Source organism: Achromobacter sp. 01N37 (assembly GCF_056399725.1).
The window spans coordinates 1-56,607 of the sequence record NZ_JBFTRX010000002.1 but is presented as its reverse complement, the minus strand read 5'-3'; the positions used below and the strand labels follow the sequence as shown (position 1 = coordinate 56,607).

At 64.2% G+C, this 56,607-nt stretch carries 54 protein-coding genes and 1 rRNA gene (1 of these 55 only partly in view); 28 read left to right on the top strand and 27 right to left on the bottom strand.

Annotated elements, in window-relative coordinates; translation table 11 throughout:
- The 4 genes from AC1DSJ_RS03405 to AC1DSJ_RS03390 form a co-directional block, all read left to right on the top strand.
- Positions 1-679, top strand: partial view of an alpha/beta fold hydrolase gene (locus tag AC1DSJ_RS03405; protein ID WP_054427145.1) — the 3' portion only. The gene continues 158 nt to the left of window position 1, outside the view; the window shows 679 of its 837 coding nt (coding positions 159-837); the start codon falls outside the window, past its left edge; it ends in the stop codon at positions 677-679.
- A 371-nt stretch (positions 680-1,050) separates the two neighbouring features.
- Complete coding sequence (locus AC1DSJ_RS03400) at positions 1,051-1,473, top strand: GreA/GreB family elongation factor (protein ID WP_054427144.1); 423 nt, start codon at positions 1,051-1,053, stop codon at positions 1,471-1,473.
- A gap of 331 nt (positions 1,474-1,804) precedes the next feature.
- Positions 1,805-2,674, top strand: a complete 870-nt coding sequence (locus AC1DSJ_RS03395) for an RNA ligase family protein (RefSeq protein ID WP_175171090.1) — start codon at positions 1,805-1,807, stop codon at positions 2,672-2,674.
- A 9-nt stretch (positions 2,675-2,683) separates the two neighbouring features.
- Complete coding sequence (locus AC1DSJ_RS03390) at positions 2,684-3,820, top strand: AAA family ATPase (RefSeq protein WP_346553195.1); 1,137 nt, start codon at positions 2,684-2,686, stop codon at positions 3,818-3,820.
- A 62-nt stretch (positions 3,821-3,882) separates the two neighbouring features.
- Here the strand turns inward: AC1DSJ_RS03390 and pcaG are convergent, their stop codons facing one another.
- The 12 genes from pcaG to AC1DSJ_RS03330 all read right to left on the bottom strand — a co-directional run bounded on the left by pcaG (position 3,883) and on the right by AC1DSJ_RS03330 (position 16,741).
- A complete protein-coding gene (gene pcaG / locus AC1DSJ_RS03385) occupies positions 3,883-4,491 on the bottom strand; it encodes a protocatechuate 3,4-dioxygenase subunit alpha (RefSeq protein WP_441371723.1) in 609 nt (202 codons plus the stop codon).
- A gap of 11 nt (positions 4,492-4,502) precedes the next feature.
- Entirely contained in the window at positions 4,503-5,237 is a 735-nt protein-coding gene (gene pcaH / locus AC1DSJ_RS03380) for a protocatechuate 3,4-dioxygenase subunit beta (protein WP_441371722.1), read from the bottom strand.
- A complete protein-coding gene (locus AC1DSJ_RS03375; protein ID WP_427949404.1) occupies positions 5,234-6,646 on the bottom strand; it encodes an MFS transporter in 1,413 nt (470 codons plus the stop codon). Before AC1DSJ_RS03375 ends, pcaH begins: the two co-directional genes overlap by 4 nt.
- Positions 6,647-6,744: 98 nt before the next feature.
- On the bottom strand, positions 6,745-7,935 hold the full coding sequence (locus AC1DSJ_RS03370; protein WP_441371721.1) for a 4-hydroxybenzoate 3-monooxygenase: 1,191 nt from the start codon (positions 7,933-7,935) through the stop codon (positions 6,745-6,747).
- 152 nt (positions 7,936-8,087) lie between these two features.
- Positions 8,088-9,833 carry a long-chain-fatty-acid--CoA ligase gene (locus AC1DSJ_RS03365; protein WP_441371720.1) on the bottom strand — a complete coding sequence of 582 codons (1,746 nt, stop codon included), beginning with the start codon at positions 9,831-9,833 and terminating at the stop codon, positions 8,088-8,090.
- Positions 9,834-9,870: 37 nt separating this feature from the next.
- A complete protein-coding gene (locus tag AC1DSJ_RS03360; protein WP_441371719.1) occupies positions 9,871-11,025 on the bottom strand; it encodes an acyl-CoA dehydrogenase family protein in 1,155 nt (384 codons plus the stop codon).
- A 17-nt stretch (positions 11,026-11,042) separates the two neighbouring features.
- Complete coding sequence (locus AC1DSJ_RS03355; protein WP_054427135.1) at positions 11,043-11,867, bottom strand: SDR family NAD(P)-dependent oxidoreductase; 825 nt, start codon at positions 11,865-11,867, stop codon at positions 11,043-11,045.
- Positions 11,868-11,888: 21 nt separating this feature from the next.
- Entirely contained in the window at positions 11,889-12,323 is a 435-nt protein-coding gene (locus AC1DSJ_RS03350) for a MaoC family dehydratase (RefSeq protein WP_441371718.1), read from the bottom strand.
- Between the two features lie 25 nt (positions 12,324-12,348).
- Positions 12,349-12,792 carry a MaoC family dehydratase N-terminal domain-containing protein gene (locus AC1DSJ_RS03345; RefSeq protein WP_441371717.1) on the bottom strand — a complete coding sequence of 148 codons (444 nt, stop codon included), beginning with the start codon at positions 12,790-12,792 and terminating at the stop codon, positions 12,349-12,351.
- A 65-nt stretch (positions 12,793-12,857) separates the two neighbouring features.
- A complete protein-coding gene (locus AC1DSJ_RS03340) occupies positions 12,858-14,042 on the bottom strand; it encodes a lipid-transfer protein (protein WP_476760264.1) in 1,185 nt (394 codons plus the stop codon).
- Positions 14,039-15,571, bottom strand: a complete 1,533-nt coding sequence (locus tag AC1DSJ_RS03335; protein WP_441371715.1) for an acyl-CoA synthetase — start codon at positions 15,569-15,571, stop codon at positions 14,039-14,041. The genes AC1DSJ_RS03340 and AC1DSJ_RS03335 overlap by 4 nt, the downstream gene beginning before the upstream one ends.
- A 126-nt stretch (positions 15,572-15,697) precedes the next feature.
- Complete coding sequence (locus tag AC1DSJ_RS03330) at positions 15,698-16,741, bottom strand: AraC family transcriptional regulator (RefSeq protein WP_441371714.1); 1,044 nt, start codon at positions 16,739-16,741, stop codon at positions 15,698-15,700.
- A 191-nt stretch (positions 16,742-16,932) separates the two neighbouring features.
- Here AC1DSJ_RS03330 and AC1DSJ_RS03325 point away from each other — a divergent pair, with 191 nt between their 5' ends.
- Together AC1DSJ_RS03325 and AC1DSJ_RS03320 are read left to right on the top strand one after the other, a co-directional pair.
- A complete protein-coding gene (locus AC1DSJ_RS03325) occupies positions 16,933-18,102 on the top strand; it encodes a CaiB/BaiF CoA transferase family protein (RefSeq protein WP_441371713.1) in 1,170 nt (389 codons plus the stop codon).
- Between the two features lie 86 nt (positions 18,103-18,188).
- Positions 18,189-19,184 (top strand): tripartite tricarboxylate transporter substrate binding protein, encoded by a 996-nt coding sequence (locus AC1DSJ_RS03320; protein ID WP_175171078.1) that lies wholly within the window; start codon positions 18,189-18,191, stop codon positions 19,182-19,184.
- A 21-nt stretch (positions 19,185-19,205) separates the two neighbouring features.
- Here the strand turns inward: AC1DSJ_RS03320 and AC1DSJ_RS03315 are convergent, their stop codons facing one another.
- From AC1DSJ_RS03315 to AC1DSJ_RS03285, 7 genes are all read right to left on the bottom strand, one after another.
- Complete coding sequence (locus AC1DSJ_RS03315; RefSeq protein ID WP_054427127.1) at positions 19,206-19,580, bottom strand: tautomerase family protein; 375 nt, start codon at positions 19,578-19,580, stop codon at positions 19,206-19,208.
- Between the two features lie 172 nt (positions 19,581-19,752).
- Positions 19,753-21,006 carry a quaternary amine ABC transporter ATP-binding protein gene (locus AC1DSJ_RS03310; RefSeq protein ID WP_054427126.1) on the bottom strand — a complete coding sequence of 418 codons (1,254 nt, stop codon included), beginning with the start codon at positions 21,004-21,006 and terminating at the stop codon, positions 19,753-19,755.
- On the bottom strand, positions 21,003-21,860 hold the full coding sequence (locus AC1DSJ_RS03305) for an ABC transporter permease (protein WP_054427125.1): 858 nt from the start codon (positions 21,858-21,860) through the stop codon (positions 21,003-21,005). Before AC1DSJ_RS03305 ends, AC1DSJ_RS03310 begins: the two co-directional genes overlap by 4 nt.
- A gap of 337 nt (positions 21,861-22,197) precedes the next feature.
- Positions 22,198-23,199, bottom strand: coding sequence for an ABC transporter substrate-binding protein (locus tag AC1DSJ_RS03300; protein ID WP_054427124.1), 1,002 nt, complete (start codon positions 23,197-23,199; stop codon positions 22,198-22,200).
- 614 nt (positions 23,200-23,813) lie between these two features.
- Positions 23,814-24,053: a hypothetical protein gene (locus AC1DSJ_RS03295; protein WP_156336983.1), complete on the bottom strand. Its 240-nt coding sequence runs from the start codon at positions 24,051-24,053 to the stop codon at positions 23,814-23,816.
- Positions 24,050-24,520, bottom strand: coding sequence for a hypothetical protein (locus tag AC1DSJ_RS03290; protein WP_441371712.1), 471 nt, complete (start codon positions 24,518-24,520; stop codon positions 24,050-24,052). Before AC1DSJ_RS03290 ends, AC1DSJ_RS03295 begins: the two co-directional genes overlap by 4 nt.
- A gap of 55 nt (positions 24,521-24,575) precedes the next feature.
- Positions 24,576-25,838: a class I SAM-dependent methyltransferase gene (locus tag AC1DSJ_RS03285; RefSeq protein ID WP_441371711.1), complete on the bottom strand. Its 1,263-nt coding sequence runs from the start codon at positions 25,836-25,838 to the stop codon at positions 24,576-24,578.
- Between the two features lie 179 nt (positions 25,839-26,017).
- Between AC1DSJ_RS03285 and AC1DSJ_RS03280 the strand changes: the two genes are divergently transcribed.
- The 6 genes from AC1DSJ_RS03280 to AC1DSJ_RS03255 all read left to right on the top strand — a co-directional run bounded on the left by AC1DSJ_RS03280 (position 26,018) and on the right by AC1DSJ_RS03255 (position 31,977).
- Positions 26,018-27,217, top strand: coding sequence for a Bcr/CflA family multidrug efflux MFS transporter (locus AC1DSJ_RS03280; RefSeq protein ID WP_441371710.1), 1,200 nt, complete (start codon positions 26,018-26,020; stop codon positions 27,215-27,217).
- 332 nt (positions 27,218-27,549) lie between these two features.
- Entirely contained in the window at positions 27,550-27,786 is a 237-nt protein-coding gene (gene rpmB, locus AC1DSJ_RS03275) for a 50S ribosomal protein L28 (protein WP_054427120.1), read from the top strand.
- Between the two features lie 34 nt (positions 27,787-27,820).
- The gene (rpmG, locus tag AC1DSJ_RS03270; RefSeq protein WP_003810296.1) at positions 27,821-27,988 is read left to right on the top strand and encodes a 50S ribosomal protein L33; all 168 of its coding nucleotides are present in this window, start codon (positions 27,821-27,823) and stop codon (positions 27,986-27,988) included.
- Positions 27,989-28,115: 127 nt separating this feature from the next.
- The gene (locus tag AC1DSJ_RS03265; protein ID WP_342066690.1) at positions 28,116-29,345 is read left to right on the top strand and encodes an ABC transporter substrate-binding protein; all 1,230 of its coding nucleotides are present in this window, start codon (positions 28,116-28,118) and stop codon (positions 29,343-29,345) included.
- Positions 29,345-31,222: an ABC transporter permease gene (locus AC1DSJ_RS03260; protein WP_175171073.1), complete on the top strand. Its 1,878-nt coding sequence runs from the start codon at positions 29,345-29,347 to the stop codon at positions 31,220-31,222. The genes AC1DSJ_RS03265 and AC1DSJ_RS03260 overlap by 1 nt, the downstream gene beginning before the upstream one ends.
- The gene (locus AC1DSJ_RS03255; RefSeq protein WP_175171072.1) at positions 31,219-31,977 is read left to right on the top strand and encodes an ABC transporter ATP-binding protein; all 759 of its coding nucleotides are present in this window, start codon (positions 31,219-31,221) and stop codon (positions 31,975-31,977) included. The genes AC1DSJ_RS03260 and AC1DSJ_RS03255 overlap by 4 nt, the downstream gene beginning before the upstream one ends.
- Positions 31,978-32,065: 88 nt before the next feature.
- Here AC1DSJ_RS03255 and AC1DSJ_RS03250 read toward each other — a convergent pair whose 3' ends face one another.
- The 4 genes from AC1DSJ_RS03250 to AC1DSJ_RS03235 all read right to left on the bottom strand — a co-directional run bounded on the left by AC1DSJ_RS03250 (position 32,066) and on the right by AC1DSJ_RS03235 (position 36,759).
- Positions 32,066-33,847, bottom strand: coding sequence for a SulP family inorganic anion transporter (locus AC1DSJ_RS03250; protein WP_441371709.1), 1,782 nt, complete (start codon positions 33,845-33,847; stop codon positions 32,066-32,068).
- Positions 33,848-33,962: 115 nt separating this feature from the next.
- A complete protein-coding gene (locus AC1DSJ_RS03245; RefSeq protein WP_054427232.1) occupies positions 33,963-34,835 on the bottom strand; it encodes a phosphonopyruvate hydrolase in 873 nt (290 codons plus the stop codon).
- Positions 34,836-34,896: 61 nt separating this feature from the next.
- The gene (locus AC1DSJ_RS03240; protein WP_175171071.1) at positions 34,897-35,445 is read right to left on the bottom strand and encodes a hemerythrin domain-containing protein; all 549 of its coding nucleotides are present in this window, start codon (positions 35,443-35,445) and stop codon (positions 34,897-34,899) included.
- Positions 35,446-35,598: 153 nt separating this feature from the next.
- Complete coding sequence (locus AC1DSJ_RS03235) at positions 35,599-36,759, bottom strand: D-alanyl-D-alanine carboxypeptidase family protein (RefSeq protein ID WP_175171070.1); 1,161 nt, start codon at positions 36,757-36,759, stop codon at positions 35,599-35,601.
- Positions 36,760-37,044: 285 nt separating this feature from the next.
- On the opposite strand from AC1DSJ_RS03235, the gene AC1DSJ_RS03230 reads away from it, so the two are divergent.
- The 10 genes from AC1DSJ_RS03230 (at position 37,045) to AC1DSJ_RS03185 (ending at position 47,771) form a co-directional block, all read left to right on the top strand.
- Positions 37,045-37,503, top strand: coding sequence for an HU family DNA-binding protein (locus AC1DSJ_RS03230; RefSeq protein ID WP_054427115.1), 459 nt, complete (start codon positions 37,045-37,047; stop codon positions 37,501-37,503).
- A 226-nt stretch (positions 37,504-37,729) separates the two neighbouring features.
- Positions 37,730-38,242: a MarR family winged helix-turn-helix transcriptional regulator gene (locus AC1DSJ_RS03225; protein WP_054427114.1), complete on the top strand. Its 513-nt coding sequence runs from the start codon at positions 37,730-37,732 to the stop codon at positions 38,240-38,242.
- A 185-nt stretch (positions 38,243-38,427) separates the two neighbouring features.
- On the top strand, positions 38,428-39,648 hold the full coding sequence (locus AC1DSJ_RS03220) for an MFS transporter (RefSeq protein ID WP_342068065.1): 1,221 nt from the start codon (positions 38,428-38,430) through the stop codon (positions 39,646-39,648).
- A 100-nt stretch (positions 39,649-39,748) separates the two neighbouring features.
- Entirely contained in the window at positions 39,749-42,406 is a 2,658-nt protein-coding gene (gene leuS / locus AC1DSJ_RS03215; protein ID WP_427949657.1) for a leucine--tRNA ligase, read from the top strand.
- Positions 42,407-42,417: 11 nt separating this feature from the next.
- Complete coding sequence (locus AC1DSJ_RS03210) at positions 42,418-43,080, top strand: LPS-assembly lipoprotein LptE (RefSeq protein ID WP_054427111.1); 663 nt, start codon at positions 42,418-42,420, stop codon at positions 43,078-43,080.
- A 3-nt stretch (positions 43,081-43,083) separates the two neighbouring features.
- On the top strand, positions 43,084-44,139 hold the full coding sequence (holA, locus tag AC1DSJ_RS03205; protein WP_054427110.1) for a DNA polymerase III subunit delta: 1,056 nt from the start codon (positions 43,084-43,086) through the stop codon (positions 44,137-44,139).
- 196 nt (positions 44,140-44,335) lie between these two features.
- Positions 44,336-45,616: a glutamate-5-semialdehyde dehydrogenase gene (locus AC1DSJ_RS03200; RefSeq protein WP_054427109.1), complete on the top strand. Its 1,281-nt coding sequence runs from the start codon at positions 44,336-44,338 to the stop codon at positions 45,614-45,616.
- 315 nt (positions 45,617-45,931) lie between these two features.
- Positions 45,932-46,312, top strand: a complete 381-nt coding sequence (locus AC1DSJ_RS03195) for a hypothetical protein (protein ID WP_175171066.1) — start codon at positions 45,932-45,934, stop codon at positions 46,310-46,312.
- A 4-nt stretch (positions 46,313-46,316) separates the two neighbouring features.
- Entirely contained in the window at positions 46,317-47,102 is a 786-nt protein-coding gene (locus AC1DSJ_RS03190) for a 2-keto-4-pentenoate hydratase (RefSeq protein WP_175171065.1), read from the top strand.
- 141 nt (positions 47,103-47,243) lie between these two features.
- Positions 47,244-47,771 (top strand): GNAT family N-acetyltransferase, encoded by a 528-nt coding sequence (locus AC1DSJ_RS03185; protein WP_441371707.1) that lies wholly within the window; start codon positions 47,244-47,246, stop codon positions 47,769-47,771.
- Positions 47,772-47,929: 158 nt separating this feature from the next.
- Here the strand turns inward: AC1DSJ_RS03185 and AC1DSJ_RS03180 are convergent, their stop codons facing one another.
- Together AC1DSJ_RS03180 and AC1DSJ_RS03175 are read right to left on the bottom strand one after the other, a co-directional pair.
- Entirely contained in the window at positions 47,930-49,345 is a 1,416-nt protein-coding gene (locus tag AC1DSJ_RS03180; RefSeq protein WP_441371706.1) for an amidase family protein, read from the bottom strand.
- Positions 49,346-49,481: 136 nt separating this feature from the next.
- On the bottom strand, positions 49,482-50,354 hold the full coding sequence (locus AC1DSJ_RS03175; RefSeq protein WP_175171062.1) for a LysR family transcriptional regulator: 873 nt from the start codon (positions 50,352-50,354) through the stop codon (positions 49,482-49,484).
- A 139-nt stretch (positions 50,355-50,493) separates the two neighbouring features.
- Between AC1DSJ_RS03175 and AC1DSJ_RS03170 the strand changes: the two genes are divergently transcribed.
- The 4 genes from AC1DSJ_RS03170 (at position 50,494) to AC1DSJ_RS03155 (ending at position 53,745) form a co-directional block, all read left to right on the top strand.
- The gene (locus AC1DSJ_RS03170; RefSeq protein WP_342068060.1) at positions 50,494-51,891 is read left to right on the top strand and encodes an MFS transporter; all 1,398 of its coding nucleotides are present in this window, start codon (positions 50,494-50,496) and stop codon (positions 51,889-51,891) included.
- 67 nt (positions 51,892-51,958) lie between these two features.
- Positions 51,959-52,906 (top strand): 3-hydroxyacyl-CoA dehydrogenase NAD-binding domain-containing protein, encoded by a 948-nt coding sequence (locus AC1DSJ_RS03165; RefSeq protein ID WP_441371705.1) that lies wholly within the window; start codon positions 51,959-51,961, stop codon positions 52,904-52,906.
- Between the two features lie 144 nt (positions 52,907-53,050).
- Positions 53,051-53,323, top strand: coding sequence for a GNAT family N-acetyltransferase (locus AC1DSJ_RS03160; protein WP_054427101.1), 273 nt, complete (start codon positions 53,051-53,053; stop codon positions 53,321-53,323).
- 20 nt (positions 53,324-53,343) lie between these two features.
- Positions 53,344-53,745, top strand: coding sequence for a YchJ family protein (locus AC1DSJ_RS03155; protein WP_441371704.1), 402 nt, complete (start codon positions 53,344-53,346; stop codon positions 53,743-53,745).
- 13 nt (positions 53,746-53,758) lie between these two features.
- Here the strand turns inward: AC1DSJ_RS03155 and AC1DSJ_RS03150 are convergent, their stop codons facing one another.
- Entirely contained in the window at positions 53,759-54,631 is an 873-nt protein-coding gene (locus AC1DSJ_RS03150) for a LysR substrate-binding domain-containing protein (protein ID WP_175171058.1), read from the bottom strand.
- Positions 54,632-54,741: 110 nt separating this feature from the next.
- Here AC1DSJ_RS03150 and AC1DSJ_RS03145 point away from each other — a divergent pair, with 110 nt between their 5' ends.
- Together AC1DSJ_RS03145 and AC1DSJ_RS03140 are read left to right on the top strand one after the other, a co-directional pair.
- Positions 54,742-55,455 carry a haloacid dehalogenase type II gene (locus AC1DSJ_RS03145; RefSeq protein ID WP_441371703.1) on the top strand — a complete coding sequence of 238 codons (714 nt, stop codon included), beginning with the start codon at positions 54,742-54,744 and terminating at the stop codon, positions 55,453-55,455.
- Between the two features lie 45 nt (positions 55,456-55,500).
- Entirely contained in the window at positions 55,501-56,241 is a 741-nt protein-coding gene (locus AC1DSJ_RS03140; RefSeq protein ID WP_175171056.1) for an aldolase, read from the top strand.
- A 228-nt stretch (positions 56,242-56,469) separates the two neighbouring features.
- Here AC1DSJ_RS03140 and rrf read toward each other — a convergent pair.
- Positions 56,470-56,582: ribosomal RNA gene (gene rrf, locus AC1DSJ_RS03135) — 5S ribosomal RNA — on the bottom strand.
- Positions 56,583-56,607 lie beyond the last annotated feature (25 nt).

Genomic DNA, 56,607 nt, shown 5'->3' with positions numbered 1-56,607 from the left:
TGCGCACGACCGCCGCGGCCACGGCCGTTCCAGCCAGGTCAGCGATGGCCATGACATGGACCACTACGCAGCCGACGCCGCCGCCGTGGCCGAACACCTGGACTTGCGCAACGCCGTGCACATCGGCCATTCCACGGGCGGCGGCGAAGTGGCGCGCTATGTGGCGAAATTCGGCCAGCCGCAAGGCCGCGTCGCCAAAGCAGTGCTGGTCAGCGCCGTGCCGCCCTTGATGGTCAAGACGGACAGCAACCCGGGCGGCACGCCGATTGAAGTCTTCGACGGCTTCCGCGCCGCGCTGGCCGCCAACCGCGCGCAGTTCTTCCTGGATGTGGCCGCCGGCCCCTTCTACGGCTTTAACCGCGCCGACGCAAAGGTGTCGCAAGGCGTCATCAACAACTGGTGGCGCCAGGGCATGATCGGCGGCGCCAAGGCGCATTACGAGGGCATCAAGGCCTTCTCGGAAACCGATCAGACCGAAGACCTGAAGGCCATTACCGTGCCCACGCTGGTCATGCATGGTGACGACGATCAGATCGTGCCGATCGACGACGCCTCGCGCCTGTCGGTCAAATTGCTGAAAAACGGCACGCTGAAGGTGTACGCGGGCTTTCCGCACGGCATGCTGACGACCCACGCGGAAGTCCTCAATCCGGACCTGTTGGCCTTCATCAAGGGCTGATTTTTCTCAACATCTTGTAAAAGGGGGCGGGTTAACCCTGCCTTCTTTCGGACTTTTCCGATACTTCGGCCCGCCGATGGCCTATATACTCCCCTCTTGCCGACAGCAGATTGGGCGCCAACCCGCGCAAAACCTGCACGCTTCGATGCAAGAATCAGCCCCGTGGGGCTCTCCCCGGGGACACGGAACGCTTCACGATCCGTCTGCCGCCACGGCGGCGAACTCTCCCACGCCAGATTCAAACGCTACGCATCGTCGCGGCACTGCTTGAACATTTTCTTCCCAAAGCGCTGTCATCTCCTCCATCGCCTTGCCCCGTGCATGCCAGCCGGCATACGCAGGCCGAGGCATTTCGTCTAAGAAGAACCGACATGAACGCCGTGCCGCAAGACAAACTGATTACCGCCCTGGACCACGCCCGCCTGCTGGGCATGATCACCCGGCCGGCCACCGCCGCCGCATTGCCGCGCGACGCGATCGACGCCGCCCAGGACATCCTGGATTCCGCGCCCATCATCGCCATCGAAGAAGTCACGCCCGACATCGTGACGATGCGCTCGCGCCTTCGCCTGCTGAATGACAACGGCACGGAACTCCTCGTCACGCTGTGCTACCCCGCCGACGCAAACCTGGCGCAAGGCCAGGTGTCGGTGCTGTCGCCGCTGGGCCTGAGCCTGCTCGGGTCGCGCCAGGGCCAGCGCATTACGTGGACGGCGCCCAACCAGACCGAACACGCCGGCACCATCGAAGAAATCGTCTACCAGCCCGAAGCGGCTGGCGACACCACGGCCTAGCATGTCGTGGCCAGCGCGCCACGCCTTGCGTTGACAAGACGCGGCGCGCTGTTTTAGGATTCGGCCCTCTTTGCTTGACCTGCTCGTTTTCTCTTCTTCACCCCCTTTTCTCCTGAGTGCAACCGTGTCTGCCATTCGTCAATTCGCCTAAACGCCGACGACTACCTCACTGGTAATCGCGGTCTGCTTGCTCGCCCTTGCGGCCAGACGCCTTCGTCTTCGCCCCAACACCAGAGTTCAAGCGCGGTTCCAGAAAGCACACACACACTCCCGCTTTCCCCCCCGTACAGACTGCGTCGTCGGCTTCCCCTATTTGCTTTGGAGAAGACCCATGACGCTGGATTTCTGCGCCTACGCGCAATCGCTGGACCTGTTCCGTTACCCCCGCACGCCGCACCTTGAAGGCTCGCGCCTGCAAGACGGCGACGAAGGCCATGACCATGCGCCCTACCGCAAGCTGGCCGGCCTGCATCTGGTCGTTGAAGAAAAGCTGGATGGCGCCAACACCGGCATCAGCTTCAGCCCGTCGGGCGAACTGCTGCTGCAATCGCGCGGCCATTATCTGGTGGGCGGCGGCCGCGAACGGCAGTTCAGCTTCGTCAAGGCCTGGGCCGCCGCGCATGCGGATTGGCTGCTGCAACGCCTGGAAGACCGCTACGTGATGTACGGCGAAACGCTGTCGAAGAAACATTCTGTTTTCTACGACGCGCTGCCGCATCACTTCTTCGAATTCGATGTGCTGGACCGCCACACGGGCGAATTCCTGTCCACCGATGCGCGGCGTGTGCTGCTAGCGGAGGGTCCGGTGCTATCGGTACCCGTGCTGTACGAAGGCGTGGCGCCCGCCAAACTGAGCACGCTGAAAGCCCTGCTGAAGCCGTCGCTTGCCAAGACGCGCGACTGGCGCGCCGCCTTTGAAGCCACGGTGCTGCGCGAAGGGCACGACCTGACGCGTGCGTGGAAGCAGTGCGACAAGTCGGACTTGTCGGAAGGCCTGTACATCAAGGTCGAAGCCGATGGCAGAACGCTGGCCCGCTACAAATGGGTGCGCGCCGACTTCGTGCAGGCCATTCTGGATTCCGACAAGCATCACTCGGAACAGCCCTACGTGCCGAACCTGCTGGCCGCGGGCGTGGACCTCTATGCGCCGCGCCTGACGGTGGACTGGGACACGTTGCGCGCCGGCAGCGCCCAAGAATAAGGAACGATCATGCAATTCGATACCCTGCGGGCGCTGGCGCCCGAGCCCGGCCAATCACCGGATTACGCCGCGTGCCTGGCGGCATTCCCCGCCTTGGAACTGGCCAAGACCACCCCGCAAGACCCGCGCTATCACGGCGAAGGCGATGTCTGGACGCACACGATGATGGTGGTCGACGCCCTGCTGGCGCTGCCGCAGTACCAGACCGCGTCGCGTGCTGACCAGGAAGTGGTGTTTCTAGCCGCCCTGCTGCACGACGTAGCCAAGCACAGCACCACTGTCATCGACCCCGTCACGGGCGCCATCGGCCAGCCGGGCCATTCGCGCAAGGGCGCTATCGACGCGCGCATCGCGCTGTGGGATGCCGGCGCGCCTTTCGCCGTGCGCGAGGCCGTGTGCCGGCTGATCAGTGTGCATCAGGTGCCGTTCTTTGCGCTGGAAGGCTCGCGCCGGGGCAAGCCGCCCGAGTTCATCGCGCGTGAATTGTCATGGCACGTCAGCCTGCCCCTGCTCGCGATGCTGGCAGAAGCCGACATGCGTGGGCGCATCTGCGCCGATGCGCAGCGGGTGCTGGACAACATCGCGCTGTTCTGCGAACTGGCGCGCGATGACGGCTGCTTTGAACAGCCCCGCGCCTTCGCGGATGCGCACACCGCGGTCAGCTACTTTCGCGGTGCGGACGTGCACCCCGACTACCCGCTGTTCCAGGAGCCGGGCTCGCGCGTCATCGTGATGTCGGGCCTGCCGGCATCGGGCAAGAATACGTGGGTGAACGCGCATTACCCCGACCTGCCGGTGATTTCCTTCGACGATGCCCGCGAAGAACTCGGCCTGCGCCACGGCAAGAACGAAGGCAAGGTGGCGCATCTGGCCATCGAGCGCGCGCGCGAACTGCTGCGCCGCAAAGCGCCATTCGTGTGGAACGCCACGAACCTGAGCGAACTGATGCGCAAGAAGACGCTGGACCTGCTGTACGCCTACCACGCCGAGGTGGAGCTGGTGTACCTGGAAAAACCGCGTGCCGAACTGCTGCGCCGCAACAGCCGGCGCGACACATCGTTGTCGAACAAGACGTTGACCGGCATGCTGCACCGCTGGGATCTGCCGCTGCCGACCGAGGCGCATCGGGTTGTGTACGCGGTATAGCCGGAGGGGCATTGTGCCGCCTCGGCTTGCGGTGTGCAGCACGCGGCACGCCGCAAACCCGGCTAGCAGTCAAAGAACACCGTTTCTTCCGAGCCTTGCATGTGCACATCGAATTCGTAAACGATGTCGGCACCGCGCTGCACACGCCGGGCCAGCAAGGTGTGGCGGCGTGACGCAGGGACGCTGTTCAGCACGGCATCATGCGAGTTCGCCGCCGTCTCGTCGTCGAAGTACACGCGCGTAAACACATGCAGCAACAAGCCGCGCATGGTCACGATCATGTTGATATGCGGCGCTTCGGCCTCGGCCTGCCCTGCGGGCTTGACCGTGTGGAACGCGTAGCGATGCTGCGGGTCGGTGCCGGTGCCGCAGCGGCCAACGCCTCGAAAGCCCATGCCCTCTGCCTCGTCCGCGTCTTGCGGATAGCACCCGTCGCCATCCACGTGCGAGATTTCAACCAGCGCATCAAACACCGGCACGCCATCGCCATCCAGCACACGCCCTTCCAGCAGGATACGTTCGCCATGCGCCGCATCGGTGGCGACAACCGCATCAAACGGCTGGTTGAACGGGTAGCCGTACTGCGCGGCGGTAAGCCCGTAGGCAAAGTACGGCCCCACCGTTTGCGAGGGGGTCTGTCCGAAGTTGTCTTGCAAACCTTGCATCAGCATGGCGGGCCTTTTTAGCGGTGTTCGAAGGGCGTTTCATCCGCCCCGCGCAGCACGATGTCGAACTGATAGCCCAGCGCGTAACCCTCTTGCGTCAGGTCCAGGCTGAAGTCCGCGATCAAGCGGCGGCGCACTCGCTCAGGCGTGCCGGTGATCATCGGGTCCAATGGCAGCAGCGGGTCGCCCGGGAAGTACATCTGCGTCACCAGCCGGCTGGCGAAGTGCTGGCCAAACAATGACAGGTGTATGTGTTGCGGCCGCCACGCGTTGGGATGATTACCCCAGGGATACGCGCCCGGCTTGATGGTCAGAAAGCGGTAGCGGCCCTGGCTGTCCGTCATGCAGCGGCCCGCGCCCAGAAAGTTCGGGTCAAGTGGCGCGTCGTGCTGGTCACCCTTGTGCACATAGCGCCCGGCGGCGTTCGCTTGCCAGATTTCCACCAGCGTGTGCGGCACGGGCCGGCCGCGGTCATCCAGCACGCGGCCGGCCAGCACCATGCGTTCGCCAATTGGCTCACCAACCGGGTCGCCCGGACGTCGCGCGTTGCGCGTCAGGTCGTGATCCAGTTCGCCCACACACGCGTGCCCGTAGACCGGCTGGCGCAGTTCGCCCAGCGCGGCCTTCAATGGAATCAGCGGTTGCAGGGGCCCACGCTTGGCGGTTGAGCGGTAGCCGTCGTACTGGTACGCCGGGTGGCTGTCCCAATCACGCGGAGACAACCCCGCGCCAGAACAAGGATGGCGGTTCATCGTGACACTCCGGAATGCGCAACAGGGCGCGTCAGGTCAGGGGAAACTTGCGCGGGGATGTGGCGGCGCAAGAGCAACAGGGCGATCAACGCAAACACCATCACCGTACCCAACATCATCAGATAGCCGTGCGCGCCGCCCAGCGTGATCACCGTAGCGCCCACGAAGGCGCTGAGGATGGCGCCAAGCCGGCCGAACGCGAGCGCCGACGCCGTGCCCGTTGCCCGTACGCCCGTGGGGTAAACGAAGGCGCACAGCGCGTACATGGTGGATTGCACGGCGTTGACGAAGAGCCCATGCACGCCGAAGCCAAACACCAGCAACGATGTGTCTTGCTGCACGTTCAGCTTCAGCATCAGGAACGCGCTGCCAAAGGCGCCGGCGCAGCAGATGGCCAGCGGCCAGCGCGAGCCCCAACGCGTCATGGCGACGGCGCACACCAGCGCACCGATCACGCCGCCCAGGTTGTAGGCGGTCAACCCAGAGCCCGCCACCGCCAGCGGCAAGCCCTCGGCCGACAGCATCGTCGGCAACCAGCTGAATGCGCTGTACACCGCCGTCAAGCACATGAAGAACGCCACCCAGATGGCAAGGGTGTCGCCGCGATAGCCCCGTGCAAACAGCGCGCGTACCCCGCCCTGCTTGGCCGATGCGCGTTGCTCGATGGCCTGCTCCACCGCATCGGTATAGATGGCGCCTTGCGCCATGGGCCGCCCCATGCGCGCCAGCAGCGCATTCAGTTCGGGCCAGCGCTCGGGCCGGCGCGCCAGGAAGCGTGGCGATTCCGGCAAGGTCCGCATCAACACCACGCCTAGCACCAAAGGCAACGCGCCGCCGACAAAGAACAGCGTGCGCCAGCCATACAGCGGCAACACGTGGGCCGAAAAGAACCCGGCAAGCATGCCGCCCAGCGGCACGCAAACGATAGTGGCCGTAACCGCCAGCGTGCGCCGGCGTGCGGGCGTGAATTCGGCGGTCATCGTGGTGGAGCTGGGCAGCGCGCCGCCGATGCCCAGGCCGGCGATCAGGCGCAGTACCGCGACGGTGAGCGGGTCGGGCGCCAGACCGATTGCGCAGGTGGCGGCGCCGAACACGAAGACGCTGACGATCACCGCCATCCGCCGCCCGAAGCGGTCGGCGAACAGCCCGGCGCAGGCGCTGCCGATTGCCATGCCGATCAGCCCGGCAGCCACGGCGGGGGCGAAGGCTTCGCGCGTGATGCCCCATTCCTTGATCATCAGCGGAATGGCAAAGCCGATCAATTGGGCGTCAAACCCATCCATCACGATTGCCAGCGCGGCCAGCATCACGACGATCTTCTGCGTGCCGGTGAACGGGCCGTTATCCAGCAACGCGCCGATGTCGGCGGTGGCGCGCGCGGGCGCCGCGCCCGGGTGGGTTCCTGCCATGTGTTGTCTCCTTTGTCTTGCGCTCTGTGTTGCACCCGGTGTTGCTCTGATGGCATCGCTCTGTCTGGCGCAGGGAATTTATGCGGGTATCACTGCATTCAATCCCAAGGCGCCTCCATCGGCAAGCCGACATAGTTTTCCGCGAGCGCCGTGGATGCGGCACGTGAACGGGTCAGGTAGTCAAGGTTGGCGTCTTGCACTTTGCGCTCAAACGCATCCGCGCCGGGCGCGCGATGCAGTATCGACGTCATCCACCATGAGAATCGTTGCGCCCGCCAAATACGGCGCAGCGCCGAGGCGCTGTACTGGTCCAGCAGTTCTTCGCTGCGGTGCTGGTAATAGCGCGTGAGCGCACGCGACAGCAGCCGTACATCGGACATGGCCAAGTTCAACCCCTTGGCGCCCGTGGGCGGCACCACATGCGCGGCGTCGCCCGCCAGGAACAGCCGGCCATGGCGCATGGGTTCGGTCACCATGCTGCGCATGCCTACCACCGTCTTGCTGAAGATTTCACCTTCTTTCGGTTCCCACCCATCCCGGGTGGCCAAGCGCGCACGCAAGCCAGACCAGATGCGGTCGTCGGACCAGTCGTCCGGCGTATCGCCGGGATCGCATTGCAGGTACATGCGTTGCACCTGCGGCGAACGCGTGCTGACGAGCGCAAAGCCGTCGTCGCCCAGCGCGTAGATCAGTTCATCGGAAGACGGCGGCGCCTTGCACAGAATGCCCAGCCAGCCGAAGGGGTAGTGGCGTTCGGCGGTTTGCCGCGCGTGCGCAGGGATCGCGGCGCGGCTGACGCCGTGCGTGCCGTCGCACCCGGCGATGAAGTCTGCTTCCAGAATATGCGTGCCGCCCTCCGGCCCGGTAAAGCGCACGCTGGGGCGCGTGGACTCCAGCGCATGCAAAGACACGCCGCTGACGTCGAAGCGGATGTCGCCGCCTGCGGCCAAGCGCGCGTCAACCAGGTCCTTGATGACCTCGTGTTGCGCGTAGACCATCACGGCCCGGCCCTGGGTGAGTTCAACGAAATCAATGCGCCGGTCAACGCCGTTAAAGCGCAACACCGTGCCTTCGTGGCGAAAACCTTCGCGCCGCAGCCTGCCGCCCAGACCGGTTTCGGTCATCAGGTCGACGGTGCCTTGCTCCAGCACGCCGGCGCGAATGGTTGCGCAGATGTCTTCCCGGCTGCGCGTTTCCAGCACCACCGATTCGATACCCTGCAAATGCAATAGATGCGACAACATCAAGCCAGCCGGCCCAGCACCGATGATTGCCACCTGCGTCCGCATACCGATTCCCCTTGTCGTCACGCGCCGCGACAGCCATCAGAACGGGCAGGCATGTGCAGTTGGCGAAGACCCTTGAGTGTCACCTCCTCTGTCGTTCTTGAGAATGGGTTTAACGCAACGAATTCATTACGCTTTGGTAGGACTTTCGGCTTTCAGCCACTGGCGGCGCTCAACGCCGTCGCCCGCCCCGCTTCCTGCAATTGCCGCCACAGGATCTTGCCTGTGCTGGACTTGGGCAGCGCGTCCACAAACTCCACGATGCGCGGGGCTTTGTATGCCGCCATGCGGGCACGCGCCCAGGCGATGACCTCGTCTTCACTGGCGCTGTCACGCGCCTCGGGGCGCAACACCAGCAAGGCCTTTACCGTTTCGCCACGGCACGCGTCCGGCACGCCGATGACGCAGGCCTCGTGGACGGCAGGGTGGTCGTACAGCGCGTTCTCGACTTCCGCCGGCCAGACCTTGTAGCCCGACGCGTTGATCATGCGCTTGAGCCGGTCGGTGACGAAGAAATAGCCGTCTTCATCGACCCGCCCCAGATCCCCCGTGCGGAAATAGCGTTGGCCATCCAGCATGAAGAAGGCCTCGGCGTCTGCTGCCGGGTTGTTCCAATAGCCTTGCATGATCTGCGCGCCGCGCGTGGCGAGTTCGCCGACTTCACCGGGCGGCAGTTCCTGCAACGTGGACGGGTCGACCACCCGCGTGTCGACGCCAAAAGTCGGCACGCCAATGCATTGGCGCTTGTTGCGGTTCATGGGGTTGCAGTGCAGGAAGGACGCGGTCTCGGTCAGGCCGTAGGCTTCGTTGAAGATGATGCCGTAGCGCTCGGCCAGCATCGCCGCCACCGCTTCGGGCATGGGCGCGCCGCCGCCGCACAGCAAGGCCAGGCGCGACAGGTCATACGATTCGATGCCGGGTTGTGCGAAGAAGTCCACGATCATCGCGGGCGGCGCGGCCCAGACGCTGACGCGATGCCGCGCCATCAGTTGCGCGGCCACGTGCCGGTCCCAGCGCGGCAGCAGCACGACGGTGGCGCCCAGCAAGATCGGCAGATTCATGCAATTCTGCATGCCCAGCAAATGGAACAGGGGCGCCACGCCCATGATGACCGCTTCGGATGTCAGCCCGCGCCACAGCTGCGACCCCGTCACCGCCGCGCCCAGCGTGCCGTGCGTGTGGCGGCACCCCTTGGGCCGGCCGGTCGTGCCGGATGTGTAGGGCAGCAGGCATAGATCGCCCGCCTTCGCCTTGTGCGGCAGCGGCGGCGAATTGACCGCCATTGCGCCGTACCACGGCACGCCGCCGGCAACGTCCGGCGCGCGGCGCGGTGCGGCGATGAGTTCGGGCGGCGCCACGCTGCTGTCGTCTGCCTTGTTGTCCGTCCCCCGGTCTTTGTCTTCGCCTTTGTCCGAGTATGCGTACTTGCTTGCCCCCAGATAATCCGAATACGTATGCACGATTACCCGGTCCAGCCGGCCGTCTTCGACAAAGCCCGCCAGGCGCCCCGCAAGCTCCTGCGCGGCGAACGCCACGCGGGCGCCGCTGTCATCCAGATAATGCGCAAGCTCCTCCGGCGTGCTCATGGCGTTCACCGGCACCACCACCGCGTCCGCGCGCAGCACCGCGTAGTAGGCAATGATGAACTGCGGACAGTTCTGGCTGAACAGCAACACGCGGTCGCCCGCCGTCACGCCCGCGCCGTGTTGCAGATAACCGGCCATGGCGTCAACCTCGCGCTTGAGCCGCGCGTAGTCCAGCACCGTGTCATAGAACACGATGGCGGGCTTGGCGGGATAGCGCGTGGCCGCGGCCTCCAGGTTGAAATACAGACTGGATTGGGGAGGGCTGATCTCAGCCGGCAGCCCCTTGGGCCAGTACTGATAGTGCGCTTGCTGCATCCGTTGTCTCCGGTTCCCGCTCGTCGGGTGAGCCGCGTCAGGCGGTCATGCCGCGGGCGATGATTTCTTTCATGATCTCGTTTGAGCCGCCGTAGATCTTGCCCACGCGCGCATCGGCATACATGCGGGCGATGGGGTATTCCAGCATGTACCCGTAGCCGCCGTGCAGTTGCAGGCATTCATCGATCACCTGGCAGTTCATCTGGGTCGTCCACCACTTGGCCATCGCAGCGGTGGACAGGTCCAGCGTGCCCGCCAGCTGCCGCGCAATGCAGTCGTCGACAAAGCGTGCGGCGATGGTGGCGACGGTCTCGCATTCAGCGAGTTTGAAGCGCGTGTTCTGCATGTCGATCAGCGGCTGGCCAAAGACTTGCCGCGTGGACGTGTAGGCCACGGTATCGTCGATGGCGCGGCGCATGGTGGCCACCGCGCCCACCGCAATCAGCAGGCGTTCACGCGGCAGTTGCTGCATCAGCTGGGAAAAGCCACGGCCCTCGGTTTCACCCAGCAGGTTGGCGGCGGGCACGCGCACGCCGTCAAAGAACAGCTCGGCGGTGTCCAGGCTTTTCTGGCCCAGCTTTTCCAGCAGCCGCCCGCGCCGGAAGCCGGGCAAGTCCTGCGTTTCAACCATGACCAGCGACACGCCGCGCGACCCGGCCTGCGGGTCAGTCTTGGCGACGACGCAAATCAGGTCGGCATGCAGGCCATTGGTGATGAAGGTCTTGGAGCCGTTGACCACATACGTATCGCCGTCGCGCACCGCCGTCGTGCGCACGCTTTTCAAGTCGGACCCGGCCCCCGGCTCGCTCATGGCAATGGCGCCCACGAGTTCGCCCGTGGCCATCTTCGGCAGCCAGCGCTGCTTTTGCGCCTCGGTGCCGTAGTTCAGAATGTAGTGCGCCAGAATGGCGCTGTGCACGTTGTTGCTGAAGCCGTAGACCATGGCGCGCGCCTGCTCAGCCGCCACAATGGCTTCGTGCGCAAAGCTGCCCCCGCCGCCGCCATACGCTTCGGGCATGCTGACGCACAACAGGCCCATGCGCCCGGCCTTATGCCAGACCTCGCGGTCAGCGTGCTGCTGCTTGCGCCACTTTTCTTCGTCAGGCACAAATTCGTTTTCAAAGAGGCGGCGCGTGGAATCCTGAAACAGCGTCAGGTCGGCATCCATCCAGCCTTGCCGTGGCGTGTCCATCGTGGTCTCCTGGCCGTTCACGGACGGCCGCCGCCCACGACCAGCACCTGGCCGCTGACGTAGTTGGATTCAGGCAGGCAGAACAAATACACCGCCCCCGCCGCTTCGGCCGGCGTGCCAGCGCGCCCGATCGGGATCAGGCTTTCGGCGTTCTTCAGCACCTGCGGGTTCACGCCCACCTTGATCTGCCGGCCCTGGATATCCAGCGTGGCGTCGCCATCGGCGGCCGCTTCGGTCAGGCGCGTCTTGATCAGGCCGAACGCCACGCTGTTCACGTTGACCTTGTAGCGCCCCCATTCCTTGGCCAGCGCGCGCGTCAGGCCATTGATGCCCGCCTTGGCCGCCGCGTAGTTGGCCTGGCCCGCGTTGCCCATTACGCCCGACGTCGAAGAAATATTCACGACCTTGCGGAACACTTCGCGGCCATCGGCGGCTTCGGCCTTGGCGGCTTCGCGGATGAAGCCCGAGGCCGCGCGCAAGATACGAAACGGGGCCGACAGATGCACCGCCAGGATCTCGTCCCATTGCTCATCCGTCATCTTCTGGATGACGTTGTCCCAGGTGTAGCCGGCGTTGTTCACGATGATGTCCAGGCCGCCGAACGTATCGATGGCCGTACCCACGAAGCGCTCGGCAAAGCCTGTTTCCGTGACGCTGCCAGCGCACGCCTGCGCCTGCCCGCCCGCCTGCCGGATCATCGCCACGGTGTCTTCGGCAGGCCCGGCGTCCAGGTCATTGACCACCACCTTCGCCCCTTCGCGCGCCAGCTTCAACGCGATTTCCTGACCAATGCCGCGCCCCGATCCGGACACCAGCGCAACCTTGCCTTCTAGCGTTCCCATTGTCTTGCTCCTGTTTGGTTTTCAACGCGCGGCCAACACCGCCACGCCGCTTAATCTGAGTTCACCCGCCTGGCTGCGCGCTTGCAGTTCCACGCGCAAGCGCGTTTCGCCTTGCGCGTCGAAACGTTCGACAACCTGGCCGGTGCAGCGCACTTCATCGCCCACATGCGTGATCGCCACGAAGCGCACCGCGAATTCGCGCAAGGCCGATTGCGGCGCCCAGTTCGTCAGCAAGCGCGCCAGGTAGGCGGTGGACAACATGCCGTGAGCGAACACATCGTCCATACCGGCTGCGCGTGCGAAGTCGATGTCGACGTGGATGGGGTTGTGGTCGCCCGAGGCGCCGCAGTACAACGCCAGCGCATGCCGGCTGATGGGGCCGGCCGTGAAACCGGGCAGCGCATCGCCCGCGCGGGCAGCGTCCAGGCGGTGTGGGTCGACGCTTCGTGCATCCAAGCCTCGTAATTCCATGTCTGCCCCCTTAGCCATTGCGCACCACCGTCACGGCGCGCATCTCGGCCACCAGATTTCCTGCGGCGTCGCTTACGCGCGTTTCGCGCACCACGAATTCCAGCGTGCCGCCCTTCTTGGCGTAGATGTCGGTGATGCGCGGCTCGAAGCGCAGCACGTCGCCCGCACAGGCCATGGCGTGATACGTGAAGCCCTGCTCGCCGTGCAGCACGCGACCGATGTCGATGCCCAGCAGTTCGCGCATGGCGGCCGGGCGCGGGCTGTCCATTTCCAGGCAGAAGAAGAACGTGGGCGGTACGGGCAGGCCACGATGGCCGGCCGCGCGCGCCGCGTCGTCATCGGTGTAGACGGGGTCGTCCTGGCCCGTCGCCTTGGCGAAGAAGCGCAAGCGGCCGGCTTCCACCGTCGTGGTGAAGGCGGGAAGCTTGGCGCCGATATGGCGGGTGTCCAACATGGGAGTCTTTCCTTCTTGTTGACTGAGGTGGCTGGAATCAGGGCGCTGAGTTCAGGCTGCTGGGTTCAGGCCGCTTGATACAGCGTGACCACGCACGCGCCGCCCAGCCCCAGGTTGTGCTGCAACGCCAGCCTGGCGCCTTCCACCTGACGCAAGTCGGCCTGCCCGCGCAACTGCCACACCAGCTCCGTGCATTGCGCCAAGCCGGTTGCACCCAGTGGATGGCCCTTGGACAACAGGCCGCCTGAAGGATTGGTCACCACGCGGCCGCCGTAGGTGTTGTCGCCATCGACAATGAATTTTTCGGCGGTGCCTTCGGGCGTCAGCCGCAGGCCTTCGTAGGTGATCAATTCATTTGCCGTGAAGCAGTCATGCAGTTCCACCACGTCTACATCGGCCGGGTCCACGCCCGCGGCCTCGTAGACCTGATCCGCCGCGGCGCGCGTCATGTCGGCGCCGACGAGTTTGCGCATGTCCCGTTCGCCAAAGGTGGAAAGCGTGTCGGTCGTCATGGCTTGCGCGGCGATGCTGACGGCCGGGTTCAAGCTGTGGCGGCGTGCGAAATCTTCCGAACACAGAATGGCGGCCGCCGCGCCGCAGGTGGGCGGGCAGCATTGCAGCCGCGTCAACGGATCAAAGATCATGGGCGCGGCCAGCACTTCGTCCAAGGTGACGGTCTGGCGGAATACGGCGTACGGATTACGCGCGGCGTGCTGGCGCGCCTTGACCGAAATGCGCGCGAACGTGTCGGCGCGGATGCCATGTTCTTTCATATAGTCGCGCCCGGCGCCGCCAAAGAATTGCGCGGCGCGCGGCTTGTCGGTGTCGTACCCTTGCAGGCCCGACATCGACGACACGAATTCGGTAAGCGGCGACGGCCGGTCTTCGTACACGCCCTTCAGCGCGCCCGGCACCATCTGCTCAAAGCCCACCGCCAGCGCGCAKTCCACCGCGCCGCTYTCCACGGCCTGACGCGCCAGGAACAAGGCCGACGACCCGCTGGCGCAGTTGTTGTTCACGTTGAAGACGGGAATGCCCGTCAGGCCCACGCCGTACACCACCGCCTGACCGGAAGTGGAGTCGCCGTACACGTAGCCGGCGTAAGCCTGTTGCACGGCGTCGTAAGGCACGCCGGCATCCGTCAAGGCTTCGCGCACGGCGCGCATGCCCATCACGGAATAGGGATCGCTTGCGCCGGGTTTGCTGAACGGGATCATGCCGACACCGGCCACCCATACTTTTCGATTCATGCCTGCTTCTCCTGTGGGGTCGTGGCGGCCGTTGCCGCACGCGGGGGTTCATGGCCTTGCCGTAGCGCGGACTTCAATACTTTTCCGGCGGCCGACATCGGCAGTTCGTTGCGAAAGTCATAGCTCTTGGGGCATTTGTAGGTGGCCAGCAACGGGCGGCAATGCGCGCGCAGCGCGTCCGCATCCAGGGCATGGCCCGCACGCGGCACGATCACGGCGTGCACGGCTTCGCCCCAGCGTTCGTGCGGCACGCCGATCACGGCGCAGCGCGCCACCGACTCGTGCTGCGCCAGCGCGGCCTCGACTTCAGCGGCGTAGACGTTTTCGCCACCGCTGACGATCATGTCTTTCAGGCGGTCCACCACATGCAGGTAGCCGTCTTCGTCTATGCGCGCGGCGTCTCCGGTCAACAGCCACCCCTGCGAGAACGCGCTGGCGGTGGCGTCGGGCAGGTTCCAGTAGCCCGAGATCACCATGGGGCCGCGCACGGCAAGTTCGCCCACGTGGTTGACGGCAGCCTCTTCGCCATCGGGCGTCAGGATGCGCACTTCCACGCCCACGGCGGGCCGGCCCACGGAGTGCATGCGTGCGCCGCCGTGGCGCACGTGGCGATGGATGGCGACCAGCGCCGAGGTTTCCGTCATGCCATACGCGTGTACGAATTCCGCTTGCGGAAATGCGGCCAGCGCGCGGTCGAGCAAGGCCGGTGCAATGGGTGATGCGCCCCAGATCACGCGCTGAACGCCGTCCAGGCGATAGCTTGAGAAGTCAGGGTCATCCAGCAGCATCTGGATCATGCTGGGCACGAGCAGCACTTCGGACACGCCGTCATCTTGCAAGGATCGCAGCACCGCCTTGGGGTTAAAACCGCGCTGCATCACCACCGAGCCGCCCGCCAGCAACTGGCCCATCAAGCGCCCCAGCCCCGCCACATGAAACAGCGGCGCCACCAGCAGCACGCAGCTGTCTGCGTCGGTGGGCACCGTGGCCAGCCGGGCGACGGCGGCGCTCCAGAGATTGGCGTGCGTGAGCATCGCGCCTTTTGGAAAGCCGGTGGTGCCGCCCGTGTACAAGATGGCGGCCAGCGTGTCGCCGCCCGCGCGCAGATCGTCAAGGGGCGCGGCGGATTCAGCTTGCGCTTCCACCGTGGCGAACGACACGGTCTGCGTGGAAGACGGCGGGGTGACTTCATCCAGGCGCGGGGCCAGCGCGTCGTCCACCAACAGCAGGCGCGGTGCGCCGTCTGCCAGCCCTTGCGTCAGCTCTGCGCTGCTCCAGCGCGTGTTCAAGGGTTGAATCGCCGCGCCCAGCCACCAGCACGCCAGCATCGACGACACATAGGCGGCGCTGTTCACGCCCAACAACGCGACGCGGTCACCCGGCTGCACCCCGCTGGCGCGCAACACGGCGGCCTTGCGTGCGGCCCAGGCCAGCAGTTCGGGATACGTCCATCGCTGCGCGTCTTCGCGCAGCGCGGTCTTGCCGGGATACAGCCTGCTGGCGCGGTGCAGGCCTTGCGTCAGATACATCACCGTTGTCTCCTGCGGCGCGGGTCTCTGTGGCCCGCTGTGCTGTCTGGCCGGCAGTCTTCTGCCCAGCCGTTGACGAGCCCCTAGCTTCCCGCCGGGCGCGCATGGCGGCAATGGCCGCAGGCGTCAAATGGATTGGCGGAAAGTGTCAGCGGGTGCGCGGGGGCCACACACCAATTGATGGCGCCGGTATTCGCCGGGCGACACGCCAGTCCATTTCTTGAATGCACGATGAAACGTGCTGGATTCCGAGAAGCCCAGGCGGTCGGCGATGTCCATCAACGACAACTCATGCCGCCCCAGATACTCCACCGCCGCATCGCGCCGCAAGTCATCCTTCAGCACCTGGAAGCCTTGGCCCTCTTCGCGCAGATGCCGCCTGAGCGTTTGCGGCGTCATCGACAGCTGCGCGCTGATTTGCGCGAGCGACGGCAGGTCGGCCGACAAGTCATTGCGCAGCAGCCGCCGGATACGGTCGGTAAGCGTGGCGCGGTCTTGGTACTTCACCAGCAGGTCGAACGGCGCATTGGCTAGAAAGGCCTTCAGTGATTGCGCGTCCTGCACGACGGGCAGCGCAAGCCAGCGCGACTCCAGCCACAGGCCCGTTACCGTCTGGCCATAGCGTACAGGCGCATGGAACACCTTGTGCGCATCGGCGCTGCGCGTGCCACCGTTGTAGTCCACGCCCAGAATCGGAATGCGGCGCGCGGCCAGCCAGTTGGCCACGCCGAGCGTGAAAAAGAGAAAGGTGCGCTCGCCGTACCACTGCGTGCAGTGGCGCGCGCCACGGGCGTCCAGCACGATGTGGGCGGCGTCGCCCGTGACGCACAGGCGGGCGGTGAAGTCGCGCAGCACGCCGTGGTAATAACGGAACGCCACGCGCAGCGCATCACCGATGGTGGCTTCCTGCAAGGCCAGCCGGCATGCGTGCGCGAACACGCCCAGCGGCACCGGGTGTTGTCCCATGCCCAGAAAATCGTCACGGGTGGCGCGCCGCAGCATCCGCAATATCTGCGCGAACTGCGCTTGCGACACGCGCGCCATCGGCGCCTGCAACAGCGCAGGCGGCACGTCGGCGCGCAGCAGGACGCGATCAACATCCACGCCCCGGCTGCGCGCGCCTTGCAGGATCTGGGCGATATGCCCGACGGCAATGGTGTGATGCGTCATGGCGGATTCCTACGGCTTGGCGAGCACCGGTAGCGCTGATGGTAGCCAAAGCCATGGCGGCAAGGAATGCCCGGCATGAGCATTCCCGCCAAGTGGAATCAGCGATTTCGCCATTGGTTCGCCGCAAAGCCGCGCCTAGACTGGATCGCGCCCCTGACTGGCCGCCTCTTCGTATTTACCGGAGTCCCTCTTTGGATACGCCGAACACCGCCCCGCTTGCGGGCATCAAGATCCTGGACCTGTCGCGTTTATTGCCCGGCCCGCTGGGCGCGCAGTACCTGGCCGACCTGGGCGCAGACGTGATCAAGATCGAAGACACGCAGGCAGGCGATTACGCGCCGCCCGCCCTGCGCGCCGTGTGCAACCGCAACAAGCGCGGCTTGCGGCTGGACTTGAAACACCCCGACGGGCAAGCCGCGCTGGCCGCATTGGTGCGCGACGCCGACGTGCTGATCGAGAGCTTCCGGCCCGGTGTGACGGCGCGATTGAAGGCCGATTACGACACCTTGTCCCAGCACAATCCGCGCTTGGTGTATTGCAGCATCACGGGCTACGGCCAGGATGGCCCGCAGCGGGATGCGGCCGGACACGACCTGAACTATTCGGCCTATGCCGGCGTGGCGGATCAAATGGGGTGCGGGCCGGATCAGCCCGCGCTGTCCAACCTGCCGGTCGCCGACATTCTGGGCGGATCATTGACGGCGGTGATGGGCATTCTTGCAGCGCTGGTGGATGCGCAGCGCACGGGCCGGGGCCGCTATGTGGACATCGCCATTGCCGATGGACTGCTTGCCGGGGCGGTGGTGCCATTGGCCACGCTGAATGCGCATGGCGATACGCGCCCGTCCGGCGGCGATACGTTGTCGGGCGCGCTGGCGTGTTACGGCCAGTACCGCACGCAAGACGGGCGCTATCTGGCGGTGGCGGCGCTGGAACCAAAATTCTGGAACACCTTGTGCCGCCGGCTGGATCGGCCCGACCTGATTGCACTGCACCGCGACGACAGCGCCGCGCAACAGGCGCACGTGAAAGGCGAACTGCAAAGCCTGTTCGGTTCGCGGCCGTTGGCGCATTGGGTGGAATTGCTTGAAGACGCCGATTGCTGCGTGTCGCCTGTGCTGACACTGTCTGACAGCCTGGTGCACCCGCACTTCAATGCGCGCGGCATGGTGCATCACGCGCGCCACGAGGTCTATGGCCCCGGCGCGCACATCGGCAGCCCCGTGAAGATGTCGGGCTTTCAATTTGCGATTCATCGCCAGGCCCCGCTGCCCGGCGAACACACCGATCAGATTCTGCGCGAAGCCGGTTACGACGATGCCGGCATCGCCAGCCTGACCGAGCGCGGCATTGCGCGGTAGCGCGCGCCGCCGTGTTCGGATGCCGCCGTGACAAGTGGCGCTGCCAAAGACCCGCTGTACCCATAACAATCAGGACGGAGACAACCATGACTGATCATCCTCGCAGCACCGCCTCGCCCGGACGCCGCAGCCTGCTGAAGCTTGGGCTGGCGCTGCCCGCCGCTCTGACGCTGGCCAAGCCCGCGCGCGCGGCCACCTTCCCCACGCGCCCCATCACGCTGATCGTGCCGTTTCCCGCGGGCGGCGCCACCGACACGCAGATGCGCGCACTGGCAGTCGCAGCCTCGCGCGAATTGGGGCAGACGGTCATCATCGCCAACCGCCCCGGTGCAGGCGGCACGCTAGGCCCGGCGGCGATGGCGCACACCACGGCCCCCGATGGCTACACGGTGTCCGTCGTGGTCGGCACGCTGTTCCGCTATCCGTTCCTGCAACAGGTGAACTACGACCCGCTCACGGACTTCACCTACGTGGCGTGCATGACGGCGTATTCCTACGGCATCGTCGTGCGCCAGGATGCGCCCTGGAAAACGCTGGACGAGCTGATCGCGCACGCGCGCGCGAATCCGGATCAGGTCAGTTATGGCGGCACCGGTGCGGGTGGCTCGGGCCGCATCGCCATCGAACGTCTGTCGCGATTGACGGGCGTGCGCTTCAACTTCATTCCGTACAAGGGCGCAGCGGAAGAAACGACCGCGCTGTTGGGCGGCCACATCCAGATGGTGTCGGACGCCGGATGGGGGCCAATGATCGACACCGGCAAGGCGCGCCTGTTGGCGGTGATGGGCGAGGCGCGCGCCAAACGCGTGCCTGACGTGCCCACGCTGACCGAACTGGGCTACCCCATCATTGCGTCGAACCCGGTGGGCATCGCGGGGCCGAAGGGGATGGACCCGAAGGTGGTGGCGGTGCTGCAAAAGGCGTTCCACCGCGCGTCCCGAGATCCGGAGTACAACCGCGCGCTGGAAAATGCGGATCAGCCGCACATGCTGATGGACAGCGCGGCCTATACCGAATACGCCGTCCGTCAGGTGGCGGAGGAAAAACAGTTCGTGGCGGAACTGGGCTTGAAGATGCAGTAATCGAACGGCGGATGCGTGGGCTTAACGGCCAGCGGCTTTGGCGCTGATGCCGTTGGCCACGCCCATGTCGACTTTGGGCACGTCGCGGATCAGGACGCGCACGTCTTCGCCCGAGATGTCGATGCTGGTGCACACGGCCTGGTTCAACGCCGCGATCAGCGCCGCCTTCTTGGCTTCGTCGCGGCCTTCGATCAGCGCCACGTCCACGCGCACCATGCGCTTGCCGATTTCACCGGCCACGATCACGTTCTCGGCAGGCACTTCCTGCAACACGATACGCACGCTGGGCAGCGGCGCGGCGATGCTCTCGACGACCGCGTTCGAGGCGGCCGTCAACAGCGCGGCTTTCTGAGCGGCCGAGTGGCCTTGCAGGATCTGGACATTCAAAATGGGCATGACGGCTTCCGATAATCCGAATGGGAGAAACCGGCCGAACTGACCGGCCAGCCATCATAAAACGACTTTGCCCGCATGCAAGGGATTGCATGCGGGCAAAAGGGTCAAGCTTGGGCGATGATGGGCGACGATGCGCGATGCCGGGACGCCCCCGTCAACCGCACCGTCAGGGTCAGGCCGCTTCGCCCCGGTGTTCCGGCACGGGCTGGCCTTCGAGCTCGCTGGCAACCGCTTCCGCAGGCGCGGACTCGGTCAACGCAGGCGTCACCAATTCCACGACCTTCTTGCGCGACAACATGCCCAGGAACTCGTCGTCTTCGCCCGTGACGGCAACCGGCTGGTCGCTGTGCACCAGCTGGGCCAGCACTTCGCCCAGGCCGGCGGTGGCGGGCACCGAGGCCAGGTCCTCGACAAAGCGCGACACATCGCGTGCGCCTTGCTCAATGGCCTGCTCGGCCGCCATGGCCGTCAGCACACCGGCCAGGCGCTTGCCGTCCAGCACCGGCGCGTACTGGTAGTCCATGGCGCGCATGCGGTCCAGCGCGTGCGCGGGGCGCGAACGCATGGTCAAGGTCAGGCGCGCCGGGTTCACGGCGTGCGTGGCGTTGAGCACCTTGGTGCGGTTCACGTCCTGCAAGAACGACTGCACATAATCGTTGGCCGGATTCAGCAGAATGTCTTCCGGCGTGCCTTCCTGCACCAGTTCGCCGTCCTTAAGGATGGCGATGCGGTTGCCCAGGCGCAGCGCTTCGTCCAGATCATGCGTGATGAACACGATGGTCTTGTTCAGCTTGGCTTGCAGTTGCAGCAGCTGATCCTGCATTTCGCGGCGGATCAGCGGGTCCAGTGCGGAGAACGCTTCGTCCATCAGCAGGATTTCGGCGTCGGTCGCCAGCGCGCGCGCCAGGCCCACACGTTGTTGCATACCGCCCGACAACTGATGCGGATACTGGTTTTCAAAACCGGCCAGGCCCACTTGCTCAAGCCAGTCACGGGCGCGCTTTTCGCGTTCCGCCTTGCCCACGCCCTGCACGGTCAGGCCGTACGCGGCGTTGTCCAGCACCGTGCGATGCGGGAACAGGCCAAAGCGCTGGAACACCATGCTCATCTTCTTTTGACGGAAGACTTCCAGGTCGCGCTTGTTCAGGCTGACCACGTCCACGCCGTCGACCAGGATGTGACCGGCGCTGGGTTCGATCAGGCGGTTGAAGTGACGGATCAGCGTCGACTTGCCGGAACCCGACAAGCCCATGATGACGTAGATGCTGCCTTCTTCAATCGACAGGCTGATGTCGCGCAGGCCCAGCGTGTGGCCGCTTTCGGCCAACAGCTGTTCCTTGCTCATGCCGCCCTGGGCCGCTTGCAGCCACTTCTTCGGATGCGATCCAAAGACCTTGTAGATGTTCTTGACTTCGATCTTGCTCATCGCTGGCCTCCCATGCGCATGCGCTGTCCATACGATTGCGTGATCCGGTCGAACAGCACGGCCAGCACCACGATACCCAAGCCTGCCAGCAGGCCACGGCCCACTTCCAGACGGTTGATCCCCAGCAGCACTTCATAGCCCAGGCCGCGTGCGCCGATCATCGACGCAATCACCACCATCGACAGCGCCATCATCGTGGTCTGGTTGATACCGGCCATGATGTTGGGCAGCGCCAGCGGCAACTGCACGCCAAAGAGTTGCTGGCGCGGATTGGCGCCGAACGCGCGCGACGCTTCCAGCACTTCGCGGTCGACCAGGCGGATGCCCARGTCGGTCAGGCGGATCAGCGGCGGCACGGCGTAGATGACGGTGGCGATGATGGCGGGAATCTTGCCCAGGCCAAACAACATCACAACCGGAATCAGGTACACGAAGCTGGGCATGGTCTGCATCACGTCCAGCACGGGCAGCATGATGGAGCGCAGCCAGTTCACACGCGCCATCAGCACGCCCAACGGAATGCCGATTACCACCGACAGGCCCGCGGCCATGATCATCAGCGCCAGCGTCTGCATGCCGGCGTCCCACAAGCCCAGCACGCCGATGACGCACAGCAGCGCGCCCATCGCCAGGCTCAGGCCGATACGGCGGCTCACGCCATAGGCGATGGCGATGGTCACGGCAACCACCGCCCACCAGGGCGAGCTGCGCAACACTTGTTCAAGCCACACCAAGGCGTGCAGGACCGGCTGAGACAGGGTCTCTAGCGTGTCCGCGTAATTGGTGACCAGGTGATCGACGAACCCGTCGATCGCCGCCCTGACCTGACGGGCGGGAATAATTTCAGGAAACATATCTTTGACTCCATTCTGGGGCGCTTGGTGGCAGCCGCCGCCACGCATTCCGAGTAATCGGATGTCCATGCAGCCAGGACACTTCCGGTTGGAAACCGGCTGCTGGAAGGGGCGGCGCCATGTGCTTGCTTCCGAACGCATGCGTCCGGCAAACGGCCGTCCCAGGGGAAAAAACCCAGGGCAACATGCCCGCCACGGGGCTTTTTCCCTTAGGGGCTTTCCTATTCAGGGTGCTTCCTGAAGGGCTTTGCCTTCGGGGAGGCCCAGCTGGCGGGAACACGTCCCGCTGGCCGGGCCGGCACGCGCCACAAGGGCGCGGCACCAGCACCACGTTACGTTACAGCGCGCTTTGGACGCGCCCGGCGACGTCTGCGGGGACCCACTTGGTCCAGACATCGGGCTTGTTCTTCAGGAACCACTTGGCCACCGTGTTGGAATCGTCGCCAGACTCTTCCATGTGGGCCAGGGTTTCATTGATCACCGGCAGCGGCACCGAGACCTTCGACAGGAAGGCGGTCAGCGTCGGGGCTTCTTCGGAGAACTTGGTGTTCACCGCGGTGAAGACGGGATTGTCAGGATAGGCGCTGGCCTCGGGCTTGGCGCACTTGGGCGACGTCAGGCACTTGTGCTTTTCGGCGTCGTAGGGCGGCATGTCCAGCTTGACCAGGTCCATCGCGCCAACCAGCGGCGTGGGCGACCAGTAGTAGAAGACGACGTTCTGCTTGCGCTTGTAGGCCGACATCAACGCCGCCTTTTGCGCCGCGCCCGTGCCGGGCGAGTACAGCGTGTAGGTGTCGTCCAGCTTCAAGGCGTGGAAGAGGTTGTTGCTGGTGACTTCGCAGCCCCAGCCCGCCGGGCAGCCGTAGAAACGGCCCTTGCCGGGTTCTTCCGGGTCCTTGAACTTGTCCTTGAACTTCGGCAGGTCGGCCGCGGACTTCAGTTCAGGCAGGCGTTCGGCCGTGTAGCGGGGGATGTACCAGCCTTCGGCGCCCATGTAGAGGTCGCCGATGCGCTTGACCTTGCCGGTCTTTTCAGCGCGTTCCCAAGGTTCGGCCACGCTGTTCAGCCAAATCTCGGTATTGATATCCAGATCGCCGCGCTCAAGCGCAGCCAGAGCAGGCAGCGTTTCCGTCGGCAGGGTTTCGGTTTTGCAACCGTAGCCCTTTTCCATGATGAAACGTTCGACATCCACGAGGACCAGGTTGGATTCCCAGTTCATGGCGCCGAAATTGACCGGACGCTTGATTTCACATTGCGGCGCGTCGGCAGCTTGGGCTGCACCGGCAAACGCAAACAGAACGGCCGCGGCGGCCAGGGTCTTGACAGGGGTAAAACGCATTGGCTTTTGCCTCCATAGGTTCAGGGACACACGCCGGGTCTGGCCCGGAAGTGCCATGGAGCTAAGGGGGTTGTGCGGAAGACGGGCAGAACCGCCAATACAAACCGACACTAGCGACAAGAGGAACCGCAAAGGTGCGGAGTCTTGCAAGACAGAGGTTTCAAAAACGCGGTTTTTGAAAACCCACAGAAAGTGAACAAACTGAACGAAGAAGGCAGCATCTTAAACGAAATTGCTGCGCCGCCCAACCCCTGGGGTGAATGAAACAGATACATTCCCAAGAAAATCTGTACGGGATTACCCGGAGTAAACCGAGGCGAATTGCGAATTTCCTCTGGGGAATAATGGGTCAAAAATGAAGATACATTCAGTAAATATTATGTTCTTATTAGTACATTCAAGGCGTTCCAGAAGGCCGGGAAATCGCCGTTTTAAGCTCTTTCTGAGCATAAATTCAGGTGAAATTCAGCTGGAAGCGGCGGAGAATCGGCGCGGCGATCGGCTTCTGGACGGTTAGAGCGACGACGGGTTTGCAGAAATAATGCAGCGCAGCATGGGGCATGTCAGAGAGTCAACGCCGCGAGCGCCGTGTTGTGCCCTATCCACCGTTCAATTCATCGCAGCCTTGCCTCTTCCGCGTTGATTCTGGCCAGGATGCGCTGGGCGCGCTGGCGCTGCGCCTGCAACACCGTCAGACGCTGACGAATGCCCGGCCCCGCCGCACGATACCGGCGCTCACGAACGCGATCCTCAAGCCAGAACACGACTCGCATGCCCACCCAGGTCACAATCGTCATCCATACAACGGGTGCGTAATCGCCCCAAAATGCCGAGATATGGTGATAGATATTCATAGCCTCCTCGCCATCCATTCCGTTGCCACCGTTCCCGCAAAATAGTAGCTACTCCCGATGACGAACGGCGAGAACTCCATGATTTCTCGGACTTCATTACTGAACGACGCCATCAAAAGGTAGATCCAGCACACCGCGCCAAGGAGCGCCATCCAAAAACTCAACGCCGCGATGGACCGGGCCATCCCTCCTTGGCAGGCTTCACGACTGGACGCCGCCGTCAACGCAACGAACAAGCCGATGCCCGCAACCGTCAGCGAAATCGGAAAAAAGGCGTCCTTGTCTGGCTGCCGGAAACCCACGCGGAGCAAGTACTCCACGGTCCCCATGATGATGGGAAGCACATAGATCAGCCGTCTGGTCGTCGAAGGGAATCCGCCGATTCTCATTGCTTGCACGCCTTTGCAAAGGAATGCGCGCGGCTGAGCCATCCCCGCCGACGCGCAGCGCCCAGGATGCAGGATCAAGCAAGAGTTGTGGCGGGAATGCGTGCCCGTTACCTACCCTGATTCCGTCCGACTTTCAGCGGTCACCGCTATACATATAGTCGCGCCGCCATGGGTACGAGAGGTCGGCGGGGTTGTCGAGTTCGTCCGGGCGGCCGGTGGCGGGCGGTTGGCCCAAGATCTGGTGCAGCGCGATCCAGCCGTGCTCGAACGCCATGGCGCAGCCGGCCAGATACAGGCGGTACGCCCGCAATGACCGTGCGCCCTGCTCGCCGCCTAATACCTGCGCGGCTTCGGGCAAGCGGGCTTCCAGCGCGTCGCTCCAGGCCCACAGCGTGCGCGCGTAGTGCGGCCGCAGGTTTTCGATGTCCACTTCCTCCAGGCCGCCATTGGTCATGGCTTCCATCACGACGCTGATGTGGGTCAGCTCGCCGCCGGGGAAGATGTATTTTTCGATGAATTCGCCCATGCCGTTGCCCAGCTCGGCGTTGTAGACGCCGGCGGCGGTAATGCCATGGTTCATGATCAGTCCGCCCGGTTTGAGCAGGCGGCGCAATTTGGCGAAGTAGCCCTCCAACTGAGCCCGGCCCACGTGCTCGAACATGCCCACCGATGCAATCTTGTCGTAGGGCTGGGATTCATCCAGCTTACGGTAGTCCAGCAGTTCCATGCGGACGCGGCCCGCCAGGCCTTTTTCCTGAATCAGTTTGGTCACGTGCGCATGCTGGTTGCGCGACAGCGTGATGCCGGTGGAGTCCACGCCGTAATGCTCGGCCGCCCACAGCAGCAAGCCGCCCCAACCCGCCCCCACGTCCAGAAAGCGCTCGCCGGCTTGCAGGCGCAACTTGCGGCAGATGTGATCGAGCTTGGCTTCCTGGGCCTGCGCCAACGTCATGTCCGGCGTGCGGTAATAAGCGCAGGAATAGACCCGGCGCGGGTCTAGCCACAAGGCGTAGAAATCGTCTGACAGGTCGTAATGGAATTCGATCTGTTTGGCGTCCCGCTCAATCGAATGGCGCCACACCGACATCACTTTGCGCACCAGTTCCGTCAGCCAGCCGCCGCGCGCCGCGTCGACCGGAGACCCGGGCATCAGCGCTGACGCCGCCGCCATCACATCGCGCATATTGCCTTCGATATCGATGCGGCCTTCGACATAGTCCTGCCCCAGCACCCCGACTGCGCCTTCGGCCAGATGGGCCAGCGCGGTCTTGTCATGCGTGACAAAGCGCACGCGCGGGTCGGGCGGACCCAGCACCACGCCGTCAGGCAGAACGAGTTGGACGGTGACGGGCAACGCGTCGAGTTTGCGTTCCACAACAGACAACAAAGGATTCACGGCCTCTCCTCTGAACACGGTCGGACGCCAACGACTTTATCGGAAAACCGCTTAAATTTGCGTGTCAGGTTGCCCGTGATAAAGTCGCTGGCTTGGCGCAACCCCTGCAACAAACGCATTCGCGCCTTGTCTTTGCGCACTGTTTTTGCGCTACACCTCTGCGCTTTACCGCCACCACAATGCCCCCATCACCCGTTTCCCGCTCCGGCCTGCCCGGCTGGCTCATCCTCATGGGCGCGCTGACGGCGATCGGCCCGTTCGCCATCGACATGTACCTGCCCGCGTTCCCGACCATTGCGGCGAACCTGGGCGTGCCGCGCGGCGATGTCGAACGCACGCTGGCGGCCTACCTGATCGGCCTGGCGCTGGCGCAAGTGTTCTACGGCCCAATGGCCGACCGCTTTGGCCGCAAGCCGCCGCTGATGGTGGGGCTGGCGCTGTTCATGGTGGCGTCGCTGGGGTGTGCGCTGTCGGGTTCCGTCGAAGCGCTGACCGGCTGGCGTGTCGTGCAAGCCATGGGCGGCGCGGCGGGCATTGTGATTCCGCGTGCGGTGATCCGCGACCATTACGAAACCCATGAAGCGGCGCGCGCGATGTCGCTGCTGATGCTGATCATGGGCCTGGCCCCGATTCTTGCACCGCTTGCGGGCGGGCAGTTGCTGGCCATCACATCGTGGCGCAGCCTGTTCTGGATCATGCTTGCCGGCGGCGCCATGCTGATGTTTGCCGTGGCGAAGATCATGAAGGAATCGCTTGCGCCCGAACGCGTGGTGCCGCTGCGCTGGAGCACCATCCTGCGCAACTATCGTGACCTGTTCCGCCATCGCGGCTTCATGGCGCACAGCCTGGCCGGCGGTTTTGGGCAGGCGGGCATGTTCGCTTACATCATTGGATCGCCGCGCGTTTTCATCGAACTGTATGGCGTGGCCCCCCAGTACTACGGCCTGCTCTTTGGCACCAACGCGCTGTCGCTGATTATCTGTTCGCAGATCAGCGCCCGCCTGCTGCGCACCTATAAGCCCCGCCAGCTGCAACGCAAAGCGCTGACGGCGCTGGCGCTGGCCAGCCTGGTGGCCGTTGCGCTGACGCTCGCGGGCTGGATGACCCTGCCCCTTTTGATGCTGTGCTTGATCAGCTATATGGGTAGTCAGGGTTTCGTGAACCCCAATTCGGCAGCGCTGGCGCTGTCGGAGCAAGGCAAGCGGCTGGGCGCGGCGTCTGCCTTATTGGGGACGCTGCAATTGTCCTGCGGCGCGCTGGCCGGTTTTGCCGTCAGCGCCTGGCAGACAGACAGCGCCCTGCCCCTGACGACCACGCTGGCGACCTGCGCCTGCCTGTCCTGGATTTCGGGCCGTGTGGCGCAAACCCACACCGCTTGAGCACTGCCGCTTGATTTACTTGCGTTTTTCGTATTAGAATCGAAGTCTTCACATGAAGTTTCCCGTGCTGATCTACTATGCTTTGTAGTTCAGCACTCTGACCCCAACCGCGCATAGCGAGATTCCAACCGAATCTGCAGCGATAGATGCAGCGGGTGCAGGCAGCGGGTATAAGCACGGGCGGATTCCGATCCCCCTCATCCACTAAGACTGGGTGGCCGGCAAAGGCAGCGCAACAGGCAACACATTGCGCTTACTTCACAGCCCGGCGGCTAAAACCCTGTCTACCCCCCAAGCGATGCGCGACAAGAACGACATAAAGAGGTGCATCCATGGCACGCGTATGCCAAGTGACCGGCAAAGGCCCGATGGTGGGCAACAATGTTTCGCACGCGAACAACAAGACCAAGCGTCGCTTCCTGCCCAACCTGCAATCGCGCCGGTTCTGGGTTGAATCCGAAAACCGCTGGGTCCGCCTGCGCGTTTCGGCCAAGGCCATCCGCACGATCGACAAGAATGGCATCGACGCCGTCCTGGCCGACATGCGTGCCCGTGGCGAAGCCGCCTAATCGGCGCCCCCAATCACCATACTAGGAGCACGACATGGCCAAAGGTATCCGCGAAAAGATCAAACTCGAGTCGACCGCCGGCACGGGTCATTTCTACACGACCACCAAGAACAAGCGCAACATGCCCGAGAAGATGCTGATCAAGAAATTTGATCCGGTCGCTCGCAAGCACGTTGACTACAAGGAAACCAAGCTGAAGTAATTCAGCCGGTTTTCTGGTTAGCGATAAGCCCTGCACGGTAACGTGCGGGGCTTTTTTATTGCCGCAAGGCAAAGGTGCGTGCTTCAATCCGGTCAAGCCCGATTCCTCTTGCTTCTCGATAACCGCCATGCTCCGTCCCTGCCTTACCCTGCTGCGCCGCGCGCTCGCGCCCGCGCTATTGGCCCTGGCGCTGACGCCGGTCGCCGTTGCCGTCGCCAAAGACCGTGAACCGCCGATCCGCATTGGCGAGATCAACAGCTACAAGGCCATTCCCGCTTTCCTGGGCCCCTACAAAAAGGGTTGGCAGCTGGCGCTGGAGCAGGTCAATGCCGAAGGCGGCGTGCTGGGCAGAAAACTGGAAGTCATCTCGCGCGATGACAACGGCAACCCTGGCGATTCCGTGCGCGCCGCGCAAGAATTGCTGGCCCGCGAGAAAGTGGAGCTGCTGTTTGGCGGCTTCTTGTCCAACACGGGCCTGGCGCTGACCGATTTCGCCAAGCAGCAGCAGGTATTCTTTTTGGCCGCCGAGCCGCTGACGGACAAGATCACCTGGCAGGAAGGCAACCGCTATACGTACCGCCTGCGCCCGTCCACCTGGATGCACGTGGCGGCGCTGGCCCCCAAGGCGCTGGCCTTGCGCAAGAAGCGCTGGGCCATCGTCTACCCCAACTATGAATACGGGCAGTCCGCCGTGGCCACGTTCAAGGCCATGATGAAGTCGTTCCAATCCGACGTGGAGTTCGTTGCCGAGCAGGCCGTGCCGCTGGGCAAGGTGGACGCCGGCGCGGTGGTGCAGGCCTTGGCCGACGCCAAGCCGGACGCCATCTTCAACGTGCTCTTCGCGGCCGACCTGACCCGTTTTGTTCGCGAAGGCAACACGCGCGGCCTGTTCGAAAACCGCGCCGTGGTGTCCGTGCTGTCCGGCGAACCGGAATACCTGGAACCGCTGGGCGCCGACACGCCGTCGGGCTGGATCGTGACGGGCTATCCCTGGTACGCCATCGATACGCCGGCCAACAACGCCTTCGTCGACGCCTACAAGAAGCGCTACAACGAGACGCCCAAGGTGGGTTCGGTGGTGGGCTACGCGTCGCTGATGTCTATCGCCCAGGGCCTGAAAGCCGCGGGCGCCGTGGATACCGAAAAGCTCGTCGACGCGTTTGCCGGCCTGAAGGTGGATACGCCTTATGGCCAGATCCAATACCGCAAGCTGGACCATCAATCGACGATGGGCGTCTATGTGGGCGTGACGGCGGTGGAAGACGGCAAGGGCATCATGAAAGACTTCACCTACATTGATGGTGCGCGTCTGCAACCGCCTGACGAACAGGTGCGCAAGATGCGTCCGGCACACTGATGAGCCTGTCGGGGCTGCTGTCGCAGTTGCTGAACGGGCTGGCAGACGCCAGCGCCTTGTTCCTGGTGGCCGCGGGTTTGTCGCTGATCTTCGGCGTCACCCGCGTCGTGAACTTCGCGCATGGCTCGTTCTACATGCTGGGCGTGTATCTGGCGTGGACCTTCACCACGGCATTTGGCGACGGCGCGGGCTATTGGGCCGGCCTGCTGTTGGCCGCGCTGGCCACCGGCCTGATCGGGGCGGCCGCCGAATGGCTGGTGCTGAAACGGCTGTACCAGGCGCCCGAACTCTTCCAGTTGCTGGCGACCTTTGCGCTGGTGCTCATCATCGGCGACGCTGCGCTGGCCATCTGGGGGCCTGAAGACCTGTTCGCCGCGCGCGCCCCCGGGCTGTCTGGCGCGGTGCAGATCCTGGGCCGCCGTTTTCCCGAATACGACTTGCTGCTGATCGCCGCCGGCCCCATCGTGCTGGGGCTGCTGTGGCTGCTGCTGATGCGCACGCGCTGGGGCCGGCTGCTGCGCGCGGCCGCTGAGAACCGCAGCATGCTGGCCGCCCTGGGCGTAAACCAGGCCTGGCTGTTCACGTCCGCGTTCACCTTGGGCGCCTTCCTGGCCGGATTGGGCGGCGCGTTGGCCGCGCCCCGCGTCCCCGCCACGCTGGGGCTGGACCTGGAGATCATCGCCAGCGCATTTGTCGTGGTCGTGGTGGGCGGGCTGGGCTCGATTCCTGGCGCTTTCCTGGCGGCGCTGCTCATTTGTTCAGTGAAGGCGGTGTTCGTTTTCCTGGGTCAGGTGGCAATCGGCCCCTGGGTGTTCAATCTGTCCAAGCTCACGCTGCTGGCCGAATTCGCCGTGATGGCGGTGGTGCTGGTGGTGCGCCCTTGGGGCCTGCTTGGCAAGCCCCCTGCCCCGGCCTCGCATGCTGGCGCGCCGGAACGCCCCATCGCCCCCGCGGGCCGGCGCTTGCGGGCGGCGTATGGCCTGCTAGTGGTGCTGTTGGCCCTGGTGCCGATTGCCGCCTTGCAATGGCCGTATCTCAGCATTCTGATGACCGAAATCCTGATCGCGGCGCTGTTCGCGGCCAGTTTGCACTTTCTGACCGGGCTGGCCGGCATGACGTCGTTCGGCCATGCCGCGTGGTTTGGTCTGGGCGCGTATGGGGCGGCCTTGCTGCTCAAACTGGCGGCCGTGCCGATGGAAGCCGCCTTGTTGCTCGGCCCGTTTGCCGCCGCCTTTGGCGCGTTGCTGTTCGGCTGGTTCTGCGTGCGGCTGTCTGGCGTGTACTTGGCGATGCTGACGCTGGCCGTCGCGCAGATTCTGTGGGCGCTGGCGTTTCAATGGGACGACGTCACGGGCGGCAGCAACGGCCTCATCGGGCTATGGCCGTCGTCGTGGCTGGCGCAAGGCCCGTGGTTCTATTACGTGACGCTGGCCCTGTGCGCGGCGGGCATCGCGTGGTTGCGGCGCTTGGCCTTTTCACCATTGGGCTACGCATTGCGAGGCGTGCGCGATTCGTCGTTGCGCGCGGAAGCGCTGGGCATGGAAACGCGGCGCGTGCAGTGGGCGGGCTTTGTGGCCGCGTCCTTTGCGGCGGGCATGGCGGGTTCGCTGTATGCGTTTTCCAAGGGCAGCATCGCGCCCGACGTACTGGCCGTGAGCCGCTCGGTTGATGGTTTGGTGATGGTGCTGCTGGGCGGCGTGCAAACGCTGGCCGGCCCGCTCGTGGGCGCTGCCTCCTACACATGGCTGCAAGACGTAGCCGCGCGCAGCACCGAGTACTGGCATGCCGTGTTGGGCGTGGCGATTCTGGCGTTGGTGCTGGCCTTTCCGGATGGTTTGGCCGGCGCCGCCGCGCGTCTGCGGGGAAAGCGCGCATGACGGCCGCAACCGCCCTGTTGCAAGTGAAGGACTTGCGCAAATCCTTCGGCGGCATCGACGCCCTGGCCGGCGTGTCCTTCACGCTGGGGGCGGGCCAGATGCTGGCGCTGATCGGCCCGAACGGCGCGGGCAAGTCCACGTGCTTCAACGCGTTGGGTGGACAATTACGCCCCGATTCCGGCTCGGTGCAGCTGGATGGCCGTGAACTCGTCGGCTTGTCGCCCGGCAAGATCTGCCGCCTGGGCGTGGGCCGCACCTTTCAGACCGCCGCCACGTTCCGCTCGATGACGGTGCGCGAAAACGTACAGACGGCTTTGCTGTCGCGTGACCGCCTGCTGTTCAACCCCTGGCGCCGCGCCGCGCACCACGCGGCCGACGAAGCCATGGATCTGTTGTCGCAAGTGCAGATGGCGGACAAGGCGCACGCCGCCTGCGGCACCTTGGCGTATGGCGACGTCAAGCGGGTTGAGCTCGCGATGGCGCTGGCGCATCGGCCGCGGCTGTTGCTGATGGACGAACCTACCGCAGGCATGGCCACCAACGAACGCCACGCGTTGATGCGCCTGACGCGCCAACTGGCCGACACGCAACGCCTTGCCGTGCTGTTCACCGAGCACAGCCTGGATGTGGTGTTCAAGCATGCGGACCGCATCGCCGTGCTCGTGCGTGGCGCACTGTTGGCCGAAGGCGAACCCGCCGCGATCGCCGCAGATGAACGCGTCCGCGCCGCCTATCTGGGTACCGATACGCCCTGACGGCAGGCCTTGCGTCATGGGTATCGACTCGCCCTGACCTCAGGCCCTGCGTCATGGGTATCGACTCGGCCTGACGCCAGGCCCTGCGTCAGTGGCCGCGATGCGGGGAATCCGGCTGGCATTCCCAGAAAATCTTGGCCTGGCAGCCGGCGCAGATGCCGGGGTCCAGCTTGGCGTAGATCGCGTGCAGCGCCGTGGCCTTGTCCGGGTAGATGTGGTCTTCGCCCAGGCGCGTCAAGAACCCCGTACGCCGCCACATATCCAGCACTTCGGGGCGCGGCCGATGGAAATACAGATCGCCCCCCATCGCACGGCGCGCCGCAAGCTCGTCTTCCCACACCTGCGCGCCCGCCAGATCAATGAAGTTCATGCTTTTGGCCATCACCAGCAGATGGCGCGGCGCGTTCGGGGCTTCACGCAGCGCGTGCAAGCGCTGCGCTACATGCGCCGCCGCACCGAAATAAATGGACCCTTCCATACGCAACAGCTTCAATTGCGGGCATTCCGGTAACGCATCCGGCTGGTGTTCCAGCACCACGAAGCGGCGGTCCAGCCCGCGAGAATCAAAGCCCATCGTCCGCATGGCGGGGCGCGACGTGCGGTGCAGGTACGCCATCAAGGACAGCACCGTCCCCAGCAGAATCGCCACTTCCATGCGGATTGTGACGGTGGCGGCCAGCGTGGCGGCGGCAATGGCGCTTTCGCCCGGCTGCATGCGGATCAATTCGCGCCAACGCGGAATATCCAGCAAGGTCCATGCCACCAGCAACAGCAGCCCCGAGATGGCCGCATTGGGAATCATCGCCAAGAGCGGCGCCGACACCGCTACCAGCACCACCAGCAGCACCGCCGAAAATACCGCGGCCAGCGGCGTTTTCGCGCCGGCTTCATAGTTCGGAATGGACCGGTTCAGCGACCCGCAAGACAGGTAGCAAGAGAAGAATCCGCCCACGATGTTCGACAGCCCCTGCCCCACGAATTCGCGGTTGGCGTCGATGCGCTGGCCCGAACGCGTGGCCACCGCCTTGGCGATGGAGATCGATTGCGCCAGCGCCACGATGGTCAGTGCAAACGCCAGGCTCAGCAGGTCGGGCAGCGCGCGCCAGTCGACGCTGGGAATATGAAACGGCGGCCAGGGCTGGGCAATGGCGCCCAACACGGACACGGGCGTACCGCCGTTAGCCGCAGCCCACGCATTGAACACCGCCGCCGCCGCAGACCCGGCGACCAAGCCCAGCAGCATGTAGGGTTTGCGCTTGTCCAAGCGGCGCACCAGCAACGCAACGCCCAACGTCGCGAGCGTCACCATTAGCGCGCCGGGATGCACCTGCCCCAGATGCGTGCCCACACTGACCAGCAAGGCGCCCGCGCCGTGCGATTCCGGCGACGGCATGCCCAGCGCGTCTTTCAAGGCATGCACCGCAATCAACAACGCGGCGCCGCTTGTGAACCCGAACAGCGCCGACGGAGAAATGAAGTGCGCCAGCGACCCCAGCCGCAACGCGCCCACCAGCCACTGCATGATGCCGACCAGCACCGTCACCGCAAGCGCCAGCTGGATATAGCCCGGGCTGCCGGCAACGGCCAACGGCGTCAGTACCGCAAACAGCGCGAGGGAATTCGCGTTGGTCGGGCCAGACATCACATGGCGGCTGGAGCCGAACAGCGCGGCCACAATACAGGGAATGATGGCGGAGTACAGGCCGTATTCGGGGGGCAGCCCGGCCAGCGTGGCAAACGCCACCCCTTGCGGCAATACCAGCAACGCCCCCAACAGCCCCGCCGACAAGTCGGCGCGCAAGGTCAGCCGATTGACGTCGTCGACCCAAGCGCCAAACATCCGGCCCGCCAGTTTCCTTCCCTGCGTCATGCTGTCTCGATTCCTGAGCTGGTGTGTCCCGCCCCTTCCACAGTGAAGGGTCGTCTAGCGTAAACGCTCACTCTGGCGCACGCAACGCATCCGGTGATGATCTTGTCACGCCCCATCACTTGAGATAGCGGCGTTCCAGCTCACGCATATCGGCATCGCCCTGCAACGCGATGATCTCCTTTACCGAAGGCAAATCCGCATCCACCGCATGAATCCCGCCATCGCTGCGGATGCGGGCAAATACGTCACGCATTGCCCCCACGGCCGCGCGGATGGCATGGTTTCCGTAGATCACCAGCCCCACTTTGCCCAGCGCCTGGATGTCGGATTCGCGCAGTTGCGGATACGCCGTCGGCACCAGCACCAACGGCGCACGGCCTTGCCACGCCGCAATAAAGGACAGGATTTCGTCAGGCGTGTTCTGCTTGGAATGAATCAGGATGGCGTCGGCGCCCGCGGCCTCATAAGCGTGAGCGCGGTCCAGCGCTTCTTGCTGGCCCAGCCCGGCAATCAGGGCTTCGGTGCGGGCGATCACGCAGAAATCCGGGTCGCGCCGTGCCGCGCAAGCCGCTTCGATCTTCCCTTGAAACTCCTGCACGCGCACGAGCTCCTGCCGCCCATTGGCGCGCAGGCTCGTGTCTTTGGGAAAGGTCTTGTCTTCCATCACCACGGCGGATACGCCGGCCGCTTCGTACTGCGGCACCATGTAGGACACGTTGATCGCGTTGCCAAAGCCGGTGTCGATATCGGCAATGACGGGTACGTCGACCGTGGCGGCGATGGCGCGCATCATATCCAGGTGCTGCGATGCGGAAAGAATGCTGGCGTCGGGCACGGCGTAGCTGGCGGACAGCTCAAACCCGCTGCCCCAGATGGCGTCAAAGCCCGCATCGGCGGCCAGACGCGCCGCCATCGGGTTATGGGCCGACATGGCGTGCATCAAGACGGAATCCTGCAATTTCTGGCGAAAGCGTGAGTTGCGGTTCATGGCGTGGCGGCGAAAGTTGCCGGCGCCCGGTGCGCCGGCCAGCGGCAATCGTAGCGCCAATTCAGCTTGCGCCACCGCCTCGCCGCGCGCGCATCGCCTGACCGATGGCGGCTAAGGCGTCATCGGAAATCAGCCGCGCCGCCATGGGCAAGAGCTCGTCGTCTTCGCGTTGAATGTGCGCCGCATAGGCCTCGGCAAAGGCCTGCACTTGCGGCATCGGCAACACGGCGGGCCGCCCCGCTGCGATGTCGGACAAGGCCGCGCGCAGCGGCAGCCACAATGCCGCCAAGCGGCGATGCTCGTCGATCAGCCCCTGCACCAGCGCATGCAGGCAGCCCGCATCGGAACCCGCCATGGATTCGATCAGCGCGGGAAAGAGATCGGCTTCCTCGTCTTCGTGATGGTGCACCGCGGCCGTGTCGAAGTAGCGCGACACGCTGGCCGCAGCCGTCTGCGCGGCTTCGTCACTGCCATGCATGGGCAGATGCGCGGCCAGACGCGACAGCGTCGCACATTGGCGCGCGATGCGTCCGTGACAGGCGGACAGCAGCGCCAGCGGATCATCCGCGCCCGGCGCAGGCGCCGGACCTCCGGGAAAGCTCACTGCCATTGCATCGCTCCTTGTCCCCTTGGCTGGCATTTATGCTGGCGTCTTCGCTGGCGTCTTCGCTGGCCTTAATGCTGGCTGCCCCTATGCCCGCGCGTTGCCGGCCTCTAGCTCGCTTGTTGCCGGCCTCTATGCAGTCTTGTCCGCCGCTTGCGATTAGCCTGAATGGCCCCGCCACCACAACCGAACAGAGTCCCATGCGCGGCCGGCGAAACCGGCCTCAGCCACGGGTTCCAGCGCCACCACCGGGAACTGCATGGCCGGCTTGCCATCCACCATCACGCGCAGTGCGCCCACCGTGGCCTGCGCGGCAATCGGGGCGACCAGCGGTTCCTGCGGCGTCCACACCGGCTCCACCTTGGCGCCCGCTGGCACGGTCACGTAGGCGTCCCGCGCGAAACCGGCCTTCAGGCTATCGCTTTCGCCCTTCCAGACTTCGGGCGTGGCCACCGCCTGGCCACGCGCGTACAGCTTGATCGTATTGAACCCCTGGAAACCCCACTCCAGCAACTCGCGGCTTTCCTGCGTACGCAACTTGTCGGACGCCGTGCCCACCACCACCGTGATCAAGCGCCGCTGGTCGGCGCCGTTGGGCCGGCGCGCCGTGGCCACAATGCAGTAGCCGGCCGATTCCGTGTGCCCCGTCTTCAAGCCGTCCACGCTCGGGTCCAGCCACAGCAGGCGGTTGCGATTGGGCTGCGTGATCTTGTTGAACGTGAATTGCTTGGCGGAATCGTAGGTCTTGTATAGCTGCGGGTAATCGCGAATGAAGCGCGTGGCCAATATGGACAGGTCGCTGGCCGTGGAATAGGTGTTCGGGTCCGGCAGGCCGTGCGGGCTGGCAAAGCGGGTCGCGTGCAGGCCCAGCTTGGCAGCTGTGTCGTTCATCCGCGCGACGAAGGCTTCCACGCTGCCCGACACCGCTTCGGCCAGCGCAATGGCCGCATCATTGCCAGACTGGATCATCAGGCCGCGCAGCAATTCGTCCACCGACACCTTGGAGCCCGGCTCCAGGAACATCTTCGAGCTGCCCGCCGGCACCTTCCAGGCGCGCGTCGAGATCACCACCAGTTGGCCGGGCGTCACTTCCTTCTTATTCAGTGCATCGAACACGACATAGGCCGTCATGATCTTGGTCAGCGACGCCGGTTCGATACGCGTCGTCGCGGCGTGCGACGCGATGACCTGTCCGCTGGTCTCATCCAGCAAGAGCCACGCCTTGGCCGACAACACCGGTTCCGGCATCGGCTGCGCCATCGCGCTGGTCAAACACGCGCTTGCGACGAGCAGACTCGCCGCCAATTTCTTCATCAACATATAGGTGCTTGCATCCCGTGCATTCTGTTTTTCGCACGCAATTGGAACATGCTCGGCGCGGTTGGTTCAGTGCGCGCATGTGCCGCAAAAAAAGGACTCGAATGTCACGACCTATTGCAAGAGCCCTTGCTAGAAGCACTTTTCGCGTCGAAAACAACAAAGAGTGGCTTAAAACCCGTTGTAAAGCCGCAAGAACCCCAAGTCTTCCGCTATCATCGGGCGCGTAGCGTTAATTGCCGATACCCGGCGCACGCTGCCCCATGTCCTCAACTACGGATTTTGACCATGGCCACCAAAGCAAAAGCTCCTGCGAAGAAAGTCACCAAGCCCGCCGTCAAGGCGCCTGCAAAGAAGGCAACCGCCACCAAGGCCGCTGTGAAGCCCGCAGCAAAGAAGGTCGTCGCCGCCAAGAAGGTCGCTGCTGCACCCAAGGCCATCAAGGCTGCTCTGAACAAGACCCAACTGATCGCTTACATCGTTGAGCAATCGGGCGTTGAAGCCAAGGCCGTCAAGGCCGTTCTGGCCAGCCTGGAAACCTCGGTGCTGGGTTCCGTGGACAAGAAGGGCGCTGGCGAATTCACGCTGCCCGGCCTGTTCAAGGTTGCCGTGCAGAAGGTTCCCGCCAAGGCCAAGCGCTTCGGCAAGGACCCGTTCACGGGTGAAGAGCGCTGGTTCCCCGCCAAGCCGGCTTCGGTCAAGGTGAAGGTTCGCCCGCTCAAGAAGCTGAAGGACGCCGCGCAGTAATTCGCGCGAGTATCTGGTCAAGCCGGAAAGGCCCGCCTCGAAAGAGGCGGGCCTTTCTCTTTTGTGGCGCGTTTTTTGCCGCGCGCTTTGCATTTCGGGTGGGCGGCCTGCTAGAATTTATCTCAACGTAAAGAAACTTCATATCAAACAATCATCGCTTGACCCCATCGTCTGCCCCGTCGTCTGCCCCATCGTCTACCCCATCGTCTGCCCTCCTCCCCTGCCCATGAATGACCTTGTTGATTTGGTGATCTCGCAATGGACCACGGAATGTCCCAACCAGGACTTCGCGGCCATGTCGGTCGTCACCCGCGTGTTCCGTTTGAATGCCTTCGCCACCCGCAACGTGAACCGCAGCTTTCGCCGCTACCACCTGCACCAGGGCGAATTCGATGTGCTGGCCACGCTGTACCGCAGCGGCGCGCCTCACGCCATGAATCCGCAGAAGCTAGTTGAAGCCTTGCTGCTGACCTCYGGCGCCATGACCAACCGTCTGGACCGCCTGGAACAAGCCGGCCTGCTGGTGCGCAATCCCAACCCTGACGACCGCCGCGGCATCATCGTGTCGCTCACGGCCGAAGGCTTGCGCGTCATCAAGCTGGTGTTGAAGGACTATCTGAAAGACCTGGGCGAACTGCTCGACCCGCTGTCGTCCACGGAACGCAAGCAATTGGCGGGGCTGCTGAAAAAACTGCTGATCAAACATGATCAGGAAACGCCGGGAGGCATTGGGGCCTGACGCGCCCTTCCGTCATCCTGCCGCGCAGACCGACGCATTGCCCCCCACACGGCACGGTTTTCGCCCCCCGCTTTTCGCATCCGAACCCCGCCTGATTCGCCGCATCCAAACCCCGCCTGATTCGCCGCATCCAAACCCCGCCTGATTCGCCGCATCCAAACCCCGCCTGACTCGCCTTGCCCCTTATGACATCCGCTTCCGCCCCCCCTCCGACACCGGTGCTCACCGCGCCGATCATCCTGTTGATGTCCGTGGCCACTGGCCTGGCCGTCGCCAGTAACTATTACGCGCAACCGCTGTTGCACACGATCGGCCAGCAATTCCAGCTGTCGAACGCGGCGGCCGGCGCCATCGTCACCACCGCCCAGCTCAGTTATGCGCTGGGGCTGATGCTGCTGGTGCCGTTGGGCGACCTGTTCGAACGCCGCAGCCTGATCGTGCTGATGACGCTGCTGTCCGCGGGCGGGCTGCTGATTTCAGCGTTTGCCGACAACATCATCGTGCTGCTGGTGGGCACCGCGCTGACGGGGCTGCTGTCCGTCGTCGCCCAGATTCTGGTGCCGTTCGCGGCGACCCTGGCCGCGCCGCATGAACGGGGCAAGGCGGTGGGCACCGTCATGAGCGGCCTGCTGCTGGGCATTCTGCTGGCCCGCACCGTGGCCGGCGCGCTGGCCGACGTGGGCAGTTGGCGCACGGTTTACTGGGTGGCCGCCATTCTGATGCTGGTCATGTCCGCCGTCCTGTGGCGCGTGCTGCCCCGTTATCAGAGCCCGACAACGATGAGCTATCCACGCCTGTTGGGTTCCATCCTGCGCATGTTCGTGGAAGAGCCGCTGTTCCGCGCGCGGTCGCTGCTGGGCTTCCTGTTGTTCGCCGCCTTCAGCATGCTGTGGACGCCGCTGACCTTCCTGCTGGCCAGCCCCCCTTATGAATACAGCAACACCACCATTGGCCTCTTCGGGCTGGCGGGGGCGGCGGGCGCCTATGCCGCGAACCGCTTTGGCCGGCTGGCCGACCGGGGCCTGGGCAACCTGGCCACCCGCGTCGGGCTGCTGTTGCTGCTGGGTTCCTGGGGGCTGATGGCGTTTGGCCAGATGTCGGTCGTGGCCCTGCTGGCGGGCATCGTGGTGCAGGATCTGGCGATCCAGGGTGTCCATGTCACCAATAGCAGTTCACTGTATCGCCTGCGCCCGGAAGCCCGCAGCCGCCTGACTGCCGGCTATATGACGTGTTACTTCATCGGCGGCGCATCCGGTTCACTGGTATCGTCCTGGCTTTACGCCCATTTTGGCTGGCCCGGCGTGGTGATCGCGGGCGCCGTCCTGGGGGTCGTGACATTGGCCTATGGCGCCCTGGCGCCCAGTGCGCGCATCCCCGAAACGGCTCCGTCCCCTGTCCGGGCCTAGCACCTCCTATAATCAGGGGTTTTGACCGCCACCGCGTCAGGCCGCCCCCGCGTCCGCGCGGCAGGGCGGCTCACCCTTTTTTGCCACCGTGCCCGAGCCCATGCAGGAACGTTACCTCCCCACTACCGTCGAAGCGGCCGCCCATCAAGACTGGCAGGCCCGCGACGTCTATCTGGTCCACGAACACGCGAAGAACGCCGACGGCTCTGAAAAGCCGAAGTTCTACGCCTGCTCGATGCTGCCCTATCCCAGCGGCAAGCTGCACATGGGCCACGTGCGCAACTACACCATCAACGACATGATGGCGCGACAGTTGCGCATGCGTGGCTATAACGTCCTGATGCCCATGGGCTGGGACGCCTTCGGCATGCCGGCGGAAAACGCCGCCATCAAGTCCAAGGTGCCGCCGGCAAAATGGACCTACGACAACATCGCCTACATGAAGAAGCAGATGAAGGCGATGGGTCTGGCAATCGACTGGACGCGCGAAATGTGCGCCTGCGATCCCCAGTACTACAAATGGAACCAGTGGCTGTTCCTGAAGATGCTGGAAAAGGGCGTGGCCTACCGCAAGACCCAGGTCGTGAACTGGGACCCGGTGGACCAAACCGTGCTGGCCAACGAACAAGTCATTGATGGCCGTGGCTGGCGGTCGGGCGCGCTGGTTGAAAAGCGCGAGATCCCGGGTTACTACCTGCGCATCACCGATTACGCCGACGAACTGCTTGGCGCCGTCCAGAACGACCTGCCCGGCTGGCCCGAGCGCGTCCGCCTGATGCAGGAAAACTGGATCGGCAAGTCCGAGGGCCTGCGTTTCGCCTTCCCGCACAAGATCGCCGGCCAGGATGGCCAACTGATCCAGGACGGCAAGCTGTACGTCTTCACGACCCGCGCCGACACCATCATGGGCGTGACGTTCTGCGCCGTGGCGCCGGAACACCCCCTGGCGACCCACGCGGCGCGCAACAACCCGCAGCTGGCCGCGTTCATCGAACAGTGCAAGCTGGGCGGCACGACCGAGGCCGAAATGGCCACGCGTGAAAAAGAAGGCATGCGTACGGGTTTGACCGTCACGCACCCGATCACGGGCGCGGACGTCGACGTCTGGGTCGGCAACTACGTGCTGATGACCTACGGCGACGGCGCCGTCATGGGCGTGCCCGCGCATGACGAACGCGACTTCGCCTTCGCCAAGAAATATGACCTGCCCATCGTGCAAGTCGTGGACGTGGCCGGCAAGGAATACTCCACCGCCGCCTGGCAGGAATGGTATGGCGACAAGCAGTCGGGCCGCACCATCAACTCCGGCAAGTACGACGGCCTGTCGCACAAGGAAGCCGTGGACGCCATCGCCGCCGACCTGGGCCCGCAAGGCCTGGGCGAAAAGCAGACCACGTGGCGCCTGCGCGACTGGGGCATTTCGCGCCAGCGCTACTGGGGCACCCCGATCCCCATCATCCACTGCGCGGATTGCGGCCCGGTTCCGGTTCCGGAAAAAGACCTGCCCGTCATCCTGCCCGATGATCTGATCCCCGACGGCAGCGGCAACCCGCTGGCCAAGAACGAAGCCTTCCTGTCCTGCGCCTGCCCCAGCTGCGGCAAGCCCGCGCGCCGCGAAACGGACACGATGGACACGTTCGTGGACTCGTCCTGGTACTTCATGCGCTACACCTCGCCGGGCAATGACAATGCCATGGTCGATGCGCGCAATGACTACTGGATGCCGATGGACCAGTACATCGGCGGCATCGAGCACGCCGTGCTGCACTTGCTGTACGCGCGCTTCTGGACCAAGGTCATGCGCGACATGGGCTTGCTCAATTTCGACGAGCCCTTCACCAAGCTGCTGTGCCAGGGCATGGTGCTGAACCATATCTATTCGCGCAAGACGCCCCAGGGCGGCATTGAATACTTCTGGCCCGAAGACGTCGAAAACGTCTACGACGACCGCGGCGCCATCACCGGCGCCAAGCTGAAGTCGGACGGCTCCGCCATCAACTATGGCGGCGTGGGCACGATGTCCAAGTCGAAGAACAACGGCGTCGATCCGCAATCGCTGATCGACACGCTGGGCGCCGACACGGCTCGCCTGTTCGTCATGTTCGCCAGCCCGCCCGAGCAGACCCTTGAATGGTCGGACTCCGGCGTTGAAGGCTCCAACCGCTTCCTGCGCCGCCTCTGGTCCATCAGCTACGCCCGCCGCGACGCCATCGCGCGTGGCCTGGCCAATGGCGCCGACTGGTCGCAAGCGGCAACCGCCGTCAAGGATCTGCGCCGCGAGGTCTACACGCTGCTCAAGCAAGCCGACTACGACTACCAGCGCATCCAGTACAACACCGTCGTGTCGGCCTGCATGAAGATGCTGAACGCCATCGACGACGCCAAGCTGGCCGAAGACGCCGCTGCCGACGCCGCCTATGCCGAGACGCTGGGCGTGCTGCTGCGCGTGCTGTACCCGGTGGTCCCGCACATCACCTGGCACCTGTGGCAAGACCTCGGTTACGCCAAGGAACTGGGCGACCTGCTTGACGCGCCGTGGCCGCATGTGGACGAAGCCGCTTTGATCGCGGACGAAATCGAGCTGATGCTCCAGGTCAACGGCAAGCTGCGCGGCTCGATCCGCGTGGCCGCCACCGCCGCCAAAGAAGACATCGAAAAGCTCGCCGCCAGCCAGGAAGAAGTCACCCGATTCCTGGAAGGCCGTCCGCCCAAGCGTGTCATCGTGGTTCCGGGCAAACTGGTCAACGTCGTAGGCTGATGAGGTCAAGCATGCACTTCGCCGGGCAACAAACGCACTCCCCCCGCCAATCCTGGCTGCTGCGCGGCGCCTGCCTGGCGCTGTTCATGCTGCTCTCCGCTTGCGGTTTCGCGCTGCGGGGGGTGACTCCCATGCCGTTCGACACGCTCTATATCGGCATCCCCGACAACACGCAGTTCGGCGCCGACGTGCGCCGTTCGCTGCGAGCCGCCTCGCCGAACACGAAGCTCGTCGATTCGCCGAAGGAAGCGCAAGCCATTCTTCAGCAAGTCGCCGATACGCGCACGCTGCGCGAAGTCTCGCTGAACGCGCAAGGCCGGGTCGAGGAATACGAACTGGGCATCAACTACACGTTCCGCCTGATCGACAACAAGGGCCGTGCGCTGATTCCGGACACAACCCTGTCGATCTACCGCGAAATGCCGTATGACGATCAAGTCGTGCAGGCCAAGCAGGGCCAGATCGACACGTTGTACAAGGCCATGCAACGCGACCTGGTGTCTCGCTTGCTGCGCCGCATGACCGCGCCGGAAGTTCGCCGTGCGGTGGAGTCCGCAGAAGAACGTGGCGAAAGCGGCGAGATTCCGCTGTACGACCCGAACGCGCCGGAGCAAAAGCGTACGCCTACGCCGTGGCAAACGCCGTCCACCACCGACCCGGCCATCCTGCGCTAGCCCATGGCACAGCCTTTGGACGCAGACCGGTTGGCCGAACACCTGCAGCGGCCGGGCAACCGGCTTGCGCCGCTGTATACGGTGTCGGGCGACGAACCGCTGCTGGTGACCGAAGCCGTCGACACCTTGCGCGCCTCAGCGCGCAATGCCGGCTACACCGAGCGTCTGTCCATGGTGATGGACGCCCGCAGCGACTGGAGCGCCGTGCTCGCCGCCACGCAAAGCGTGTCGCTGTTTGGCGACCGGCGCATTCTTGAAATCAAGATCCCTACCGGCAAGCCCGGCAAGTCCGGCGCAGACACCCTGACCAAGCTGGCCGAGCAAGCCGAAAAGCAGGCCGACGCCGACACGCTCATCCTCATCGCCCTGCCCCGGCTGGACAAAGCCACGCGCGAAAGCCGCTGGGTCCAAGCGCTTAACCGCGGCGGCATGATGGTGGATATCGCCAATGTCGAACGCGGCCGGCTGCCCGCCTGGGTGGGCATGCGGCTGGCCCGGCAGAACCAGCGCGCCGATGCCGCCACCCTGCAATGGATGGCGGACAAGGTCGAAGGCAATCTGCTGGCGGCGCACCAGGAAATCCAGAAGCTCGGCCTGCTCTATCCTGAAGGCCAACTGGCGGCAGAAGACGTCGAGCGAGCGGTGCTGAATGTGGCGCGCTATGACGTATTCGGCCTGCGCGACGCCATGCTGGCCGGCGATATCTCGCGCACCATCCGCATGATCGACGGCCTGCGTGCCGAAGGCGAAGCCTTGCCGCTGGTGCTGTGGGCAGTGGGCGAAGAAATCCGCTTGCTGGCCCGTGTCGCCGAAGCGCGCGCGCTGGGTCAGGACGTGAATGGCTTGATGCGCCGCCTGCGTATTTTCGGCGCGCATGAACGCCTGGCATTGCAAGCGCTAGGCCGGGTACAGCCCAGCGTCTGGCCTGCCGCAGTGCAACACGCTCACGAAGTCGACCGGCTGATCAAGGGTCTGTCCGTGCCGGGACGTTTGTCTGACCCCTGGGAAGAAATGACCCGGCTGGCGCTGCGAGTCGCCGCCGCCGGCGGGCGACCGTGAAGGCGGCATTGCCGCCGCCTTCGCTTCGCTCTGCGCCCTTCGTTTCGGCCTTCGCTTCAGCCTTCGTTTCAGCCTTACGTTTCGGCTTTCGTTTCAGCCTTCGGTTCGCGCCACGCTCCCCCCCTTTGCCTACGCCCGGCCGCTTTGGCCGGATATACACTGATTCCTCAGACGGCCCCTGCGCCGCCCCCACTCCATGATCGACGCCGCCATGTCCTCGTCCTCCATTGAACACGCCATGTTGACCCTGGGCGAAAACGCCCGCCGCGCCTCGCGCGCCATGATGCGCGCCAATAGCGCCGCCAAGAACAAGGCGTTGCTCGCCATGGCTGACGCACTGGCCGCCAGCCACGACGAACTGAAAGCCGCCAACGAAAAAGACGTGGCCGCCGCGCGCGCCAATGGCCTGGAACCGGCCCTGCTCGACCGCCTGACGCTGTCAGACAAGACCCTGGCGCACATGGCGGAAGGCCTGCGCCAAATCGCCGCCCTGCCCGACCCCATCGGCAGCATCACCGCCACGACCGTGCGCCCCAACGGCATGCGGGTCGCGCAGATGCGCGTGCCGCTGGGCGTCATCGGCATCATTTATGAATCGCGCCCCAACGTCACGATCGACGCGGCAGCGCTGTGCTTGAAGTCGGGCAACGCGGCCATCTTGCGTGGCGGCAGCGAAGCCTTGCACTCCAATATTGCGCTGGGCCGCATCGTGCAAATGGGCCTGGCTGCCGCCGGCCTGCCGCAAGACGCGGTGCAGGTCGTGGCCACCGCCGACCGCGCGGCCGTCGGCACGCTTATCACCATGACCGAACACATCGACGTCATCGTGCCGCGCGGCGGCAAGGGGCTGATCGCGCGCCTGTCGCAAGAAGCGCGCGTGCCGCTGATCAAGCACCTGGATGGCAACTGCCACATCTACATCGACGCAGCGGCGGATCCGGACAAGGCGCACTCCATCGCCTTTAACGCCAAGACCTACCGCTACGGCATCTGCGGCGCCATGGAAACGCTGCTGGTCGACGCGGTAGCCGCTGTCTCGATTCTGCCGACGCTGGCCGCCGCTTTCACCGAGCACGGCGTCGAATTGCGCGGCTGCCCGCGCACGCTGGCGCTGTTGCCGCACATCACGCCCGCCACGGAAGAAGACTGGGGCACGGAATACCTGGGCCCAATCCTGGCCGTGCGCATCGTCGACACGCTGGACGACGCCATCGAACACATCGCCCGCTGGGGCTCCGGCCACACGGATGCCATCGTCACGGAAGACCTGTCCGCCGCGCAACGTTTCCAGCGTGAAGTGGATTCCAGCTCGGTGTACGTGAACCTGCCCACCTGCTTTGCGGACGGATTCGAATACGGCCTGGGCGCGGAAATCGGCATTTCCACAAACCGCCTGCATGCCCGTGGCCCCGTCGGCCTGGAAGGGCTGACCACGCTGAAATGGGTACTGACCGGCGAAGGCCAGGTCCGCGGTTAATCCGGTGCCGTTTCGTGCCGGACGGTTTCGTTCGGCGCGATATCAGGGCCGGGGCCGAAGCGATGGCCCAGGCAATCGCCGATGCCGAAGCAATGGCCCAGGCAACCGCCGATGCCGAAGCAATGGCCTAAGCAATCGTCGAGGCCAAAGCAATGGTTCCGGCCGAAGCCAAGACGGGGACGATTCAACGCCCGTCAGCGCTGACGCAGCCCTGAACACGGGCTGCCGCCAAGCCTTCTACAATAAGGCCAGAAATTCCATTCCCGCTTCTTATCATCCCAACGCGGCGTGCCGCGCAATCTTGAGATCTCCCCCATGCATTCTCCTGTCATGGCCATGGCCTTCAGCCTTTTCGTGCTGTGCTTCATCACCTGCTCGCTGAGCGGCATCGTGCTGTTTTTCTTCAAGAGCAAAGAGATCAACGCCACGCTCAAGCACCCCTATCTGCAGCATCGCCCGTTCAAGCAATACCCGCTGTCGATCCAGGCCGCGATCATGCTGGATTACTTTTTCCGCCTGATGTTCCCGGGTACTCGGTTCTGGCTGGTGGGCAACGCCAACGACCTGCTGGGTCACGTGGATCCGAAAAAGACGCCGCTGTCGCTGAAGTGGCCCATCGTGGGGTTTTGGGGCTCGTGCTGGCTCGGCCTGATCGCAATGATCGTCTTGTGGGTCATGTTGTATTTGGGGACCTGAACGCATGCAAATCAGAATCGAAGACTATCCGGGCAGCCTTGACGCCGCCCGTACCTTGATCGCCGCTCGCGAGTCCGGCATTGCGGGGCCGCGCCTGCCCGCTGAATGCCGCCCGCAATCGCTGGGGCAGGCATTTGCCGTCCAGCAACGCACCGCGCAGCTGCTGCAAGAAACGCGCCAGGACCGCATCGCGGCCTGGAAGAGCGCGTTGCCGTCACCGGAAAAAACCGTGGTGGCGCCGATTTACGCGTCAGGCACCGCCCACGCAGAAGCCGGCCCCATTGCAGCGCGCACCGACATCGTGCGGATCGAACCCGAGATCGCCTTCGAACTTGCCCACGATCTGCCCGCCCGCGCCACGCCCTACACCGAAGCTGAAATTGATGCCGCGGTTGGCAGCGCATGCTTGGCGTTGGAAGTGCTGGGCTGCCGCTACGCGTCGCCCGAACACGCCAGCCTGCCCGAGCTGCTGGCCGACCACATGTTCAACCAGGGCCTGGTCCTGGGCCCTCGTATTGCATCGCCCGACGCCGCCCCGTCCAGCATGACGCTGACCTTGTTGGTCAATGGCGAAGAAGTCGAGCAGCATCCCGGCTTCCACCCTAACGATCGCCCCAAGGCTGGTCTGTATTGGCTGGCGAACTTCCTGCGCGAACAAGGCCTTGGGCTGTATGCCGGCCAACACGTTATTACAGGTTCGTACGCCGGATTCCTGGATGTGCCGGCAAACCAGGATATCGAACTGGTTTATGGCGACCTGGGCGTGCTGCGGTTGCGCTTCAGTAAGTGAATACGCGCACGCGCGGTAAACCGTGCGTGCTGCCGCTGCATGTTGAGTAATACATTCGTCCTCGCGTCATCAACGGGGTCAACGCACCGTCCGACAATAACGCCCCACTTCGCCCCTTCCACCCTGCTGGAGCCTTCGTTCATGCTGACCCTGCGCCCGTTTGCGATCTCGGATTTTCCGTTGTTAGCCAGCTGGTTTTCGAGCCTGCCGGACGTCGTGCAATGGGGCGGCTCGCACCTGTCGTACCCGCTGACGCAAGACGATGTGGAAGACATGCTGGCGCAAGGGCAGTCCCGCCCGCCCAACCGCCGTTGCTGGATGGCGTATCGCGGCGACACCGCCATCGGCCATGCGCAGTTGGCCTATGAATGGCGCGACGGCAACGCCCGCCTTGGCCGCGTAGCCATCGCCCCGGCCGAGCGCGGACAAGGCTTGGCACGGCCCATGGTCACACTGATGATCGAAGAAGCCTTTCGCACACCCGGCATCGAACGCCTGGAGCTCAACGTGTACATGTTCAACACACGCGCCATCCGTACGTACGAAGCACTGGGTTTCACCATGGAAGGCGTCAGGCGTTCATCCACGCGCGCGGGCGACGCGCGCTGGGACACCGGCATGATGGGCCTGCTGCGAACCGAATGGCAGGCGGCAATGCCCGCCGCTTGAAGCACCCCACTTGAAGCCCCCCACTTGAAGCACGTCGCCTGAGCCGGGCTACCTGAAATTCGGTGGTCTACCTCGCCCGACGATCACGGCTGCCGAGCCAAGCGGAACCTATCGGCGCCCATGCCGCGGTGCCGATTGCGGCATCGGTGCCGTGATATCTATCGCGGCTTGGGCTCCGCGATGCTGACCGGGTCGCCTGCCGCTTCGACCACTTCACCTGCCGCCAAGCACAGGTCTTCGCGGTAGCGCCCCGCCACAATCTGCACACCCACGGGGCTCGGGCCCGCGCTGCTCATTGCGCTACCCATCGCCACCGACAGGCCGGGCAGGCCCATGAAAGGCACGCCGATTTGCGTCATCTGCGCGCGCCACACCCGGGCGTAGGCGGTGTCGCCCTGCAAGTCCAGCTTGTCTGGGAATGGCAACTCCGCGGACACAGGCAGCAGCAGAATCGGGTAGTCGGCAAAGAACAATTCCCACTGGCGAGTCAGCGTCGCGCGGCGCGTCAACACTGCAGAAAAGCTATTCAGGTCAGCGCCTGCGGCCTTATCGCGCTGCCCTCGCAAGGCCACGAGCGCGCCTTGGTCGCCTTCCTTTTCGGCTGCGGCCAACATGGCGTCATAGCCATCTGCCATCCACATACGAATTTGAAGATCGGCCGCTTCCTGCAGGGGGGGAATCGTGTCCAGGGTATCGACCGTCCACCCGGCTTCGGTCAGCCGGCGCGCGGCCTCTTGCAGCGCTTTGACCACGGCCGGTTCGGTGTCCATGCCTTCCGGGTTCACGCATAGCGCGGCACGGCGCGGCACATCCGGGCCCACCAAGGGCGCGGGCACCCACCAGGGGTCTCTGGGGTCGGCCGCTGCCAGCGCAGCCAGCCCCAACCGAACATCGGCGATGGTGCGGCCCAGCGGACCAGACACTGCAGTCAACTGGCCACCAATCGATCGTTCAGGCAAGGCCGCGTTGTAGGCCGCGACACGGCCCAACGACGGCCGCAAGCCATGCACGCCGCAGGCATAGGCGGGATAACGAATGGACCCGGCGATATCCGTGCCATGCGCCAGATGCCCGATGCCAGCCGCCACCGCCGATGCGGCGCCGCCCGACGACCCACCGGGCGTCAGCGCGGCGTTACGCGGGTTGCGCGTGTCGCCATGCAACGCGTTGCCAGTGAACCAGCGCAATGAAAATGCAGGCGTATTAGTACGCCCCAGGACGACAGCGCCGGCCCTACGCAGGTTGTCGACGACGGGGCTGTTCACGGTGGCGATCAAATCTTTCTGCAGGCCAACGCCATTGGTGGTGGCATACCCGGCCTGATCCACGTTGACCTTCACGGTGACGGGGACCCCGGCCAACATGCCGGCATCTTCGCCACGGGCCAGCGCAGCGTCCACGGCGGCAGCCTGCGCCAGCACGTCTTCGGGACGATGATCGATGACGGCATTAAGCGCGGGGTTCACGGCATCCAGCCGGCCGAGCGCGCTTTGCGCGGCTTCCACGGCTGACACCTCACGGTTGCGGATACGGGCGGCTAATTCAACTGCGGACAAACGCCAAAGATCGGACACGCGTGACTCCTGAAGTCATAGGTTTCTTGCGGGGCAGACAAACCTTAGCGCCTGACGCGCCGCCCCACAAGCCACGGTTTACCGCAGTTGATGCGCCATTTGTCCGCTTCCGACCCTGTCCGCCCCAGTGCCCACTTCAAACCTTATCCGCTTCAAACACGTCGACAATCGCATCAGCCACCGCGCGCACGCGAGCCGTACGGTTCAAGTCACCGTGCATCACCAGCCACAGATCGTAAGGTTCGCTACGCGTCGGCCAGATCCGAACCAGTTCGGGATACGCCGGCGCCATATGGGTAGGCAATTCGCCGATGCCCAGGCCCGCGGCCACCGCGTCGATGATCATCATCCCGGAATTCAGTTCGACGGCGATATGGCCATTGCCCGTGGGTTCACCGCAGAACGTGTCCGACCAGCCCGGCAGCACCGACTGCTGATACGTCACCAGCGCATGGCCGGCGAACGCCGTGCCAGGCTTGGGCTCGCCATGCTGCGCCAGATAGCTGCGTGACGCGTACAAACCCACCTCTTTGCGCGCCAGATGGCGTTGGATCAGGTCGGGGTTATCCGGCTTGACGTTGCGTATCGCCAGGTCCGCCTCGCGCCGCGTCAGATTGCTGATCTGGATGGACGCGGACAGCACCACCCGGATATCCGGATGATGAACATGCACGCGGCGAATAGCCTCCATGATGAAGTAGCTGGCCACGGTTTCGGACGCCGCCACCCGCACGACGCCGGACAAGCGGTGGTCCAGCCCTTGCATTTGCCGTTGCAATTGATCCGCCGCCTGCTCCATGCGCTCCGCCGCGGCGAAGGCCAGCTCGCCAGCGGCGGTCGGCACATAGCCGCCGGGAGTGCGCAAGAACAAGCGTGCGTCCAGCGATGATTCCAGCGCCGCCAACCGCCGCCCCGCCGTCGCCTGATCGATCTGCAACAGGGCCGCCGCCCCTCGCAATGTCCCGATCCGATAGATGGCCAGGAAGATCCTGGCATTGTCCCAATCCATGGTGCTCGTCCTTGGCAGAGGCTTGAAGCCCGCCTTGTGATGCAAATTTGCATGACTATAAAGCACTTATTCAGCTTTTTTGCATCGCTGAAAACTCCTAAGCTTCATTCCTCGAAATGCCGCCATTCCCCCGATCCTCATGAATACCGCTTGCCCGCAAGTCCCCGCGCCCGTCCAGGACGCCACGCCCGCCACCGGTTGGCTGCCGCTTATCACCCTGGCCATCGGCTTTGTGATGGCGATGCTTGATGTCACCGTCGTCAACGTCGCCCTGCCCAGCATCGCGCTGCAATTCACCGTGCCGCTGACCGACCTGGTCTGGATTGTGGACGGCTACACCCTCACCTTCGCCGCCTTGCTGCTGGTTGCCGGCGCGCTGGCGGACCGCTACGGGGCCAAGACGATCTACCTGAGCGGCCTGGGCGTCTTCACGCTGGCATCGCTGCTGTGCGGCCTGGCGCCCGACGCAAACACGCTGATCGCCGCCCGCATGCTGCAAGGGGTGGGCGCGGCCTTGTTCATGCCCAGCTCGCTCAGCCTGCTGACCCATGCGTATGACGACGAACACGTACGCAACCGGATGCTGGCCGCGTGGTCGGCCATCGTCGCGGTGGCCGGCGCGTCCGGCCCTTTATTGGGCGGCGTGCTGATCCATCAGTTTGGATGGCGCGGCATTTTCCTGATCAATATTCCGCTTGGGGCGGCCGGCCTGTGGCTGGCGCGTCGCCGCATCCAGGCAGCCCCGCGCCGCCCGCGCGGGTTGAACCCGTTGAGCCACGTACTGGGCGTGATCGCGCTGTCGTCGCTGTGCTTCGTGCTGATCCAGGGCAACGCCTACGGCTGGACCTCCAGCCGCATCGCCGGCGTCAGCGCCCTGTGCGCCGTCGCGGCCGTGTTGCTGGTGCGGCGCGAACGCCGCCATGCCGAACCCATCATTCCGCGCGCGCTGTTCCAGACGACGCAATTCGCCGCCGCCAACGGCGTGGGTTTTCTCATCAACCTGGCGTCGTACGGACAGCTCTTCTTACTAAGCCTGTTTCTGCAACACGCCCGAGGCGCAGACGCCCTGCAAACCGGCATTCAGCTGGTGCCGATGCTTGCCGTCTTCTCGATCGGCAACATGATTTCCGGCCGCGTCTCGGCGCGTTGGAACGTATCGGCGTCGCTGTTGGGCGGCGTCTCGCTTGCGGCCATCATGAGCGCGGCAGGCATCTATGCGTTCACGCCCGGCATCGCCTATTGGCCGTTCGCCATCATGGTGGCGCTGTCGAACCTGGGCGTGGGCATTGCCGTGCCGGCGATGACCAGCATCGTGATGCAGGTGTCCGGCAAGCAACATGCCAATAGCGCCGCCGCAGCGCTGAACGCCAACCGCCAGTCGGGCGCACTGGTCGGCGTTGCGCTGATGGGCACCATTCTGCACGCGCTGCCCGACTGGAGCGCCAGCCTGCCCGTCGCCTACTGCGTCATTGCGGCAAGCTACGCGGTAGCGGTCGTACTGGTATGGCAGCATCTGCGACGCACCCGCAACGCTTAAGCGTGCACATGGCAGCGCGGCGGCGTTTGCTTCACAATGTGGCCGAACCCCATCCTCGGAGAGCCGCATGTCCAGCACCGCCACGCCCATCCCCTCCATTCGCCGCGTCGCCATCGTGGGCGCGGGCACGATCGGCGCCAGCTGGGCGGCGCTGTTCCTGGCGCACGGGCTGGAGGTCGTGGTCAGTGACCCCGCCAGCGATGCCGAAGCGCAAACGCGCGCTCGCGTCGCCGCCGCGTGGCCCGTGCTGAAGGAACTGGGCCGCGTGGCCGAGGGCGCGTCATCCGATGCGCTGCATTTTGAACCGGACTTGACCGCCGCCTTGGCGGATGTGGATTTCGTTCAAGAAAATGCACCCGAACGCGAAGACTTCAAGATTGACCTCTTTGCCCGCATGGACGCGATATTGCCGCCGCACGTGATCGTGGCATCCAGCTCATCGGGGCTCATCATGAGCCGCCTGCAATCGCGCTGCCAGCATCCCGAGCGGTTCGTCATCGGCCATCCGTTCAACCCGCCCCATCTGATCCCATTGGTGGAAGTGGTGGGCGGCGACAAGACATCCGCAGACACTATCGACCGCAGCATCACGTTCTACCAAGCGATGGGCAAGTACCCCATCCGCTTGAACAAAGAAGTGCCGGGCCATATTGCCAACCGGCTGCAAGCCGCGGTCTGGCGCGAAGCGATCCACCTGGCGGCGGAAAATGTGGCCAGCGTGGCCGATATCGACGCCGCTGTCTCGCAAGGCCCCGGCCTGCGCTGGGCGCTGTTCGGGCCGCACATGACGTTTAACCTGGGCGGTGGCGAAGGTGGTTTGACGCAATTCATGCATCATCTGCTTGGGCCCGTTCAAACCTGGTGGGACGACCTGGGCGCGCCTGTCGTCACGCCCGAACTTCAGCGCAAACTGATCGAAGGCGTCAACGCCGAAGCAGGCCAGCGCAGCATTGCTGATCTGGTGCAGACGCGCGACGCACAGCTCACCGCGCTGATCAAAACGCTGAATCGTTGAACCGTTGGACTGTTGAACGGTTGGACTGTTGAACCGTTGAGCTGTTGAACCGTTGAACTGTGGCACCGTTGAACTATGGCACCGCCAAACCGCCGAACCACTGACCCGTTGAACCATAGAACGGCTACTCATGAGACTCGCCCTATGACCATCGTCACCCACGACTCCGCGCAATCCCGCTTCACCGCCACCGTCGATGGCGTGCTGTGCGTGCTGGACTATCAGTTGCACAACGGCGCCATGGCCATCGTTCACACGGGCGTGCCCAGCCAAGTCGGCGGCCGCGGCATTGCGGCCGACCTCACCAAAGTCGCGCTGGACACCGCGCGCGCCAACGGCTGGAAGGTACGCCCGTTGTGCTCCTACGCCGCGGTCTATGTGCGCCGCCACCCCGAATACAACGACCTGTTGGTCTGAATGGCTGTTTCGATTTTCCCGTGACCAAAAAGCCCGACTCCTCGAATCTGCCCTGCCCTTGTGGCGGCGCAACGTACCTCCAATGCTGTGGCCGCTGGCACGATGGCCCGCAAGCCATGCAAGCGCCCACCGCCGAAGCGCTGATGCGTTCGCGTTACAGCGCATTCGTGTTGGACAAGCTGCCTTATCTGCTCGCCACCTGGCACCCCAGCACACGCCCTGCATCCCTTGAACCCAATCCGCCCGATTTGAAGTGGCTGGGGCTGGCCATCAAACAAGCGCCTAACCAGGATGACGAACACGCGACGGTTGAATTCGTGGCGCGTAGCCGTCAAGCCGGACGCGCGCATCGCATGCACGAAGTCAGCCGTTTCGTGCGTGAAGGCGGGCGATGGTATTACGTTGATGGCGATCTGAACTGATCGCGTTGTTGTCCTAAGGGGCCAGCGCGCCTTCGATATCTGTTTCGACGGCGTGTCTTAGCGCGGCCACTAACTGTTGTTCGATCCCCGTGGGCGCGCGCGAACGGCCCACGATGGCCAGCTCGGTCGCCGGCACCGCCGACAGCCCTTCTTGTTCGCCCAGTAAGGCGTGCGTAGACAACCGTGCAAAGGCCGGCAGCAAGCTCACGCCCAGCCCGGCCGCCACCGCCGCTTGCACGCCGGCCAGACTGTGGCTGTGATACGCCACATGCCAATGGCGGCCCATGCTTTCCAGGGCGTAAATCATGCGCTTTCGATAGATGCAGCCGTGCGGGAATATCACCAGCGGCACGGCCCCAGCCCCCGCCAGATGGCGCTTGTCGCCCACCCACACCAAACGCTCCGGCCACGCCGCCAGGCAAGGCCCCTCGCCAGGCTCGCGCTTGATCAGCGCCAAATCCAGATCCGCCGATGCCAGCTTGCCGCGCAGGTCGGTACTCATGCCACTGATCGTTTCCAGCCGCACGTCGGGATGGTTGGCCACAAACCCCGCCAGCAGCACGGTCAGCCGCGATACGTCGAAGTCCTCAGGTATCCCAAGCCGCACGACCCGCGCCGCGCGGGGCGCCGCCATCACATGCTCGGCCTCGTCCGCGATGAGCAACAAGCGGCGCGCATAGGCCAGCATCACTTCGCCATCTTCGGTGGCCGACACGTTGCTGCCGGTGCGATCACGCAGCAAGAGCGTCTTCCCCACGGTTTGTTCCAGCTTGCGGATCTGCTGGCTGACCGTTGACTGCGTCCGATGCACACGGCTAGCCGCGCGCGTGAAGCTGCCTTCATCGGCGACGCATACCAAGGTTCGTAGCAGTTCTAGATCGAGCATGGCAACTTTGATATTTGACTATCAACTGAGTTGAGTTCAATTATTAATTTTACAACTTGATTGCGGGGCCGCTACGCTCACAATTCCGAAATCGCTTCCAGGACACTCCTATGCCGCTGAATCATTTACCGCGTCCCGAATGGCTCACCTTCGATTGCTATGGCACCTTGATCCAATGGGATGAAGGCCTGCAAGCCGCCGTCGCACGCATTCTGGCGGCCAACGCGAACGGTCAGGAAACGCCAACGCCAGCTCAATTCCTGCATGTCTATGATGAGCACGAGCACCGCTTGGAGCGCACCCCGCCGCATCGCAGCTTCGCTGGCATAACCCGTGAATCATTGCGGTTAACCATGCAGGAACTCGGCCTTGCCTATCGGCCGGAAGACGCCGACATGCTCACGGGTAGCATTTCTGCGATGCCGCCGTTTCCCGAGGTCGTCGGTGCTTTGGCAGCGTTGAAGCAGGCGGGATTCCGGCTTTGTATTGTCTCTAATACCGACGATCAGATCATCGCGGGCAATGTGGCGCAGCTGGGCGGCCACATCGACCGCGTGATCACTGCCGAGCAAGCGGGCGCCTATAAGCCGTCCCGCAAGATCTTCGCCCACGCGCACGACAGCCTGGGCGTCTCGCCCGACCAGGTCGTACACATCTGCGCCAGCCCACATCTGGATCACGCGGCCGCCCGTGATATTGGCTTCCGCTGTGTATGGATCGACCGCGGAACTGGCCGCAAACTCTTGCCGGACTACCGCCCGGACGCTACCGTACCCACTTTGGATCTCGTGCCTGAATTGTTCCGCGCCGCGGGTTGGCGGTAAACGAGTTGGGCTCGTCTCACCCTTTCTGAACCTTCGAAGGCAGTCATGAATCAAGAACCCCGTTTTGCCGAGGCACTCTTTCACGCCAAACCCGTTGCCGCGCTGCGCGCGGATCTGGCGCTGGCACTGCGCGCTGCCGCTGCTCATGGCTTGGGCGAAGGCGTCTGCAACCATTTCAGCGTGGCGTTGCCCGGCGATCCGGACCACTTCCTGCTGAATCCGCGCGGCCTGATGTGGAATGAAGTCCAGGCGGACGATATCGTCTTGATTGATGCCCATGGCAACAAACTGGCCGGCCGGCATGCCGTCGAACCTACCGCCATGTTCATTCATGCCGCTATTCACCGCATTGCGGGCAAAGCCTGCGTCCTGCACACGCATATGCCCTATGCCACCGCATTGACGCTCACCTCAGATCGCGGGCTGGATACGACGCTGTCCCAAAATGCCATGCGCTTTCATGGCCGCTTGGCGATCGACGAAAACTACAACGGGCTGGCGCTCGATGTCAGCGAAGGCGAACGCATCGCCCACGCCATGCAAGGCGCGGATATCGTTTTCCTGGGCAACCACGGCGTCGTCGTCTGTGGCGAACGTCTGGATTATGCGTATGACGACCTTTTCTTCCTAGAGCGCGCCTGTGCTGCACAAGTATTGGCGCAATCCACCGGCCGCCCACTCAAGCCAGTTAATGCAGATATCGCCAGCAAAGTCGCCGCCCAGATCCAAAGTGAACGTCTGCAATCCGAGCTTTTCTTCGCAGCACTGCGTCGCCAATTGCCCTGACATCGGCGCGGCCGGTATCAACCACCGCACGATCCGAAGCCGTAGCGATAGCCGTAGCCGTAGCGTAAAGACAGGATTAATACCCGCGCCCATGCAAAAACCCCTCGCAGCGCCAGCTGCGAGGGGTTTTCTTTTAATCAATGCTCAATATCAATGGTCGAATCGTAAAAACCGAATCACCAAAGACAAAACCCCGCAGGATTACCTGCGGGGTTTCGCGGAATAAAAGCCTGACGATGACCTACTTTCACAGACGTCCGTCCACTATCATCGGCGCGAAGGCGTTTCACTGTCCTGTTCGGGATGGGAAGGAGTGGTACCACCTTGCTATGGTCGTCAGGCGTAACTGGTTGAGCCGCTGCGTGT

Coding starts and splice junctions, on each gene's coding strand:
- AC1DSJ_RS03400 (WP_054427144.1), top strand. CDS start 1,051: ATGAACGCCGTGCCGCAAGACAAACTGATTACCGCCCTGGACCACGCC.
- AC1DSJ_RS03395 (WP_175171090.1), top strand. CDS start 1,805: ATGACGCTGGATTTCTGCGCCTACGCGCAATCGCTGGACCTGTTCCGT.
- AC1DSJ_RS03390 (WP_346553195.1), top strand. CDS start 2,684: ATGCAATTCGATACCCTGCGGGCGCTGGCGCCCGAGCCCGGCCAATCA.
- pcaG (WP_441371723.1), bottom strand. CDS start 4,491: ATGCTGATGCAAGGTTTGCAAGACAACTTCGGACAGACCCCCTCGCAA.
- pcaH (WP_441371722.1), bottom strand. CDS start 5,237: ATGAACCGCCATCCTTGTTCTGGCGCGGGGTTGTCTCCGCGTGATTGG.
- AC1DSJ_RS03375 (WP_427949404.1), bottom strand. CDS start 6,646: ATGGCAGGAACCCACCCGGGCGCGGCGCCCGCGCGCGCCACCGCCGAC.
- AC1DSJ_RS03370 (WP_441371721.1), bottom strand. CDS start 7,935: ATGCGGACGCAGGTGGCAATCATCGGTGCTGGGCCGGCTGGCTTGATG.
- AC1DSJ_RS03365 (WP_441371720.1), bottom strand. CDS start 9,833: ATGCAGCAAGCGCACTATCAGTACTGGCCCAAGGGGCTGCCGGCTGAG.
- AC1DSJ_RS03360 (WP_441371719.1), bottom strand. CDS start 11,025: ATGGACACGCCACGGCAAGGCTGGATGGATGCCGACCTGACGCTGTTT.
- AC1DSJ_RS03355 (WP_054427135.1), bottom strand. CDS start 11,867: ATGGGAACGCTAGAAGGCAAGGTTGCGCTGGTGTCCGGATCGGGGCGC.
- AC1DSJ_RS03345 (WP_441371717.1), bottom strand. CDS start 12,792: ATGTTGGACACCCGCCATATCGGCGCCAAGCTTCCCGCCTTCACCACG.
- AC1DSJ_RS03335 (WP_441371715.1), bottom strand. CDS start 15,571: ATGTATCTGACGCAAGGCCTGCACCGCGCCAGCAGGCTGTATCCCGGC.
- AC1DSJ_RS03330 (WP_441371714.1), bottom strand. CDS start 16,741: ATGACGCATCACACCATTGCCGTCGGGCATATCGCCCAGATCCTGCAA.
- AC1DSJ_RS03320 (WP_175171078.1), top strand. CDS start 18,189: ATGACTGATCATCCTCGCAGCACCGCCTCGCCCGGACGCCGCAGCCTG.
- AC1DSJ_RS03315 (WP_054427127.1), bottom strand. CDS start 19,580: ATGCCCATTTTGAATGTCCAGATCCTGCAAGGCCACTCGGCCGCTCAG.
- AC1DSJ_RS03310 (WP_054427126.1), bottom strand. CDS start 21,006: ATGAGCAAGATCGAAGTCAAGAACATCTACAAGGTCTTTGGATCGCAT.
- AC1DSJ_RS03300 (WP_054427124.1), bottom strand. CDS start 23,199: ATGCGTTTTACCCCTGTCAAGACCCTGGCCGCCGCGGCCGTTCTGTTT.
- AC1DSJ_RS03295 (WP_156336983.1), bottom strand. CDS start 24,053: ATGAATATCTATCACCATATCTCGGCATTTTGGGGCGATTACGCACCC.
- AC1DSJ_RS03280 (WP_441371710.1), top strand. CDS start 26,018: ATGCCCCCATCACCCGTTTCCCGCTCCGGCCTGCCCGGCTGGCTCATC.
- rpmB (WP_054427120.1), top strand. CDS start 27,550: ATGGCACGCGTATGCCAAGTGACCGGCAAAGGCCCGATGGTGGGCAAC.
- rpmG (WP_003810296.1), top strand. CDS start 27,821: ATGGCCAAAGGTATCCGCGAAAAGATCAAACTCGAGTCGACCGCCGGC.
- AC1DSJ_RS03265 (WP_342066690.1), top strand. CDS start 28,116: ATGCTCCGTCCCTGCCTTACCCTGCTGCGCCGCGCGCTCGCGCCCGCG.
- AC1DSJ_RS03260 (WP_175171073.1), top strand. CDS start 29,345: ATGAGCCTGTCGGGGCTGCTGTCGCAGTTGCTGAACGGGCTGGCAGAC.
- AC1DSJ_RS03255 (WP_175171072.1), top strand. CDS start 31,219: ATGACGGCCGCAACCGCCCTGTTGCAAGTGAAGGACTTGCGCAAATCC.
- AC1DSJ_RS03250 (WP_441371709.1), bottom strand. CDS start 33,847: ATGACGCAGGGAAGGAAACTGGCGGGCCGGATGTTTGGCGCTTGGGTC.
- AC1DSJ_RS03245 (WP_054427232.1), bottom strand. CDS start 34,835: ATGAACCGCAACTCACGCTTTCGCCAGAAATTGCAGGATTCCGTCTTG.
- AC1DSJ_RS03240 (WP_175171071.1), bottom strand. CDS start 35,445: ATGGCAGTGAGCTTTCCCGGAGGTCCGGCGCCTGCGCCGGGCGCGGAT.
- AC1DSJ_RS03235 (WP_175171070.1), bottom strand. CDS start 36,759: ATGTTGATGAAGAAATTGGCGGCGAGTCTGCTCGTCGCAAGCGCGTGT.
- AC1DSJ_RS03230 (WP_054427115.1), top strand. CDS start 37,045: ATGGCCACCAAAGCAAAAGCTCCTGCGAAGAAAGTCACCAAGCCCGCC.
- AC1DSJ_RS03220 (WP_342068065.1), top strand. CDS start 38,428: ATGACATCCGCTTCCGCCCCCCCTCCGACACCGGTGCTCACCGCGCCG.
- leuS (WP_427949657.1), top strand. CDS start 39,749: ATGCAGGAACGTTACCTCCCCACTACCGTCGAAGCGGCCGCCCATCAA.
- AC1DSJ_RS03210 (WP_054427111.1), top strand. CDS start 42,418: ATGCACTTCGCCGGGCAACAAACGCACTCCCCCCGCCAATCCTGGCTG.
- holA (WP_054427110.1), top strand. CDS start 43,084: ATGGCACAGCCTTTGGACGCAGACCGGTTGGCCGAACACCTGCAGCGG.
- AC1DSJ_RS03200 (WP_054427109.1), top strand. CDS start 44,336: ATGATCGACGCCGCCATGTCCTCGTCCTCCATTGAACACGCCATGTTG.
- AC1DSJ_RS03195 (WP_175171066.1), top strand. CDS start 45,932: ATGCATTCTCCTGTCATGGCCATGGCCTTCAGCCTTTTCGTGCTGTGC.
- AC1DSJ_RS03190 (WP_175171065.1), top strand. CDS start 46,317: ATGCAAATCAGAATCGAAGACTATCCGGGCAGCCTTGACGCCGCCCGT.
- AC1DSJ_RS03185 (WP_441371707.1), top strand. CDS start 47,244: ATGCTGACCCTGCGCCCGTTTGCGATCTCGGATTTTCCGTTGTTAGCC.
- AC1DSJ_RS03175 (WP_175171062.1), bottom strand. CDS start 50,354: ATGGATTGGGACAATGCCAGGATCTTCCTGGCCATCTATCGGATCGGG.
- AC1DSJ_RS03170 (WP_342068060.1), top strand. CDS start 50,494: ATGAATACCGCTTGCCCGCAAGTCCCCGCGCCCGTCCAGGACGCCACG.
- AC1DSJ_RS03165 (WP_441371705.1), top strand. CDS start 51,959: ATGTCCAGCACCGCCACGCCCATCCCCTCCATTCGCCGCGTCGCCATC.
- AC1DSJ_RS03160 (WP_054427101.1), top strand. CDS start 53,051: ATGACCATCGTCACCCACGACTCCGCGCAATCCCGCTTCACCGCCACC.
- AC1DSJ_RS03150 (WP_175171058.1), bottom strand. CDS start 54,631: ATGCTCGATCTAGAACTGCTACGAACCTTGGTATGCGTCGCCGATGAA.
- AC1DSJ_RS03145 (WP_441371703.1), top strand. CDS start 54,742: ATGCCGCTGAATCATTTACCGCGTCCCGAATGGCTCACCTTCGATTGC.
- AC1DSJ_RS03140 (WP_175171056.1), top strand. CDS start 55,501: ATGAATCAAGAACCCCGTTTTGCCGAGGCACTCTTTCACGCCAAACCC.